General features: G+C 71.5%; 38 protein-coding genes. 18 read left to right on the forward strand and 20 right to left on the reverse strand.

From position 1 onward, the window contains the following. Window positions 1-989 (reverse strand): carboxyl transferase domain-containing protein (locus ND748_RS02540; RefSeq protein ID WP_285901497.1); only part of this gene is annotated, 989 nt, incomplete at its 3' end. A 502-nt stretch (window positions 990-1,491) separates the two neighbouring features. On the opposite strand from ND748_RS02540, the gene ND748_RS02545 reads away from it, so the two are divergent. After that, the gene (locus tag ND748_RS02545; RefSeq protein ID WP_251743776.1) at window positions 1,492-2,094 is read left to right on the forward strand and encodes a TetR/AcrR family transcriptional regulator; all 603 of its coding nucleotides are present in this window, start codon (window positions 1,492-1,494) and stop codon (window positions 2,092-2,094) included. 371 nt (window positions 2,095-2,465) lie between these two features. Here ND748_RS02545 and ND748_RS02550 read toward each other — a convergent pair whose 3' ends face one another. Then, entirely contained in the window at window positions 2,466-3,380 is a 915-nt protein-coding gene (locus tag ND748_RS02550; RefSeq protein WP_251743777.1) for a LysR family transcriptional regulator, read from the reverse strand. Window positions 3,381-3,485: 105 nt separating this feature from the next. Here ND748_RS02550 and ND748_RS02555 point away from each other — a divergent pair, with 105 nt between their 5' ends. Beyond that, the gene (locus ND748_RS02555; protein WP_251743778.1) at window positions 3,486-4,331 is read left to right on the forward strand and encodes an oxidoreductase; all 846 of its coding nucleotides are present in this window, start codon (window positions 3,486-3,488) and stop codon (window positions 4,329-4,331) included. A gap of 520 nt (window positions 4,332-4,851) precedes the next feature. Here the strand turns inward: ND748_RS02555 and ND748_RS02560 are convergent. Next, entirely contained in the window at window positions 4,852-5,802 is a 951-nt protein-coding gene (locus ND748_RS02560; RefSeq protein WP_251743779.1) for an SPFH domain-containing protein, read from the reverse strand. A gap of 243 nt (window positions 5,803-6,045) precedes the next feature. On the opposite strand from ND748_RS02560, the gene ND748_RS02565 reads away from it, so the two are divergent. After that, a complete protein-coding gene (locus ND748_RS02565) occupies window positions 6,046-6,696 on the forward strand; it encodes a pyridoxamine 5'-phosphate oxidase family protein (protein ID WP_251743780.1) in 651 nt (216 codons plus the stop codon). Between the two features lie 68 nt (window positions 6,697-6,764). Here the strand turns inward: ND748_RS02565 and ND748_RS02570 are convergent, their stop codons facing one another. Next, a complete protein-coding gene (locus ND748_RS02570) occupies window positions 6,765-7,406 on the reverse strand; it encodes a CoA transferase subunit B (protein ID WP_251743781.1) in 642 nt (213 codons plus the stop codon). Further along, window positions 7,403-8,149: a CoA transferase subunit A gene (locus ND748_RS02575; RefSeq protein WP_251743811.1), complete on the reverse strand. Its 747-nt coding sequence runs from the start codon at window positions 8,147-8,149 to the stop codon at window positions 7,403-7,405. Before ND748_RS02575 ends, ND748_RS02570 begins: the two co-directional genes overlap by 4 nt. Before the next feature lie 198 nt (window positions 8,150-8,347). Between ND748_RS02575 and ND748_RS02580 the strand changes: the two genes are divergently transcribed. After that, entirely contained in the window at window positions 8,348-8,629 is a 282-nt protein-coding gene (locus ND748_RS02580) for a hypothetical protein (protein ID WP_251743782.1), read from the forward strand. Here the strand turns inward: ND748_RS02580 and ND748_RS02585 are convergent. Next, window positions 8,626-9,633 carry an LLM class F420-dependent oxidoreductase gene (locus ND748_RS02585; RefSeq protein ID WP_251743783.1) on the reverse strand — a complete coding sequence of 336 codons (1,008 nt, stop codon included), beginning with the start codon at window positions 9,631-9,633 and terminating at the stop codon, window positions 8,626-8,628. The genes ND748_RS02580 and ND748_RS02585 overlap by 4 nt on opposite strands. Before the next feature lie 250 nt (window positions 9,634-9,883). Between ND748_RS02585 and ND748_RS02590 the strand changes: the two genes are divergently transcribed. Together ND748_RS02590 and ND748_RS02595 are read left to right on the forward strand one after the other, a co-directional pair. Continuing rightward, window positions 9,884-11,002, forward strand: a complete 1,119-nt coding sequence (locus ND748_RS02590) for an acyl-CoA dehydrogenase family protein (protein ID WP_251743784.1) — start codon at window positions 9,884-9,886, stop codon at window positions 11,000-11,002. A 110-nt stretch (window positions 11,003-11,112) separates the two neighbouring features. Continuing rightward, window positions 11,113-12,543, forward strand: a complete 1,431-nt coding sequence (locus ND748_RS02595; RefSeq protein WP_251743785.1) for an acyl-CoA dehydrogenase family protein — start codon at window positions 11,113-11,115, stop codon at window positions 12,541-12,543. Window positions 12,544-12,736: 193 nt separating this feature from the next. Here the strand turns inward: ND748_RS02595 and ND748_RS02600 are convergent, their stop codons facing one another. Next, entirely contained in the window at window positions 12,737-13,882 is a 1,146-nt protein-coding gene (locus tag ND748_RS02600) for an acyl-CoA dehydrogenase family protein (protein WP_251743786.1), read from the reverse strand. Window positions 13,883-13,992: 110 nt separating this feature from the next. On the opposite strand from ND748_RS02600, the gene ND748_RS02605 reads away from it, so the two are divergent. Both ND748_RS02605 and ND748_RS02610 read left to right on the forward strand, forming a co-directional pair. Next, window positions 13,993-15,726, forward strand: coding sequence for an AMP-binding protein (locus ND748_RS02605; protein WP_251743787.1), 1,734 nt, complete (start codon window positions 13,993-13,995; stop codon window positions 15,724-15,726). A gap of 21 nt (window positions 15,727-15,747) precedes the next feature. Further along, window positions 15,748-16,437, forward strand: a complete 690-nt coding sequence (locus ND748_RS02610; RefSeq protein WP_251743788.1) for a cysteine hydrolase — start codon at window positions 15,748-15,750, stop codon at window positions 16,435-16,437. Here ND748_RS02610 and ND748_RS02615 read toward each other — a convergent pair. The 3 genes from ND748_RS02615 to ND748_RS02625 all read right to left on the reverse strand — a co-directional run bounded on the left by ND748_RS02615 (window position 16,400) and on the right by ND748_RS02625 (window position 20,471). Next, complete coding sequence (locus ND748_RS02615) at window positions 16,400-17,857, reverse strand: HNH endonuclease signature motif containing protein (protein ID WP_251743789.1); 1,458 nt, start codon at window positions 17,855-17,857, stop codon at window positions 16,400-16,402. The two genes, ND748_RS02610 and ND748_RS02615, sit on opposite strands and share 38 nt — an antisense overlap. A gap of 905 nt (window positions 17,858-18,762) precedes the next feature. Beyond that, the gene (locus tag ND748_RS02620; protein WP_251743790.1) at window positions 18,763-19,359 is read right to left on the reverse strand and encodes a hypothetical protein; all 597 of its coding nucleotides are present in this window, start codon (window positions 19,357-19,359) and stop codon (window positions 18,763-18,765) included. Further along, window positions 19,347-20,471 carry an FAD-dependent oxidoreductase gene (locus tag ND748_RS02625; protein WP_251743791.1) on the reverse strand — a complete coding sequence of 375 codons (1,125 nt, stop codon included), beginning with the start codon at window positions 20,469-20,471 and terminating at the stop codon, window positions 19,347-19,349. The genes ND748_RS02620 and ND748_RS02625 overlap by 13 nt, the downstream gene beginning before the upstream one ends. Before the next feature lie 259 nt (window positions 20,472-20,730). On the opposite strand from ND748_RS02625, the gene ND748_RS02630 reads away from it, so the two are divergent. The 3 genes from ND748_RS02630 (at window position 20,731) to ND748_RS02640 (ending at window position 23,345) form a co-directional block, all read left to right on the forward strand. Continuing rightward, the gene (locus tag ND748_RS02630; protein WP_251743792.1) at window positions 20,731-21,366 is read left to right on the forward strand and encodes a TetR family transcriptional regulator; all 636 of its coding nucleotides are present in this window, start codon (window positions 20,731-20,733) and stop codon (window positions 21,364-21,366) included. 359 nt (window positions 21,367-21,725) lie between these two features. Next, entirely contained in the window at window positions 21,726-22,457 is a 732-nt protein-coding gene (locus ND748_RS02635; RefSeq protein WP_251743793.1) for a hypothetical protein, read from the forward strand. Between the two features lie 261 nt (window positions 22,458-22,718). Further along, the gene (locus tag ND748_RS02640; protein ID WP_251743794.1) at window positions 22,719-23,345 is read left to right on the forward strand and encodes a hypothetical protein; all 627 of its coding nucleotides are present in this window, start codon (window positions 22,719-22,721) and stop codon (window positions 23,343-23,345) included. A 248-nt stretch (window positions 23,346-23,593) separates the two neighbouring features. Here ND748_RS02640 and ND748_RS02645 read toward each other — a convergent pair whose 3' ends face one another. From ND748_RS02645 to ND748_RS02670, 6 genes are all read right to left on the reverse strand, one after another. Further along, window positions 23,594-24,514, reverse strand: coding sequence for an SDR family NAD(P)-dependent oxidoreductase (locus tag ND748_RS02645; protein ID WP_251743795.1), 921 nt, complete (start codon window positions 24,512-24,514; stop codon window positions 23,594-23,596). A 49-nt stretch (window positions 24,515-24,563) separates the two neighbouring features. Continuing rightward, entirely contained in the window at window positions 24,564-25,364 is an 801-nt protein-coding gene (locus ND748_RS02650; RefSeq protein ID WP_251743796.1) for an enoyl-CoA hydratase/isomerase family protein, read from the reverse strand. Window positions 25,365-25,443: 79 nt separating this feature from the next. Next, window positions 25,444-26,580, reverse strand: coding sequence for an ABC transporter substrate-binding protein (locus ND748_RS02655; RefSeq protein ID WP_251743797.1), 1,137 nt, complete (start codon window positions 26,578-26,580; stop codon window positions 25,444-25,446). Window positions 26,581-26,694: 114 nt separating this feature from the next. Further along, the gene (locus ND748_RS02660) at window positions 26,695-28,002 is read right to left on the reverse strand and encodes an acyl-CoA dehydrogenase family protein (protein ID WP_251743798.1); all 1,308 of its coding nucleotides are present in this window, start codon (window positions 28,000-28,002) and stop codon (window positions 26,695-26,697) included. Between the two features lie 50 nt (window positions 28,003-28,052). Further along, window positions 28,053-29,222 (reverse strand): acyl-CoA dehydrogenase family protein, encoded by a 1,170-nt coding sequence (locus ND748_RS02665; RefSeq protein WP_251743799.1) that lies wholly within the window; start codon window positions 29,220-29,222, stop codon window positions 28,053-28,055. A gap of 119 nt (window positions 29,223-29,341) precedes the next feature. After that, complete coding sequence (locus tag ND748_RS02670; RefSeq protein WP_251743800.1) at window positions 29,342-30,616, reverse strand: ABC transporter substrate-binding protein; 1,275 nt, start codon at window positions 30,614-30,616, stop codon at window positions 29,342-29,344. A gap of 383 nt (window positions 30,617-30,999) precedes the next feature. Between ND748_RS02670 and ND748_RS02675 the strand changes: the two genes are divergently transcribed. After that, window positions 31,000-32,172 carry an amidohydrolase family protein gene (locus ND748_RS02675; protein WP_044884936.1) on the forward strand — a complete coding sequence of 391 codons (1,173 nt, stop codon included), beginning with the start codon at window positions 31,000-31,002 and terminating at the stop codon, window positions 32,170-32,172. Window positions 32,173-32,264: 92 nt separating this feature from the next. Here the strand turns inward: ND748_RS02675 and ND748_RS02680 are convergent, their stop codons facing one another. After that, a complete protein-coding gene (locus tag ND748_RS02680) occupies window positions 32,265-33,038 on the reverse strand; it encodes an acetoacetate decarboxylase family protein (RefSeq protein WP_251743801.1) in 774 nt (257 codons plus the stop codon). Between the two features lie 113 nt (window positions 33,039-33,151). Beyond that, window positions 33,152-34,363 (reverse strand): CaiB/BaiF CoA-transferase family protein, encoded by a 1,212-nt coding sequence (locus ND748_RS02685; protein ID WP_251743802.1) that lies wholly within the window; start codon window positions 34,361-34,363, stop codon window positions 33,152-33,154. A gap of 682 nt (window positions 34,364-35,045) precedes the next feature. Between ND748_RS02685 and ND748_RS02690 the strand changes: the two genes are divergently transcribed. Continuing rightward, window positions 35,046-37,868, forward strand: a complete 2,823-nt coding sequence (locus tag ND748_RS02690; protein ID WP_251743803.1) for a branched-chain amino acid ABC transporter permease/ATP-binding protein — start codon at window positions 35,046-35,048, stop codon at window positions 37,866-37,868. Next, entirely contained in the window at window positions 37,865-38,686 is an 822-nt protein-coding gene (locus ND748_RS02695) for an ABC transporter ATP-binding protein (protein ID WP_251743804.1), read from the forward strand. Before ND748_RS02690 ends, ND748_RS02695 begins: the two co-directional genes overlap by 4 nt. A 124-nt stretch (window positions 38,687-38,810) precedes the next feature. Here ND748_RS02695 and ND748_RS02700 read toward each other — a convergent pair whose 3' ends face one another. Beyond that, window positions 38,811-39,566, reverse strand: coding sequence for a FadR/GntR family transcriptional regulator (locus ND748_RS02700; protein ID WP_251743805.1), 756 nt, complete (start codon window positions 39,564-39,566; stop codon window positions 38,811-38,813). Window positions 39,567-40,217: 651 nt separating this feature from the next. After that, window positions 40,218-40,364, reverse strand: coding sequence for a hypothetical protein (locus tag ND748_RS02705; RefSeq protein ID WP_251743806.1), 147 nt, complete (start codon window positions 40,362-40,364; stop codon window positions 40,218-40,220). A 320-nt stretch (window positions 40,365-40,684) separates the two neighbouring features. Here ND748_RS02705 and ND748_RS02710 point away from each other — a divergent pair, with 320 nt between their 5' ends. The 4 genes from ND748_RS02710 to ND748_RS02725 all read left to right on the forward strand — a co-directional run. Next, entirely contained in the window at window positions 40,685-41,509 is an 825-nt protein-coding gene (locus ND748_RS02710) for a hypothetical protein (RefSeq protein WP_251743807.1), read from the forward strand. Between the two features lie 8 nt (window positions 41,510-41,517). Beyond that, the gene (locus ND748_RS02715) at window positions 41,518-42,453 is read left to right on the forward strand and encodes an LLM class F420-dependent oxidoreductase (protein ID WP_251743808.1); all 936 of its coding nucleotides are present in this window, start codon (window positions 41,518-41,520) and stop codon (window positions 42,451-42,453) included. 61 nt (window positions 42,454-42,514) lie between these two features. Further along, window positions 42,515-43,753, forward strand: coding sequence for an iron-containing alcohol dehydrogenase (locus ND748_RS02720; protein WP_251743809.1), 1,239 nt, complete (start codon window positions 42,515-42,517; stop codon window positions 43,751-43,753). Next, window positions 43,750-44,699: aldehyde dehydrogenase family protein (locus ND748_RS02725; RefSeq protein ID WP_251743810.1), on the forward strand; the 950-nt coding region annotated here is incomplete at its 3' end. The genes ND748_RS02720 and ND748_RS02725, both read left to right, overlap by 4 nt.

The following is a 44,699-nucleotide window of genomic DNA, read 5'->3' on the forward strand; positions in this document are numbered from 1 at the left end:
TCCCGCACGTCATACGGCGTCCGCGAATCCGTCGGCACCGCCGCGTACAGCCCCGCCGGGTCCACCGCGGGCTCCTCCACCGCCGCGACCGGCCAGGGCCGCGCCGTTCGCGGGGCGAGGCTCGCGACGATCCGGCGCACGGTCTGCAGGGCGTCGGCGTCGTCGTCGGCCAGGTGGTCGACGACTCCGGAGGTCTTCGCGTGCAGCAGGCCACCGCCGAGATCCTCGGCCGCGACCACCTCCCCGGTGGCGGCCTTGACCAGCGGCGGCCCACCCAGGAAGATCGTTCCCTGGTTGCGGACGATGACCGTCTCATCGCTCATCGCCGGGACGTAGGCGCCGCCCGCCGTCGACGAGCCGAGCACCGCCGCAATCTGGGCGATGCCGGCCTTCGACATCGTGGCCTGGTTGTAGAAGATGCGGCCGAAGTGCTCCCGGTCCGGGAACACGTCGTCCTGCATCGGCAGGAACGCCCCACCGGAGTCGACAAGGTAGACGCAGGGCAGCCGGTTGTGCAGCGCCACCTCCTGCGCCCGCAGGTGCTTCTTCACCGTCAGCGGGTAGTACGTCCCACCCTTGACGGTGGCGTCGTTCGCGACGACGACGCATTCCCGCCCGGCGATCCGGCCTATTCCCGTGACGATGCCCGCGGCCGGCGCGTCGCCGTCGTACATCCCGTCCGCGGCCAGCGGGGACAGTTCCAGGAAGGGGCTGCCCGGGTCGAGCAGCACCTCGATGCGCTCGCGCGCCAGCAGCTTGCCGCGCTCGACGTGCCGGCGCCGGACGGGCTCGGGCCCGCCCAGGGCCGCCACGGCGAGCCGCTCGCGCAGCTCGGCGACGAGCGCGGTATGGGTCTCGGCGTATCCGCGCGCCGCGGGTGAGGCGGTGTCGACGGCGCTGCGCAGCGGCGGCCCGGTGAGATCCTCCGCCGCCGCTGCCCTGGCACGCGCGGCGGCGGGACCGTCGCCGACGTTAACAGTCGCTAACATGAGTCCAGATGTTAGCGCGCGCTAACACTTCCGTCGACCGACCGGCCGGGCCAGGACCCCCGCCCCCGCCCATGCACTTGCGGTTGCCGACCGGTGGACCACGCTTGGTAGCCTCTGCCCGGAGGAGGACCACATCGTGCCGTCGCGTGCCACCCGGGTGACGCCCCCGGCAGGTCTGGCCCCCACCTTCTCCGACGCCCCCTCCGCCACCGCCGGACCGCCCCCCACCGCACCGGCGCAGGAACCCGGTCCCGCGCCGGCCGCGGTCAAGTCCGCTCCGGCCGGCGCGGCGCCCACCTCGCCCGCGACCGACCCGCCCGCTACCGACCCGCCCGACACCGACCCGCCCGTCGCCCTGGCGCCCGTCACCGGCCGTCCCACGACATCCTCGGCCCACCCAGACCCAACCGGCCCAGAACCGAGCGGCCCAAATCCAACCGGTCCAGAACCGAGCGGTCCAGAACCGAGCGACCTGGCTCCGGGCGACGTGACCCCGAGTGCCGTGACCCCGAGCGCCGTGACCCCGAGCGCGGCTTCGCCGGTCCGGCGGGCTCGCACCGGGCGTCGGGACGACCTGCTGCAGGCGGCGGCGCGGCTGTTCGCCGAGCGGGGGTTCCGCGGGGTCGGCATCGAGCAGATCGGCGCCGCCGTCGGCATCCGCGGGCCCGGCATCTACCGGCATTTCGCCAGCAAGGACGCGATGCTCACGGAGCTGCTCGTGGGCATCAGCGAGCATCTGCTCCACGGCGCTCAGGCCGTGCTGAGCGCGGACCCGAGTGCGTCCGACGCCCTCGACCGCCTCGTCCGCCGGCATGTCGAGTTCGCCGTCGGCAACCCCGACCTGATCGTCATCCACGACCGTGACCTGCACAGCCTGCCGGCACCGGACGAACACGAGGTCCGCCGGCTACAACGCGCCTACGTCGAACTGTGGGTCGGCGTGCTGCGTCGCCTGCGCCCCGAGCTGACCGCTCCCGCCGCCCGCGTCCGCGCCCACGCGATCTTCGGTCTGATCAACTCGACCCCGCACAGCTCCGGCGCCCTCGACCCCGCGATCAGAGCAACCACACTGCACGCCATGGCGACCGCCGCCGCCACGGCGTAGTCCCGCCGCCGGCGGCTAGCACAAACGGCCATCGCGACGTCCGTGGGAAGGATTTCAGCCGCTCACGGTCGTCGTCGGGATGCCCGACTCGCACACAGGTAGCCGTAGCCGTAGCCGCTGGCGATGGGACAGTCCAGTACACGAGGAGGGGAATCACTCGATCAGATGTCCCCTCGCACCTGACCTGACGCAGAGCGTCGCCACTGGGCTGCGGTGCGCCCGATTCACTGAGACGCAGACCACCGGGTCCGTCTCGCAGCATGGTCCGCTGCTCGCTGCAAAGCCCATGAGGCCGACAGTGGCGCCTGGACATGCCTGGTGGCTGCCGTGAGAGCAAGGCCGGCGAGATCCACCACGCTCCAGGCGCCTCATCAACAGGTTGTGGCCCCAACCTCCCGCGCAGCGGCAAGGTAGGCGAGAACCAGCGTCCGCTTGTCGTCCTGGCGGGCGGCCACCGCCAGTTGGGACGGGGAAATTCCCCGGACCGGCACGGCGATCACCTCGTCCCGGGCGACCAGCGGGGCGTTACCGGTGGCCAGCAGCGCCACCCCCTGGCCGCTGGCGACCGCCTCGTGGGTCTCCTCGGCGCTGGCCACCACCCCGCCGATCCGCGGCTGGCGACCGTCCCGGGCGTCCAGGGCAAGCCAGTAGTCCCGCAGCGGGCCGGCCTCCGGAGGGAGGGCGAGGAAGGGCTCCTCCAGCAGGTCGGTGAAGTCCACCTTTCCCTCGGGGTCGGACGCGGCCCGCGCCGCCAAGGGGTGTCCGTCCGGGAGCGCGACCAGCCGAGGCTCGCGGGCCACCACCGCATACTGGTAACGGTCATCGTCCGGCAGCGGCAGCCAGACGAAGGCGACGTCGCTGGAACCATCCGCCAACCCGGCGCTGGGATCCGCCCAGTTGACCTGGCGCAGGACGAGCTGCGCTTCCGGACGGCGGGAGACGAGGCGGGTCCGCAGGGCGGGCAGCAGCCCGCGACCCGGGCTGGTGGACATGCCGATCGCCAGAGTGCACCGCTCGGCGGTCTTCGCCTCCTCCACCGCCGCCTGCGCGGCCTGCCAGGCGGCCAGCACCGCGCGGGCGTGCGGTAACAGGGCTTCCCCCATCGCGGTCAACCGCACTGTCCGCCGGTCCCGTTCGAACAGGACCACGCCCAGTTGCTTCTCCAGCATCCGAATCTGCTTGCTCAGAGCGGGTTGGGAGACGAACAGTCGCTCGGCGGCGCGGGTGAAGCTCAATTCCTCGGCGACCGAGGTGAAGTAGTACAGGTCGCGCCCATGGACGTTCATAACTCATGGCTATCACAACGGGACTTGGACGCAGCCCTGATGCCTGGCGAAGGATGGGACCTGCGACGGGACGGCCCCAAACAACAATGAACAAGGGAGATGAAGATGAGCGAGGACGCCAAGGTCTGGCTGGTCACCGGCGCGAGCAGCGGTTTCGGGCGGGCCATCGCGGAGGCCGCGGTCGCCGCTGGTGACACGGTGATCGGCACGGCCCGGCGGACAGCGGCGCTGGACGACCTGGTCGCCGCGTACCCGGACCGGGCGGAGGCGATCAGCTTGGACGTCACCGACAGCGGGCGGATCGATGTGGTGGCCGCCGACGTCCTAGCCCGTTACGGCAGGGTGGACGTGCTGGTGAACAACGCCGGCCGCACTCAGGTGGGGGCGTTCGAGGAGACCACCGACCGGGAGCTGCACGACCTGTTCGAGCTGCACGTGTTCGGCCCGGCGCGGCTGACCCGGGCGCTGCTGCCGCAGATGAGGGAGCGGGGCAGTGGATCGGTCGTGAACATCAGCAGCTTCGGCGGGCAGCTGTCCTTCGCCGGGTTCTCCGCGTACAGCGCGACCAAGGCGGCGCTGGAGCAGCTGTCGGAGGGCTTGGCCGACGAGGTGGCGCCGTTCGGCATCAAGGTGCTGATCGTGGAGCCCGGCGCGTTCCGTACCAACCTGTTCGGCAAGGGTGCGGCGTACTTCTCTGAGGAGAACTCTGCGTACGCGGAGAAGGTCGGCGCGACCCGGCAGATGGTGCAGGGCAGTGACGGCAGCCAGCCCGGCGACCCGGTGAAGGCCGCGGCGGCGATCCGGCTGGCTCTGGAGGCCGAGAAGACCCCGCTCCGCCTCGCCCTCGGCGGCGACGCGGTCGACTTCCTGACCGCACACCTGGACTCCGTACGGGCCGAGCTCACCGAGTGGGAGGAGGTCTCCCGGGGGACGGACTTCGACACGGAATGAGAGCCGGGCAGGGCGAGAACCCGGTGCTCGGTGAACTCACTGGTGAAAGGCCTTCCGCAGGGGCGGACGTCCCCTCATCACAGGAGCCTGACCAAACCCTGCGAACCTCATCAGGCAGGACGCTGGGTAGCCCAATTTCTGACCGGTCACGGACGCAGCGATGAGTTTACCCGGTCCGGAGAGTCTCACCAGCGTTATCGGGCGGTGGGCTCGAAGTGCTGGTGGAGGTAGTCGGCAGTGGCATCCCACAGCCACGTAGCCGAGAACGCCGGACGCCGCGCGCGCCACCCCGACCAGCTGCCGACACTGCGCCGGCCGCCCGCACTCGTCGATCAGCGACTCCCACCACCGCGCTGCCGGCGCAGACCCGGAACGACCTCGGCATGGTCCAGCTCCTCATACCGAACGACGACGTCCAGGATGTCCGCGCTCCGCTGTCGGACAACCTCCGGATCCACCTTCCGGCCACCACGATCTTCGTTTGGTCAACTGAGAACCGCCCGCCCAGTCCTCGGTGGGGCTATTTGCCCGTGGCGACGGCGACTTCCGCACCGGGCGCGTAGGTCGTCACGTTCGACGGAATCGCCTTGAGCTCGTCGATTTTGGCGCAGGCCGGGCACTGTGCATAGCCCGACTGGCGCTGGCGGTTCGCCTCAGCCTCCGCCTTCGCCTCGGCGACCCGTGCCTGCGCCTCGGTGATCCGCGCAAACGCCGCCTGGGCGCTGTTCACGGCCGCCTGGACGTTCTGCGGCAGCGTGACCCGGGCGAGGGTGAATCGCAGGTTCTCCAGGAAATGGCCACCGAGATTGTCGTTGAGGTCGGTGGCCAGTGACTTGTTGATCGCGTTCTGGACGGCCTGGATGTTGCCGTTGCTCGACGCCGCGTTGAGGGCCGTCTGGGCCCCGGCCTGCTGGTTGGCGCCCATCTGGACCAGGGCGCAGGAGGAGACGAGGTCGGCACAGGTGAAGTTGTTGACCTGCTCACGAAGGTCGTTGTCGATGACCGGCCGAATGATGGCGCCCAGGAACGCGGACCAGCCGTCGTCACCCGACCAGGCGTAGTAAAGCTTTCCGCCCTTGCTCGCCAGCGGGAACTTCCTGGTGCCGAACTTGTCGTCGAACTGGCGTAGGACGTCGTGGTCGAGGTTGAGGGTGAAGTAGAACGTGCCCTCGATCCCCATACTCACACCGTCCTTCGACGGTGTCGTCACGACATCGACCGTGCCACGGTCGCTCTCACCGGCAACGGATGTGATCGTGTAGTAGCGCTGCTGCGCCGGATAGTTGTGCATCGAGGAATACAGGCCGACGTAGGTCCTCGACGAGGCGGGGTTGACGATCTGGCGGATCCGGTGATTGTCGAACGGGCCACCGTTGCGGACCACCGCGATCTGCCCGCCCGACGTCGACGCGAACGAACCGAGCGCGCTCGCCCCCACGACCAGGCCGAAGATCACCGCCAGCACTCCCACGACGGCACCGGCTCCGAGCCCGATACGCCTACCTGATGACACGCGCGCTCCCCTGACCGACGTTGCGACCCGTGGTCAGTATGTCCGGTTTCCGTGGCCGCATCGACGGAGTTCTCGGGAAGCTGTCCGTGGATCCCGTTCCACCCGTTGGGAGCAGGTAGTACGCGTCGGCATCGCCCCGGGTACACCGGCTGGACCGGAAATCCGGTGGGCGGGGCATCGCGGCGGTGCCAGGCTGCCCGCATGGAGACTCCGACGGCCGGACCCGCGCATCTCGCCCCCACCCGGGCGCGGGACCGAATCCATCACGGGACCGCACGGATCCACGCCGTGCTCGACGAGGCGCGGATCTGCCACGTCGGCGTGGTCGTCGACGGCTGGCCGCACGTCCTGCCAACGCTGCACGTCCGGCGCGGCGACACCCTCTACCTCCACGGCTCGGCGGGCGGCCGGGTGCTGGCCGCCGGGCGCGCCGGTCGCCTGCCGATCTGCGTCACCGTCTCGCTGCTCGACGGGCTCGTGCTGGCCCGCTCCGCCGTCCGCCATGCGGTGAACTACCGGTCGGTGCTGGTCCGCGGGCTCGCCTCGGCCGTGCTCGACGAGGACGACAAGCGCGCCGTGCTCGCCGCGTTCGTCGACCGGACCGCGCCGGGCCGCTCGGGCGCCTGCCGGCCGGCGAACCGCCGGGAGCTGGCCGCGACCGCCGTGCTCGCCGTCGCACTCGACGACCCCGGAACGCAGGTGACGCTGAAGGCGCGCACGGGCGGGCCGGTGGACGACGCCGAGGACCTGACCCTGCCCCACTGGGCGGGGGTGATCCCGGTGCGTACGGTCGAGGGCGCGCCCGAGCCGGCCGAGGACCTGGCCTACCTGAGCGCGCCGATCGGCTTCTGACGCGGGCCCGCGCTCCCCGTTGGAGCCGCGGCTGGTGCCACGCTGGTGCGGGGGTCGGCGTGGAGGGGTCAGTCGAGCTGGATGGTGAGGTCGGGGCCGGTGGCGGCGCGGACCTCGTCGACGGTGACGCCCGGTGCGAGTTCGCGCAGCACGAGACCGCGGCCCGGCTCGACGTCGAGGACCGCGAGATCGGTGATGACCCGGTGCACGCAGCGCCGGCCCGTCAGCGGCAGGGAACACTCCCGCACCAGCTTGTGGGTCCCGTCGCGGGCGACGTGCTCCATCATCACGATGACGCGGCGGGCGCCGTGCACGAGGTCCATCGCACCGCCCATCCCCTTGACCATCTTTCCGGGGATCATCCAGTTCGCGAGATCACCCTGCGCGGAGACCTGCATCGCGCCGAGCACCGCGACGTCGACATGGCCGCCGCGGATCATCCCGAACGACGTCGCCGAGTCGAAGTACGACGCCCCCGCCAGGACCGTCACCGTCTCCTTGCCGGCGTTGACCAGGTCCGCGTCGACCCGGTCCGCGCTCGGATAGGGGCCGACCCCGAGGATGCCGTTCTCACTGTGCAGCACCACCGTCACCTCCGCCGGCAGATGGCCCGGCACCAGCGTCGGCAACCCGATCCCAAGATTGACGTACTGGCCGTCGACCAGCTCCCGCGCCACCCGCGCGGCCAGCCCGTCCCGTGTCAGCGTCATGCCGTCACCGTCCTGCGTTCGATCCGCTTCTCCGGGTCCGGCGCGTGCACCACCCGCTGGACCAGGATCCCCGGGGTGTGGATCTGATCCGGGTCGAGTTCGCCCGGCTCGACGAGCTCCTCGACCTCGGCGATGGTCACCCGGCCCGCCGCCGCGCACAGCGGGTTGAAGTTCGCCGCGCTCGCCCGGTAGACGAGGTTGCCGTGCCGGTCTCCGCGCCAGGCGTGCACCAACCCGAAGTCACAGACGATGCCCCGCTCCAGAACGTACTCGGCGCCGTCGAACACCCGGGTCTCCTTCGCCGGGGACGCGAGCGCAACGCGCCCGGAGGCGTCGTGGCGCAGCGGGACGCCGCCCTCGGCGACCTGCGTGCCCACCCCGGCCGGGGTGTAGAACGCCGGGATCCCCGCCCCGCCGGCCCGCAGCCGCTCCGCGAGCGTGCCCTGCGGCACCAGCTCGACCTCCAGCTCGCCGGCCAGGAACTGCCGCTCGAACTCCTTGTTCTCCCCCACATACGACCCGGTCGTGCGCCGAATCCGCCCCGCCCGCAGCAGCAGGCCGAGCCCCCAGTCGTCGACTCCGCAGTTGTTGCTGACGGTCTCCAGACCGCTGGTCCCCGCCGCCAGCAGCGCGTCGATCAGGACGCTCGGGATGCCACACAACCCGAACCCCCCGACCGCCAGCGACGCCCCGTCCGGGATGTCGGCCACCGCCAGGGCCGCACTCGCGACCACCTTGTCCACCCGGGCACCCGCCTCCCGCAGCAGCGGACGGCACCGCACCGGAGCCACCCGCACGTTAGCGTTCGCTAACCCAGACGAAGTTAGCCACAACTAACATCGGCGTCCAGTCCCCTCGGCCCGATCGGGCTCGGGCGATGTCCGGGCCGGGCCCGCAGCCCGCCCGGCGCACCGTGACCCGCCGCCGCGGACGAGATCGGCGTGGCAGAGCCCGCCTGGCACTGCTCACCCATCCACACTTCCTCTCCCCCATCCACACCTCCTCGCCGACACGAAAGGGATTTCGCCAGCAGCGGGGATTTCGCCAGCAGCGCAGCCTTCGCCACCGGTGGGGATTTCGCCAGCGGCGAGGACTTCGCCAGCAGCGCGGCCTTCACCAGCGGCGAGGATTTCGTCAGCAGCGTGGACCTCACCAGCGGTGGAGCCTTCGCCAGCGGTGGGGCCTTTCGCCAGCGGTGGGGCCTTCGCCTGCGGCCGCGCTAGCCCTTCAGGCCGGCGAGGATGCGGGAGATCACCTCGGGGGTGATGGGGGCGGGTGAGTAGAAGCTCACCCGGTCGGCGATGTCGCCGACGCGGGCCCGGATCTGCTTCGGGATGTCCTCCGGGGTGCCCCGCGCCGTGAAGACCTCCAGCACCTCCTCGGTGACGAGTGAGCCGAGGTCCTGCCAGCGGCCGTCGCGGGTCAGCTCGTAGAGGTCACGCTGCAGGCTGCCCCAGCCGTGCAGTTCCAGGACCGCGCTGTAGGCGGGGGTGGAGGCGTAGAAGGCGAAGTGCTGACGCAGCTTCTTCTCCGACTCGGCCAGCTCCTGCTCGGTGTCACCGGTGGCGATGAGGGTCGGAAAGGTCAGCTCGACGTCCGAGCGCTTGCGCCCGGCCCGCGCCAGGCCTCGCTCGAGCGCCGGCAGGGTCACCTCACGCACGAACCGCTCGGAGGAAAGGCCGTGTAGCAGGATCCCGTCGGAGACCTCGCCGGCGACCTCGGTCATCCGCGGACCGAGCGCGGCGAGCTGGATGCGCGGCGTCCCGTACGGGTTGGGCCCCGGGTTGAAAAACGGCGTCATGAGGGTGTGCTGGTAGAACTCGCCCTGGAAGTCCAGGCGCTCGCCGTCGTTCCAGCACCGCCAGATTGCCTGGATGGCCAGGACGATCTCCCGCATCCGCTTGGCCGGCTCGGACCACACGGCGCTGAAGCGCTTCTCGATATGCGGCTTGACCTGCGATCCGAGCCCGAGGACGAAGCGCCCCTTGCTGATGGTGTGCAGGTCGTTGGCGACCATCGCCAGGTGCATGGGGCTGCGCGGGAAGGCAACGGCCACACCGGTACGGATCATGACGTGCTCGGTCGCCTGTGCCGCCAGGACCACGGGCAGGAACGGGTCGTGCGCGGTCTCCGGGACGTACAGCGCGTCGTAGCCCAGGGACTCGAGTTCGCGTGATCGGCTGGCGATGTCGTCAAGATCGGCCCACAGACCAACGTCGACCTTCACGTCCACTCCTTAAGTTGGATCAGATAGATGATTTGAGTAAGCTACCTCAATAGTCGCTATCATGGCAGCGACGCGATCGGTCGGCTGCATCACTGGCCGGCCCGCGGCCCGGCAGCGGCCCGCGACCTGGCAGCGGCCCGCGACCGATCGGCCTGCCGGGCCGTCCCGTGCCGCGAGCGCCACCGGGCCGAACGGCGTTTGCTGGTTGAGGGCGTGCCTGCGGCGCCCCAGGATCGAGAGGAGACCGCCCGTGCTTCCGGGTGTGACAGCGGACCAGAGACTGTTCGCCGAGACGGCCGAGCGCTTCATCAGGTCGACCTGCCCCGTCTCGACGGTGCGCCGGGTGGCACAGCAGGAGGTGCAGCTCGACGTCGGCTACTTCACCGAGATCGGCGAGCTGGGCTGGCTGGCCCTGTTCGTGCCCGAGGAGCACGGCGGCGGCAGCCCGTCCGGTCACCCGGTCCTCGACGCCGGCCTCATCGCCGAGCAGCGCGGCCGCTACCTGCAGCCCGGGGGCGTCGTCGGGTCGAACGTGGCGGCGCTGGCGATCACGCTCGGCGGCACCGGCGAGCAGCGCGCCCTGCTCGACGACCTCGCCGGCGGCAAGGCCCTCGCGGCCTGGGCGCTCGGCGATCCGGTGGGTGGCTGGGAGGCCTCCGCCGGCGTCGAGGTCCGCCGCGACGGCGCCGGCTTCGTCCTGTCCGGCACCAAGGGCCTCGTCCAGGACGCCCACCTGGCCGGCTGGTTCCTCATCAGCGCCGCGGTGGACGGCCGCCCGGCGCTGTTCCTGCTGCCCGGCGACGCCCCCGGGCTGAGCGTCGAACCGCTGGCCGGGCTCGATCTGACCCACCGGTACGCCGAGGTGGTCCTGCGCGACGTCGCCGTGCCCGCCTCCGCGGTGGTCGGGCAGATCGGCGACGGCGACCTCGGCGAGCGGCTGCTGCAGGTCGCCACGGTGCTGACGGTCGCCGAGATGGTGGGCGCGATCGGCGCGCTGTTCGCGATGACACTGGAGCACGCCCGCAGCCGCGCGGCCTTCGGCCGGGTGATCGGCTCCTTCCAGGCGGTGAAACACCAGCTCGCCGACCTCAGCCTCGCGGTGGAGTGCAGCCATGCCATCGCCACGGGAGCGCTCACCGCCGTGCAGGAGCAGGCGCCGGACGCCGGGGAGCTGGCCAGTGCGGCCAAGGCGTTCGTCGGCGACGCCGCGATCGACGTCTCGCAGGGCTGCCTGCAGCTGCACGGCGGCATCGGCTACACCTGGGAGCACGACCTGCACCTCTACCTGCGCCGGCTGGCGACCGACCGGGTCGTCTTCGGCGACCCTGCCTGGCACCGCGAGCGCATCTGTCGGCTGCACGGCCTGTGAACGAGCCGCCGGCCGGCAGGAGAGACAGGAGAGAGCTGCCAGGCCGGTGACGCCGCCGGGCAGAGAGAGCGACGACCGATGAGCACACCCCGACGACCGGAGGGAAGGCGATGAGTGGACAGGCGGCCGAGGGCCAGGCAGCGGGCGGGCAGGCGGCAGACGGGCAGGCGACGGGCAGGCAGACAGCAGACGGCCGCACAGCCGGCGGCCAGGCGACGGGCGGCCAGACAGCAGGCGGCCAGACAGCAGGCAGGCAGGCAGCAGGCAGGCAGGCAGCAGGCGGCCAGACAGCGGGCGAGGCGACGGGGCCCGGTCTCGACGGCTACCGGCGTGAGGTGCGGGCGTGGCTCGCGGCGAACCTGGATCCCAGGGACGACGACGCCCCGGCCCGCCTGCGCGGCGGCGACGCCGCCAACCTTTCCCCCGAGCGGGTCGCCCAGCAACGGGACCTGCAGCGCCGCATCTACGAGGGCGGGTACGCGGGCATCACCTGGCCGGCCGAGTTCGGCGGGCAGGGCCTCACCCCCGCGCACGAGGAGGTCTTCGCACAGGAGAGCCGCGGCTACGTCGTGGCGGACCTGGGCATCGCCGGGCTGACGACCACCCGGGTCTGCGGGCCGACGATCCTCGCCCACGGCACCGACGAGTTCCGCCGCACCCACATCCCCCGGATGCTCTCCGGTGAGGAGATCTGGGTGCAGCTGTTCTCCGAGCCCGGCGCGGGTTCCGACCTCGCCGGGGTGTCGACCCGGGCCACCCGCACCGACGCGGACGACTGGGTGCTCAACGGGTCGAAGGTGTGGACCAGCGGCGCCTACTACGCCGACTACGGCCTGTGCCTGGCCCGGACCGACCCGACCGTCCCGAAGCACCGCGGGTTGACCTGGTTCGGAGTGCCGCTGACCAGTGACGGCGTGACGATCCGGCCGATCCGGGAGATCAACGGCAGCTCGGAGTTCTGCGAGGAGTTCTTCGACGACGTGGTCGTCTCCGACGCCAACCGGATCGGCGCCGTCGGCGACGGCTGGACGGTCGCCCGCACGATGATGGTCTTCGAGCGCCTCGGCGGCGACCCCGACGAGGCGCCCCGCCACGCCGGCGCCCGCGAGCTCGCCCCCGACCTCGTCGCCCTGGCCCGGCGGGTGGGCCGCCAGGGCGACCCGGTGACCCGCCAACTCATCGCCCGCGCCCACGTCATCGACGTCGTCAAGGAGCAGCTCGACGCCTACGTCGCCGCCCAGGCCGAGTCGGGGACGGCCAACCCGAACCTGGGGTCCTACTCCAAGCTCGCCGCCGGCACGCTCAACCCGGTCCGGGCGTCGATCGGCCTGGAGATCGCCGCCGCCGCCGGCGTCGCCTGGCATCCGCAGGACACCGAGGCGTCGACGACGGCGCTGAACTACCTCAACGGCCGGATCCTGGCCATCGCCGGCGGCACCAACGAGATGCAGCGCAACGGGATCAGCGAGCGGATCCTCGGGCTGCCCCGGGAACCCGCCCACGACCTCGACCGCCCCTTCAACGAGCTGCGCCACAACTGACCCACCGACTGGCTGACCCGCTGGCTGTCTAGCCAGCCGGCTGGCAGACCCATCGACCGGCCAACCCACCCGCCGGATGAACCACCGACTGTCTAGTCCACCGGCCGGATGAACCACCCGCCGGATGAACCACCCGCCGGATGAACCACCGGCTGTCTAGCCCGCCGGCCGGCTGAAACAGGTCGTCGGCCGCTCAGCCCAGGTGCATCGAGCGGCCGATGATCTCCTTCATGATCTCGTTGGAGCCGCCGAGGATCCGGCTGATCCGGCTGTCCCGATACATCCGAGCGATCGGGTACTCGTTCATCCAGCCGTAGCCGCCGTGCAGCTGCACCCCGGCGTCCACGGCGGCGTCCTCCAGTTCGGTGGCGCACAGCTTCGCCGCCGCCGCCTCGACCCCGGTCAGCTCGCCGGTGACCAACGCGGCCAGGCAGGCGTCGACGAAAGACCGTGCCATCAGCGCGCGGGCCTGCAGGTCGGCGAGGACGAAACGGGTGTTCTGGAAGCTGCCGATCGGCTTGCCGAACGCCTTGCGCTCGCGGACGTAGGTGGTCGTGAGCTCGAGTGCGCGAAAGACGTTCTGCACCGAGGAGATCGCGATCGACAGCCGTTCCTTCGCCAGGTTGCGCATCAGGTAGTGCAGGCCCTCGTTCTCCTCGCCGAGCAGGTTGGCGGCCGGGACGCGGGCGTCGGTGAAGAACAGCTCGGCGGTGTCCTGCGAGCGGGCGCCGACCTTGTCCAGGCGGCGGCCACGCTCGAAACCGGGGGTGTCGCGCTCGACGACGATGAGGCTGATCCCCTGCTCGCCGTCCGCGCGAGTCGTCTTCGCGCACAGCACCACCAGGTCGGCGAGGATGCCGTTGCTGATGAACGTCTTGGACCCGTTGATGACGTAGTGGTCGCCGTCGCGCACCGCGGTGGTACGCATGCCCCGCAGGTCGCTGCCGGCGACGGGCTCGGTCATCGCGATCGCCGTGATCAGCTCGCCGCGGACGTAGCCGGGCAGCCAGCGCGCCTTCTGCTCGTCGGTCGTCAGCTCCAGCAGGTACGGGCCGATCAGGTCGTTGTGCAGCTGGATGGCGAACCCGCCGATGCCGGCGGTGGCGAACTCCTCGGCGACGACGGCACCGTAGCGAGGGTCGTCGATGCCCGCGCCGCCGTACTGCTCGGGCACGGCCGGGCCGAGCAGGCCCACCTCACCGGCCCGCAGCCAGGCGGTCCGGTCGACGATGCCCTCGGCTTCCCACCGGTCGTTGTGCGGCAGGCACTCCTTCTCGACGAAGGTGCGGGCCAGCCGGCGGTACTCCTCGTGGTCGGGGGTGAAGACGGAACGCTGCATCTCGTGACCTCCGCGGGGATCGTCTGGCAGCATCACAGGGCAGACGGTAAGGAGAATCTAATCATCTGAAGGATATAGCTTGTACAGGTGATGGCAGTTACAGTGCAGCCATGACCGGTCCCCTGCGCCGCGCTCCCGCGAACGCCCACTGGTACGCCGCCGGGCTGCACACCTCCCAGACCCTGGTCGACGCGTTACAGGACGGCGCCGCACGGCACCCCCAGTCGTTGATGATCTTCGATTCGGAGACGCATCCGGCGTCGGCCAGGCTGATCGACATCCACCGCCGCGGCGCCCGCCTCGCCGGCGCGTTCGCCCGGCTCGGGCTGCGGCGCGGCGACGTGATCGCCTGCCAGGTCCCCAACTGGCTGGAGGGCGCGATCGTCTATCACGCGGCGATCTCGCTGGGGCTGGTCCTGGTGCCCGTCGTGCACATCTACGGGCCGGTCGAGGTCGGCTACATCCTGCGGCAGTCGGGCGCGCGGGCGCTGGTCATGCCCGACCGCTGGCGCTCCATCGACTACCTCGACCGCTTTGCCGCGGTCGGCGACTGCCCCGCCCTGGAACATGTGATCACCATCGGTGAGCGGACGGCGCCGGGCGGGGTCACCCTGGCGGCGCTGGAGGCGCTCGACGCCGACCCGCCGGCGCCGCAGGACCCGCACGCCGACGACGTCTGCATGGTCATCTACACCTCGGGCACCACCAGCGCCCCCAAGGGCGTGCAGCACACCCACAACACCCTGCTCGCCGAGATGCGCGCGCTGGCCCGCGCCGACGCCGGCACCCCGGACGCGGTGCACCTCTCGCCGTTCCCCGCCGGGCACATGGGCGGCGTCCTGCTGCTCGGCCGGGCGTTCCTGTCGGGCCGCACGAGCATCCTCGTCGACTCGTGGAACACCGCACGCGTCGCGCAGGTCATCCGCGAACGCGAGGTGAGCTGGCTCGGGGCGACCCCGTTCTTCCTGAGCAGCCTGCTCGCCGACGTCCGCGACACCGGCACGCCGATGCCGTCGCTCGACGAGATCCACCTTGGCGGCGCCGGCGTCCCGCCGGAGCTCGTCCTGGCCGCCGAGGCCGCCGGCTGGCGGGCGTTCCGCTCCTACGGCTCCACCGAGCACCCGACGGTGACGGTGTCCACGGTGGCGGACCCCGTCGAGGTGCGCGCCTACACCGACGGCGTCGCCTTCGGTGCCAACCTCATCCGGATCGTCGACGACGACGGCCGGGACCTGCCCCCCGGCACCCCCGGCGAGATCGTGACCCTCGGCCCGGAACTGTTCGTCGGCTACACCGACCCCGCGCTCAACGCCGAGGCGTTCCTCGACGGCGGCTGGTTTCGCACCGGCGACATCGGCACCCTCGACGAGGCCGGCCACCTCACCATCGTCGACCGGAAGAAGGACATCATCATCCGCGGCGGGGAGAACATCTCCTCCACCGAGGTCGAGGGCGTCCTGCTGCGCCACCCGGCGATCGTCGAGGCCGCGGTGACCGCGATGCCCGACCCGCTCTACGGCGAGCGGGTCTGCGCGTTCGTCCTGCTCGAACCCGGCCGCGAGCTCACCCTCGGCGACCTCATCGAGCACTTCGTCGCCATCGGGGTGGCCAAGCACAAGACCCCCGAACGTCTCGAGATCGTCACCGAACTGCCCCGCACCGCGGCCGGCAAGGTCCGCAAGGCCGACCTGCGCGCCCGCCTGCGCGCCCCCGCCCCTGCCCCTGCCCCTGCCCCCGGCGTGCCTGGCTCCCCCGGCGTGCCCGACGGTTCCGGCGCGCCCGGGGCGCCTGATGTGGTCGACGCGCACCGAGACGGCCAGGGCTCCCAGCGCGCGGGCATCTGAGGAGTTGGGCGGACCGACGCGATGGTCCACGGACTCGACCGCGGCGAGCGCGCCGCGCTGATCGTCAGCGAGTGCCTGCGTGGCACCCTCGACCCCGAGCTCGCGATCTTCGCCGGGCTGGCCGAGCAGGCCGCCGAACGCGGCATCCTCGCGCGCATCGCCGCGCTCGCCGCGGACTTCCGCGCGCTCGGGCTGCCGGTCGTGCACATCCACGTGGCGCACCGGCCGGACTTCGGCGCGTTCAGCGACACCAACCCGGTGTCGGCGAAGGTGCGCCGCGAACGGCGGGTGCTCGCCGCCACCCCGCAGGCCTCGCCGATGCCCCAGGTCGCGCCCCAGCCCGGCGACTACGTCAGCACCCGCCGCTCGGGCCTGGCGATGTGGTACGGCACCGACCTCGACTCCACCCTGCGTAACCTGCGGATCGAGACAGTCGTCCTGACCGGCGTGTCGACGAATGTGGCGCTGCTCGCCGGCGCCCTCGGCGCGACCGACCGCGGCTACCGCAGCGTGCTCGTCGAGGACGCCGCGGCCGGCGCGAGCGTCGAGTCGCACACCTGGATCGTCGCCAACCTGCTGCGCCTGCTGTCGACGATCGCGCGTGCCGGCGAGGTCCACGCCGACCTCGCCCGCCGCGGGGCCGCCGCGACGACCACGCCCCCGCGCCCTTGGCTCAACACCCACCCTGAGGATGACTCCCGACCGAGGTGACGAACGGGGTGGGGTTGAGAAGGATGTCGAGAGGTTGGCTGTAGGGGTTTCGGCGGGGGGTCCGGGTGTGGTCGACCCAGGGGGGTGGGATGAGTTCGGGTCGGCGGTCGGCGCCGAGTCGGACAGTCCAGCGGTGGTGGTGAACGTGGCGGTGGTGCCAGCCGCAGAGCAGGACGAGGTTGTCGAGGCAGGTAAGACCCTCGTCGATCCACGAGATGATGTGGTGGGCCTGGCACCAGCTAGGTGGCCTGCTGCAACCGGGGAAGACGCAGCCCCGGTCCCGGGCGACCAGCGCACGGCGGAGGTCGCCCGGGACGGTGCGCTGTGTGCGGCCGACGTCGAGGGGGACGCTGGCGGAGTCGAGGATGATGCGACTGACGGCGGCGTCGCAGGCGAGGCGCCGCACGGTGGCGCGTGACAGGGGCTGACCCCAACTGGTGGACGCGGCCGGCCCGCCGCGGCCGACCAGGGTGGGCCAGGGGATCGTGACGGTGAGGTGCGGGCGCACTCCGCCGGAGATGGGAACGGCGGAGGCATCGAGCGCGCGGTGCACGAAGTCGACGAGGGCGTCGGCGCGGCGGCGGGCGGGACTACGCGGGTCGGGAGTGCCGTCGACGGCGGGCATGGGGGCAGCCAGGCTGTCGAGCGCGGTGCGAAGCAGAGCGGCCGCTTCCGCGTCGAGTTCGCCGCTGATCCGGGTCATGCCGTCGGACAGATCGGTGATCCACAGACTACGGCGATCCGCTGGATCGCCGTAATCACCTCCGGCGTCGGTGGTGCCGCTCTTACCAGCACCCTTACCACCGTCCGGAGGGCTGTCGCTGTCGGCGTCTGCGTTGCCAGCGCCGTCGTTGTCGCCAGCGCCGTTGCCCCCGGGGTCGGGGTTGTCGCCGCCGGGGCTGGTATCGACATCGGTGAGGCGTTCACGGATGTGACGGCCGAGCCGGGCGAGTTCCGCGGGGTCGAACGTGGCGGCGGAGGTGAGCAGGAACTGTTCGGCGGAACGTCGGGTGGCGACGTCAACGCCGCGGGGCAGGGAACGAAGCGCGAGGTGGATCGTCTGAGCCTGTTCGACGCTGATCGTGCCGGCGATCAGGGCGGCGCCGGTCGCAGCCAGGTTGTCGTCCACGGCCAGGGCCAGGTCCACCAGCCGCTGAGCGTCGACGGGGCGGATGCGCAGCCGAGCACGGATCAGGGCGGCGGTACTGGTCGCGCCTTCCCGCAGCGCGCTGCCTCGGCCATGTATCTCCCGCATCAGACCGAGACGGACCGCGGCGAGACGGGCCAGCAACGCCGAGCAGTCCAGAACCGCGCCGTCGAGCTCGGGATCGGACAGCCCCCAACTGGGCAGGTGCACCGCCTGCCCGACCATCGCGTCGAGCTCCGACAGGGCGGCCAGCAGCTGCGGACAACCTGCCATGCCAACACCGTCGGAATCGCCGCCGGTGCGAGTGGCTGAGCGCGGACCCGAATCAGCAGTGACGCCGAGGGCGAAGCCAGCGGCAGATCGTGAGCCCTGGTCGGGGCCGGGGTCGAAGTCAGAACGAGGGTTCGGGTCGGGGCCAGCGTCAGGGCCGGGACCGGAACCAGGGCGCGGGTCAAGATCGGAGTCAGGACCAGGTGGAGGGCAGGGGTCAGGGCCGGGGCTGGGGCCGAAAGTGAAGGGAGTCACGGATCAACACTAGGTCAACCAGCCCCCAATGTCGAACATATGTTCGGATGAGTGACCGATGTGGGGAAAGGGTCCACCGACGCGTGCACAGCGTCGAGGCTGTGCCTGCCAGCAGAGGTGGCGCCCGGGCGGCGAGAGACCGAGCGCACGCCGCGAGCCAGGCTGGCGGCCGAGCCGTAGCTCGGAGGCCGCGGGACCGGCCTCATCCGGGAGCCGGCCTCATCCCGGGAGCGCACCGGCCCTCCTTCCACCCGCCAGCCGGATCCCGACGGTGGCGACGAGGCGGCCGACGCCTGGGCTGATCCGGAGACGCTGGGCATGCTGGAGACCCCCGGCATCCCAAATACGCCGGGCAGGTGACGCCGGGCAGGTGAGACTCGGGCACGCCGGGATGCGCGCACGGCGGGACACCGGGCACGCTGGGACACCGGGCACGCTGGGATACCGGGCACGGCGGGATACCGGCACGGCGGGATACCGGCACGGCGGGATACCGGCACGGCGGGATACCGGCACGGCGGGATACCGGGACACCGGGCAGGTCGGAGCGGCAGCCCGCGGCATGCGGCATGCGGCCGGGGTCTTTGGCGCTTCACGTTCGCCATGCCATGAGTAGCAGTGGCTGCGCTGTCGGCCTGGCCCCCTTGCCGTAGCTATCGTCTGAGCAGGTGGGCCAGGGCCCGGTGGAGGTCGTGTTCTGGCCGCCGGGGCAGGTGGGCGGCGCGCCAGGCGACGAAGCCGTCTGGTCGGATGAGGCTCGCGCCCGCTCTCGTGACGCCGTACGCGTCCAACAACCGGTCGTCCGGGTCGTGCAGCCCGACGCCGACGTGGTGGATGTCCAGGTCGACCTCGAGGGACGCCGCCGCCGTCCTGGCTGCCGCGATCCAGTCCTCCCCATCAGGGCCGACCAACACGGTGAAGGCACCGGTGAACAGGTCGAGGGTGGACAGCCGGGCGCCGGCCCGGTCCAGCCAGACGTGTGGCGCGCGCAGACCCGGTCGCCCGCTGGGCCGGCGTGGGTCTTCGACCGGCCCGACCGGCCCAGCCGGCGTGGAGGGCCCGACCGGCGTGGACAGCCCGACCGGCGTGGACAGCCCGACCGGCGTGGACGGCGTGGACGGCGTGGACGGCGTGGACGGCTCGGTGAGAATGGCGGCGGAGTCGTACCGATACCCGAGGATCATCGCCAGGTCGTCGATGGTCGCGGCATCGCCACCGTGGCCCTCGTGGCGGTCGCTCAGGAGCCGCATCGCGGTGTCGAGTGTTGTCCGCGCGACCGGGCGGCGCTCGTCGTCGTAGGTGTCCAGCAGCGTGTCGACTGCCGGCCCCTGATGACGGCGGCGAGCTTCCAGGCCAGATTGTGCGCGTCTGCGATGCCGGTGTTCGCGCCGTAGGACCCCGTGGGGGGCACGACGTGCGCCGCGTCGCCGACGAAGAACACCCGCCCGGCCCGGTAGCGGCGCGCGACCCACCCACCGATCCTGGTGCTGGCGGCCTTCTGGTCCCGGCCGGGCATCGGGGGTACGAGGGTGAGTTCGAGGTCGGGAATGCCGACCGCCTCGCGGGCCAGTTCGGCGCAGCGTTGGTCGGTGAAGTCGTCGGGGCTTTCGCCCCGCTCGGAATGGTAGGGCACCCCGAGCGCCCAACGGCCGAACTGCCGCAACGGAACCAGGGCCGTGCCCGTGGTCGGCCTGTCGAGGTAGGCGAGCAGGAATCGGCGTCCCCGCAGCGCGGTACTCAGGTCGGCGTCGAAGATGAAGTTCATGACCGGGAAAAGAACACCGGGCCCGTCCGCGCCGATGCCGAGCTGGTGACGTAGGCCCGCCCGGTGACCATCCGCGGCGATCAGATAATCGGCGTCGATGCGGTACTCGGCACCGCTGCCCACATCGCGCAGCAGGGTTGTCACGCCGCCTGCGCCTGCGTCGAAGGAGACCAGTTCGGTGCCGAACCGCACGTCGGCGCCACTGCGTTCGGCGTGGGCGCGCACGACGTGTTCCAACTCGTCCTGGTCGATCATCGCCCAGTCGGTGGGGCTGACGGACGCCAGCGGCCGGACCCGGGCGAGCACGTCAAAACGGAAACGTTCTTCGCCGGTCAGGGTCTCCGCGCCGATCATCTCCGGCAGGTCGGCCAGAATCGACGCGCGGGCGCGGATCTCCCTTTCCAGACCGAGGGCCTGGTAGATCTCCATCGAGCGCGGGTTGAACGCCCGTGCCTGTGGCAGCAGTGCCGTGGACGGGTGCCGCTCGACCAGCACCGGCTGGATTCCCTGCCGCGCGAGGAGGAGCGCCGCGGACAGGCCGACGATGCCGCCTCCCACGATGAGGACGGCGGTCTTGTGGTCGCGCGTCTCGCTCATGCTCGCAACGCTCCTGTCGCCATTCCACTCCTCGCGCCGAGGTGAAACTCGACGGCATCCTGCACAGGCCGCACCCAGCGGGTCGTGACCGTCGCCACGGCGCTCCCGCCACGTCGGCGAAAGTTTCTCCACGACGTGTTGCCTCGCCGGCAACTGGATGCACCATGCCATGGTCAACCACAAGGATGACCGTGTCATCCGTACGATTGAAACAGTGGAGGAGGCAGTTGGGATCGTCAGGCGCAGGTACTGTCGGGACGTGTCGTCGTCGAAGCCGCGCCGGTCACCCAAGCCCCAGGAGCGACGGCGCGATCCGGATCGCACTCGCAGACTCCTCCTGGACGCGGCGGCGGCCGAGTTCGCCGCACACAAGTACGCCGGGGCCCGAATCAGTGCGATCGCGGCCCGGGCTGGCGTCAACCAGCAGTTGATCTCCTACTATTTCGACGGCAAGGAAGGCCTCTATCGGGCCCTGGCGGACGTCTGGCGGCAGCGTCAGAGCGAGTTGGCGACGCCGGGTACTCCTCTGTCCGAGCAGATCCGCCGATACGCCCTGGAAGCCCTGAGCAACCCCGACGGTGTCCGATTGTTCGCGTGGAGCGGCCTGGAGTACACCGGCCCGCAGGCCGACCCCGATCACGCGGCCCGCTCGGAGCGACTGCGGGGCAGCGTCGAGGAGGTCAGCGCCCTGCAGTCGGCCGGTCGACTGCCGGCCGAGGTGGACCCGGCCTGCCTGACCATCATGTTGATGGCCGCCGCGATGGCGACCACCACGCTTCCCCACGTCATCGAGGGCGTGTGCGGGGTCGATCCCCGCTCACCCGAGTTCCTCCGCCACTATGCCGATCAGATCGCCACCGTCACCCGCCTCCTCGGTCTCGACACACCGGGCTGACCAGGCCACGGGCGGCTGCCGGCCGCAGGCGACAGTGTCCGGCTCATTCAGGGTCGTGGACGAGCAGGGCGATCTGCGCTTGGCTGGACACACGGCCAGAATCGCCGCCAGAACAGCGCCCGATCGCCGTGCCCGGTGAGCGGGCGGCGGGCAGGCAGGCGGCGAGCGAGCGGGCGGCGAGCGGGTATTGGTGTCAGAACCGCCCGCAACGGGTCCTCGGTCGGAGTCTGTCCCCGCCTAGAACCGGACACTCCCACCGGAGACGGGGCCGGGCGAAGCCACCATGATTGAATAATCGCCCGGGATAATCGAGTATCGGCAGAATCGAGAGCATTCCATTCGACAGAAGGCCGGATACGATGAGCGAACAGCGCGCCCAGTTGATTTACGGGAAAGGGCGGGAGGCATGCCCCGAAGGCAGCTTCTGCCTTTACCGTGCCGTCGAGTTCAACGCCGGTCAGCAACCGGGCGTCGGCGACAAGATCCTGGTCATTCCGTCGGGCGTGTATGTCGACGACTTCGCCGAGTACGGATTCGACCACAGCGGTGACGGGGTCAGCGCCGTCGTCAACAACACGGACGAGGACAACACCCTGTTCTCCGCGGCCAGCCAGCAGGGGCATGCCCTGCCGGTGGACCGGAACTCCTCGATCGCTAACCTGATCCGCGTCGCCATGGCCGAAAGCCCGAACGGTACCTGGAACGACCAGGCCCAGTCCGCGCAGGCCGCTCCCTTCGTGGGGAACCTGGTCGTCAGGCAGGAGTTCCGGGGAAAGTGGCAGGACGCGGGAAAGGTGGTCTACTCCTACCGGATCACCGTGAGCGCCTCGACGACGCGGGTCGTGAAATGGGCCCTCGGCTTCGGTGATCTCCCGGAGGGAACCGCGCTGTTCAAGGGCTTCAGCGACGTCTTCTGGGGCCAGATCCTCCGCGACGGCAGCGAGGGCAGCGTCCTGCTCGCCTCTCCCCCGGGCGGCGATCACACCGTCGAGCCCGAGGCGGATCTCCTCATCGACATCCAGGTCCTTTACCCGACCGAGGACCCCGCCCAGGAACACCTCACGAGCCTCAACGCCCAGCAACTGGCCTGATCTGCCCGATCCGCCGGAATGGCGGATCGGCGGAATGCCGGGCCGTTGACCGGGACCGCTGCCACCGGGCAGGGGTCCCGGACCGGTGGTGACCTCGCACTCGGTCGCCGTCCGGGCGCAGCTCTGCGGGTGTCGTCCGCACCGGCGGTCACGCGCCCCGGCTGCGCAGCGCCTGCCAGCCGCCGAGGACCGCCGCCGCCGTCCACAGCGACGAGCCCATTTCTGGGCGTATCCAGGTGCACACCCGGAGAGGCACACGAGATGGAAAGGCAATTCCGCGAAATCACCGTTTGCAACGATTCGCTGCTCGATGGGATCAGGGCGATAGTCTTCCAGAAAGACGCTGACCTGCCACCTGACATGCTGTCGCTGGCCTGGTTTTCGAGGACCTGCGGCCCACAGAGTCAGGTTCGGTTCCCCTGGACTACGGAGTACAACTTCGTGTGGGGACAGGCTGGAAATCTGGCGCCCGGAGTCAATTACCTGGCCGCACAGGTGGTGGGCGCCGACCTGTACGACAACGCCGCGACCCTTACCTACCGGAACGGGAGTTTCGAGTTCATCGCGACGTCGCGGAATTCCGCGGGTGGCGACTCCCTGACCATCGACGAAGACGCATCGGTGCCCGGCGCCGAAAGCCCCGATCGCGGCGCCGTCGGAGTAGGTATGGGCGGGTTCGCCACCTTCGTCCGACCCACCCGGCGGAACGTCGGCCTGCAGTACACGCCCAGCCCGTCGTACTATGTCGCGCTGGGACCATTCCGCCCCGGAGACGTGGTTTCGGAGTCTGAGCTGTACTCGCCGACGGAAGTCACGTTCGACGGATCTAGCACTGCGACGTGCGTGTACAGGGATTCCGGAGTCTTCGACATCACTCACGGTAGCTGAGCACCGGGGGTATCAGAGCAGAGACGAGAACGGCGCTGGGGTGGTGTGATCGCGGCGGCCGGAGGGGGATGTGCAACATCGGTCCGACGCCAGCCCGCTGATCCCGCCGGCGAGCAGCCGACCTGCACGCCCTCGCCGCACTCGATGGACCGCACACAGGTGTCCGTGCAGTGCTGGAAGGCCAGGCCCGCCCCGGCCGGCCGATCCGGGGCAGAGAATCGGATCCTGGCCGGCAGGTCCGAATCGGGCTAGAAGTCGGAGCCGCCGTCGACGTTGAGCAGGGCACCGGTGATGTAGCCGGCCCGCGCGCTGCACAGAAAGACGATGGCGGCGGCGATCTCCTCGGGGCGGCCGGGGCGGCCGAGGTCGGGGACCAGGCCGCGGCCGGCGCCGCCCATGTCCCGGGAAATGGCGAGGAAGACCTCCTCGGTACTCGGCGCCACCGTTGTGCTCGATGCGCCCGTCGTCCTCGACGCCGCCGTTGTGCTCGACGCCGCCGTTGTGCTCGACGTGCTCGCCGAGGCGGCCAGAGCGTCGGGCGCGACCCACCGGCCCGGCCCGAACTGCTCGATCTTCTCGCGGACGCCCTCGGTCAGGATCGCCCCGGGGCAGATCGTGTTCACCCGGATGCCGTCCGGGCCGTGGGCGCGGGCGAGGTTCTTCGACACGCTGGCCAGCGCCGCCTTCGCCGCCGTGTAGGCGACCATCGTCGGGTACTGCTTGCGGATCGACATGGCGGCCAGGTTGACGATCGCGCCGCCCCCGCGGGCCCGCATCAGCCCGATCGCCGCCCGGCAGGTCCGCACCCCGGCCATCAGGCCGATGTCCAGATGGGCCTGGAACAGCTCGTCGGAGGTCTCCGTCAGTGGCAGGTAGTCGTACTCGTCGCTGCCCAGGGTGTTGACCAGGATGTCGCAGCCGCCGAAGTCGCCGCGCACCCGGTCGAACAGCTCCTCGGTGCCGGCCGCGGTCGCGAGGTCGGCGGGCACCGCCAGCGCGCGCACACCGAGCGCCTCGATCTGCCCGGCGACGCTGGCGAGCGCCTCGGCGCCGCGGGCGACGACGACCACGTCCGCGCCCTCACGGGCGAACTCCAGCGCCGTCCACCGGCCCATCCCCTTCGACGCGCCGGTGACGACGGCCACCTTCCCGCGTAAACCGAGATCCATCTCGACGTTCCCCTCGAACAGGCGCGCGAGGACCGCTCGCGCGTGGCGGTCACTCGCGCGGGGCGGCGGCCCGCTGCTGGAAGGCGCGCACCTTGGCCAGGTGCTCCTGAGAGGTCAGCAGCAGGGTGTTGGCGACCCGGTCGAAGTCGCGGGCGGTGGTGCGGTCGACGCTGGCGGCCGCGTCGATGGCGAGCTTGGCCAGGCCGAGAGCCTGCGGGGACAGCGCGACCAGCGAGCGGGCGAACTCCCGCACGCTGGCCGCGAACACCTCGTCGGCGAACACGTCGTGGACGAGGCCGATCGTCAGCGCGCGCTCGGCGTCGACCGGGCGGGCCGCCATCGCCAGCCACCGTGCCCAGTGCGGACCGACGAGCCGGGTCAGCCGGCTGATGCCGCCGGAGCCGGGCAGCACCCCCAGGTTGGGCACCTCCGGCAGGGCGAAGGTGGTCCGCGGCGCGGCGAAGCGGAAGTCGCACGACACGGCGAGTTCGACCCCGAAGCCGCGGCAGGGTCCCTGCGCGGCGAGGATCACCGGCTTCTCGATCGCCTCGATCTCGTCCATGAGCAGGTGCAGCGCCCGGTAGATGCGCCGCACCGAACGGCCGTTGACGCTGCCGTCGGGCTCGAAGCCCATCCCGGTGTCGATCGTGGTGATGTCCATGCCGGCGGTGAAGTGCCGGCCCTCGGCGGTGATCACCAGGACCCGGACGGCGTCGTCGTCGCCGAGGTCGGCGACGGCGCCGCGCAGCGCCGCCAGCATCGGGGCGCTGACGGCGTTGAGCTTGTCGTCGCGGGTGAAGGTGATCGTCAGGACACCGTCGTCGAGCTCGCGGCGGAAGTGTTCGCTCATCGGGCCGAGGCCCCGCATCGCCGCCGGGTCACTGGATGCGCTCCTTCACTGGATGCGCCTCTTCACTGGGTGCGCTTCTTCACTGGGTGCGCCCGGCTGTGCCAAGCCGCTCGCTGCGGGAGCGGGCGGTGTAGCGGTGACGCAGGATGCTGCCCGGTCCGGACGTGAGGTCGGCGACCTCGGCGGCCGGGTCCGGTTCGCGCAGGACGATGAAGTGCGGCGTCAGCCAGGCGCGCCGGGCGTGTGGGCCGAAGCTGAACACGCCGCCGGGGCCGCCGGTGGCCGCCGGGACCATCTTCACCTTCTCCAGGCCCTCCTTCACGCCATCCGGCGACAGCGGCGTGGCCTTCGACAGGCCACGGGCGATGACGACGCCGAAGTCGTAGCACAGAACGGAGAAGAAGTTCGCCGGCCGGTAGCCGAACCGCGCCTCGAACCGGTCGAGGAAGTCCTGACCGACGACGTTGTCCTCGTCGTACTGGTCGACGCCGACCCAGCCGGCGATGCTCTTCAGGCCGCCGGGCAGGAACGGCGCCGCCATGAACCCCGAGCTCATCACCTTCACCGGGTCCCAGCCGGTGCCGTCCAGGGCGGTGTTGAGGTGGGTCGCGGTCAGCCCCCAGCCGAGGTAGGCGATCGCGTCGGCACCCGATGCCTGCAGCCGGGCCAGCGCCGGGCTCAGGTCGGTGTCGAGCATGTTGATCGGTTCCTCGATGGCGATCTTCACCCCGTCGAAGGCGCAGGCGTCGCGGAAGAACCGGGTGTATTCCTCCCCCGGCACGCACTTGTCGTAGACGACGGCGACGGACTCGACGCCGCGCACCCCGAGGTAGTTCGACAGCAGGTACGGCTCCTCCGGTAACGAGCCGTTGTTGATGCAGAAGCACCATTCGCCGTACCAGCGATCGGTGCCGCTCATCGACAGGGTGGGAATGTGGCCGACGTCCTCGACGTAGTTGCGGATCGCCAGCACGTTGTCCGACGCCCACGGGCCGAAGATCACCAGGACGCCCTCGGCCTCGAGTTCCTTCCAGGCGTTGAGCACGTCGAAGCTCGTCCCGCGGGGCAGCCCGTCGACGGCCCGCAGCACCAGTTCGACGGGACGGTCGATCTCGCCGTCGGCGTAGGACTCGTCGAACGCCAGCCGCAGCGCGTCGAGCATGACCTGCTGCGACGCGGGCGGCATCAGGAAGTCCTGCAGGACTCCCACCTTCATCGACGACACTTCTGACCCCTCTCGATGGTTCTCCCGATCAGACCCCCGGCCGGTGGCGGCCGAGGGCGATCACAGATGCGGCGATCACAGGCGCAGTGATCACAGGCGCAATGATCAAAGGCGCAGGGCGCGGGCGACGCGTTCCCGGTGCCACGTCGATCCGCCGTAACTCAGCTCGAAGGTCTTGCCTCGCCGGGAGTGCAGTTGCAGATCGTGTTCCATGGAGAAGCCGATGGCGCCGTGCACCTGGTGGGCGTGGGTGAACACCCGGCGGATCGCGTCGTTGGCGAACGACTTCGCCGCCGCGACCTCGAAGTCCGCCGCGCCCGGCGCGTCGAGCCGCCCGGCGGTATCCACCTTCCCGGCGGCGTCGAGTTTTCCGGCGGCGTCGAGTTTCCAGGCGGCGTCGAGTTTCCAGGCGGCCTGGTAGCACAGGTAGCGGCAGGCCTCCACGTCGGTGAGCATGTCGACGCAGCGGTGCGCCACCGACTGGAAGGCGCCGATCGGCTGGCCGAACTGGCGGCGGCTGCGGGCGTGTTCGACGCTGAGATCCAGGGCCCGCTGCGCCCCGCCGATCGCGTAGGCCGTGCTCGCCACGGTCATCCGGTCCAGCGCCACGGCCAGGGCGGGGCCGGCCACCGCCGGCGTGCCGAGCAGATCCTCGGCGTTCACCTCGACATCGCGCAGGACGACCTCGAACACCGGCTCGCCGCCGCCGTCGTGCTGGCGGCGCAGGGTCACCCCGGGCGCACCAGGATCGACGAGCACGAGGCCGCGCCCGCCGCCCGAACCGGCGCCGGCAGCGACACCCGCACCCGGAGTGGACGCGTCGGCGCCCGGAGTGGACGCGTCGGCGGCCGGGACCGAGCCGGCGCCCGGGGCGGAGCCGGCGACCGCCACGCCGGCGACCTTCACTGTGACGACGAGGACGTCCGCGACGTGCGCGTAGGGAACGAGGATCTTCGTGCCGGTGAGCCGGTGGCCGGCGCCGTGCGGGGTCAGGGCGGCGTCCGGTGCGCCCCACTCGTCGCGGGCGCCCGGCTCCAGCACGGCCATGGTGGCGATGGCCGTGCCGGCGCCGATCGCCGGCCGCCACCGGGCTCGCTGGGCCGCGCTGCCGGCGAGGTCGATGACGGTGGCGGCGAACACCGCCGAGGCCAACAGCGGGGTGGGCATCGCGCCCCGCCCGAGTTCCTCGGCGGCCACCACCAGGTCCAGCACGCCCTGTCCGGCGCCGCCGAACTCCTCGCCCAGCAGCAGGCCGGTCAGGCCGAGGCCGGCCAGCGTCTTCCAGTGGCCGTCGCCGTAGCCCCGCTCGGACTTCTCGATCTCGCGGACGAGATCCGGCGGGCACTCGCGCTCGACCAGGTCGCGCACCGTGTCCGCGAGCAGGCGCTGCTCGCCGCTCAGCGTCAGATCCATACCCGCACCTCCTTCTGCCGTTGTCGTGGGCCTAGCGCGTTGTCGTGGGCCTAGCGCGACCGCGGCAGACCGAGGGCGGTCTGGGCGACGATGTTCTTCTGGATCTCCAGGGTCCCGGCGCCGATCGTCGCCGGGATGTTGTGCACCCACTGTTGCTTGACCAGCCCGTGCAGCGGGGCGTGGTCCTCGGCGGGGGAACCGAGCCGCCCGCTCGCGCCGAGGATCTCCAGGCCCACCTGCCCGACGGCCTGCTCGAGCAGGGTGGCGTGGATGCGGGCGGTCGAGGCCTCGGCGGCCGGGTTGGCCCCGGTGGCGACCAGCGAGATCGCCCGGTAGGCGAGCAGCTTCGCCGCCTCGCAGCGCACCCGCAGGTCCGCGAGCTTCTGGCGGACGTCGGGTTCGCCGGCGCGGCCGGTCTCGCGGACGTGGTCGCACAGCCGCTCGACGACGCGCTGGGCGCGGGCGTAGCGGGGGATGCCGATGCGTTCGAGCGTCAGCCCCGAACCGATCACCCCCCAGCCCTCGTCGAGCGGGCCGAGCAGGCAGTCGCGCGGCACCCGGACCTCGTCGTAGAAGACCTCGTTGATCTCGTGCCAGCCGCCCATGCTCTCGATCGGGCGCACGGTGATGCCCGGCGAGGTCATGTCGACGAGCAGCACCGACATGCCCCGGCGCCGGCCGGCGTCGGGATTCGTGCGGACGAGCAGCAGGTTCCAGTCCGCCGGCGAGTCGGCGTAGCTCGACCAGATCTTCTGCCCGGTGACGACGAAGTGGTCGCCGTGGTCGACGGCGCGGGTGCGCAGCGCGGCGAGGTCGGAGCCGGCATCCGGCTCGGAGAACCCCTGGGTCCAGATGACCTCCCCGCGGGCCATCGGCGGCAGGAAACGGGCCTTCTGCGCCGCGGTGCCGAACTTCATGATCAGCGGACCGATGTAGTTGAGATTCATGTACTGCGGTCCGCGCGGCTCGCCGCTGGCCGTCATCAGCTCGCGCAACAGCGTCTGCTTCCAGAGCCCGGCCTCCTGGCCGCCGTACTCCCGCGGCCAGCTCACCGTCAGCAGGCCGTCGCGGCCAAGGTCGCGGCAGAACTCGCGGGTGAAGGCCAGGGCCTCGCGGTCCTCGGCGAAGAAGCCCTGCCAGTCCGCGGGCAGCTTCTCGTCGAGCAGGTCGGCGAACCGGCGGCCGAACGCGCGATCGTCCTCGGTGAACTCGAAATCCATGTCCCTCGATCCCTCCCAGTCCCTCGCTCGCCCGGCGGCCGGCCGGGGCTCATCGTCACACCCCGACCGGCCTTGGCGTCCTCGCTCGGCGTCCTCGCTCGGCGCAGGTCGCCGGTCGGCTACGGCAGGACGCTGGAGACGTCGAGCGGCTGCTCCGACGTCGGCTTGCCCTTGCTGTCGAGGGTCTGCACGAGCCCGCCGGTGGAGCAGACCGACGGGGTGATGGAGACCTGCTTGCCGTCGCACTGGAAGGTCGCGGTGCCGCCGAGGGGCAGTTTGGTCTTCGGCATCGTCGCGAGCGCCTTCTCGACCCCGGCGGAGGTGATCGGCGCGGTCAGTCCGGCCATCGCCCGGCTGAAGCCGAGCGTGACCACCCAGCCGCCCGCGGTGAGGCTCTTGGCGGTCGGGTCGGTGTCGGACTGGTACTTCTTCATCGCCGCCAGGTACAGCTTGTACTCCGGGTCGGCGACGTTCGTCGTCTGACCGCTGACGACCTTCATCCCGTCGTAACCGCCGGGGATGCCGGCGGCCGCCCCCGGGCTGACGCACTGCGACTGCAGGACGATGCTGCCCGTGTAGCCCAGCGTCTTGAGCGACTTGAGCACGCCGGTGCAGAACGTCGGGTCGCCGACGAGGTTCACCTGCTCCGGCTTGCCACCGAGGACGGTCTGCACCTGCGGCGTCGTGTCCGCGGTGCCCGGCGGGATCGGCTGGATCGTCAGGCCGACGTTCGCCTTGGCGTAGAAGATCTTGTCCAGCGAGTTCACCGGGCCGGTCGCGCCCGGCACGTCGAGGACGAAGATCGCGGCCTTCTTCGCCCCGGCGTCCTTGGCGACCTGGGCCGGCCCGGCCAGCGCCGCGGTCAGCGGGCTGACCAGGATGTAGGCGCCGGACTTGGCACCGAGGGTGGACTCGTCACCGTTGATGTCGAGCACCAGCGGAACCTTGGCCGCGCTGAGCACCTTGAACACCGGGGTGACGTTGCCGGAGTTGTTCATCAGCACGACCGGGACCTTGGCGGCGGTGAGCTGGTTGGCGCAGTCGGTGGCGCCCGCGGGCGTCTGCTTGGTGTCGCAGACCGTCAGTGCCAGCCGGTGGCCGGCGACCCCGCCCTGGTAGTCGTTGAGATAGGAGGTCGCGGCCTGCGCCGCGGCCACCTCGGTCGAGTTGTCCAGCGTCGTGCCCGAACCGTCGGTGATGAAGCCGATCTTTAATTCATCGCCGGTGGCGGGCTTCGCCGGCCCCAGGGACTGCGCGGCGGCCGAGTCGGTCGAGCCCGTCGAGCCCGAGCTGGACCCGCCGCTCGAACCGCAGGCCGCTGCGCTGACCATCAGTGCCGCCGACATCCCGAGCGCAAGAACGCCCCGCTGTCGCCATCGAGTGCGCGATCGCATCCGAACGTCCTCCCCACATGTGCGTGCTGCGCGGATGGCCACGCGCACCGGGCAGCACACAGGTCCGGCGCGCCAGCGGAATATAGCTTAAGGATACGACTGAGGTAAATCAGCAAAATGGAGACGGGCGCGCCGACCCCGCCCGTCGCCGGACTCGCCCCCCGCCGGCGCACGCCGCGACGATCCGGCTACAGGCCGGTACTTGATCGCAGGGCGACGACCCGGCCACGGGGCGACGACCCGGTCACGGGGCACGGCGCAGGAGCACGGCGGCCGCGGGGCGTCCGCGCCAAACCCGCAGGTCAGCGGCCCGGAGCCGGAAATCTGACACCGAGTCCACGGACTGATGTAACGTCGGTTACAGCCGTATAGGAGGAGAAGCCATGCCGCTGCGGGACAGTCACCAGATCGTGTCCGTCGACGACCACCTCGTGGAACACCCCAGGGTCTGGCTGGACAGACTCCCCTCGAAGTTCGACGGTCGCACACCGCGGATCGAGGAGCAGGGTGGCAAGCACGTCTGGGTCTACGACGGCGTCGTGTTCCCCACGATCGGCCTCAACGCCGTCGCCGGGCGCGAGCCGCGGGACTGGGGCGTGGACCCGATGCGCTTCGAGGAGATGATCCCCGGCTGCTACGACCCGGTGGCGCGGCTGAAGGACATGGACGTCGACGGCGTCCACGCCGCCCTGTGCTTCCCGTCGTTCCCCGGCTTCGCCGGCGGGGTGTTCCACCGGGCGCAGGACAAGGAGCTGGCGCTCGCCTGCATCCAGGCCTGGAACGACTTCATGGTCGACGAGTGGTGCGCCGCCGCCCCCGACCGCTACATCCCGCTGGCCCTGCTGCCGGTGTGGGACGTCGCGGCCTGCGTCGCCGAGGTCGAGCGGACGGCGGCCAAGGGCGCGCGCACGGTGTCCTTCCCGGACAGCCCCGTCCCGCTGGGCCTGCCCTCGTTCCACAGCAACCACTGGGAACCGCTGTGGGACGTCTGCGAGGCGACCGACGTGTCGGTCTCGCTGCACTTCGGCTCCGGGTCCTTCGTGCCCGGGTTCTCCTTCGCGGCGGCCAAGCCCGTCCCCGGCGGGTTGACCGCGCCAGACGCGCCGTTCGCGGTGGCGATCGCCTCGTTCGCCACCAACCTGATGTGGACCACCATCGACCTGCTGTTCTCCGGCGTCCTGCAGCGCCACCCCAAGCTGCAGTTCGCGCTGTCCGAGGGCGGCATCGGCTGGCTGCCCTACATCCTGGAGCGCACCGACCAGACCTGGGAGAAGCACCGCTGGTACCAGAAGGACATCGACTTCGACACCCGGCCGTCCGACCTGTTCCGCAAGCACTTCTGGGGCTGCTTCATCGAGGACAAGAGCGGCCTGCGCAACCGGCACGAGATCGGCATCGACCGGATCATGCTCGAGATCGACTACCCGCACTCCGACTCGACCTGGCCCAACAGCCGTAAGATCGCTGCCGACCTCATGAAGGACATCCCCGACGACGAGGTCGCCAAGATCGTCGAGGACAACGCGCGCACCCTGTACCGCTTCCCGCGTTCCTGACGGTACGCACGCCGACGCGCCCCCGTCTCCACCCCTGGAATTCCAGGGGTGGAGACGGGGGCCGCGGTGCGTCAGGGGTGGCCGTCGGCCGGTCAGGCCAGCCGCTCGGTCCGGTTGCGAAACAGCTTCGCGGTGCCGACGCCGACGAACGCCGGGCGCGGTTCCACCTGCGGGACCGCGGCCAGCGCCCGCAGCACCACCGCGGAGTAGGGGGCCTGGTCGTCGGTCGGCGTGGCGAACTCGACCCGCCCCACCCCGCTCCAGCCCTGCTCGAACGAGGTCGAGCCGTGGATGAGGGTCGGGTAGTCGGCGTCCGGGGCGTCACGGCCGGGGATCGACTTCCAGCCGAAGATCTCCGAGTCCACCGACGCCCGGTTCACCCGGGCGAGCCGGTCGGCCGGCAGCGGGCGCAGCTCACCGACCTCGCCGCGCAGCAGCAGCGTGCCGTACTCACGGCAGTCCCACGCGGCCGTGTCCGCGTCGCGGGTGAGGCCGGAGACGTCGCCGTAGATCTTCGGATTGCCGTGCAGCTCCCGCCCCGCGATGATCGGCATCGTGTTGTTCTCCCAGATGACCACCGGGCAGGACCGGGTCAGCGGCTCGCCGGCGGTGGTCAGCACCGCCGTCACCGCCACGTTGACAAGGTTGTAACCCCGCCCCCGCATGTAGTCGACGTTCTCCAACTGCTGGTACGTGACGCTGAGAACCGGGCGTGGCGCGGGCTCGAAGCAGGGTGGCAGGAGGTGGGCCGCCGCCGCCGGCGTGGTGACGAAGGAGACCACCACCGTCGACTGCCGCTCGACCTCGGTCACGGGGGGCAGGGTCGTCGGCCCGAACCGGAGCCGGTCACCGATCTGCGTGGGCACGCTGTTTCTCCTAACTGCAGGTCTGCGGGCTGCCGGAGTCTGCGGGCTCCCGGGGGGCGCCGGGCTGCCGGAGGTCGCCGGACTTGCCCGGAGTCGCCGGGCTGCCGGCGCGGTCAGAGGATGGCCGACTTCTCCTTCAGGGCGATGATCTGCTCCCAGTCGAGGCCGAGCTCGAGCAGGATCTCCTCGGTGTGCTCGCCGTGTTCCGGCGCGGGGCTCAGCGCCGGCACCCGGTCGTCGTACTGCACCGGAGTCGAGGCCAGGGCGTAGCTGATCCCGGCGGCGTTGGTCACCTCGGTGACGTAGCCGTTGGCCTGCACCTGCGGGTCGTCGTGCAGCTCCAGCGGGGACTTCACCACCGACCAGACGCCCTCGATCTTGCTGAACCGCTCCTCCCAGTGGGCCAACGGGTGGGCCGCGAACGCCTCCCGGATCGCCGCGATGCACTCCCGGCGGTTGTCGAAACGGGCCTTCGCGTCGACGTAGCGGGGGTCGGCGAGCAGGTCCGGGCGCTCGAGCGCCGCGCAGAACTCCGGCCAGTGCCGGTCGGCCTGCAACAGGGAGAACCACAGGAAGCGGTCGTCACCGGTCCGGTAGACGTTCGTCAGCGGGTTCGGCATCTCGGTGATGTCGAAACGCTGCATCGTCGGCTGACCGAGGATCTTGGAGCCGACGACGTCGAGGGACATCCCCCACATGGCCGAGGCGAGCAGGGAGACGTCGACGGTGCTGGCCGTGCCGGTGCGCTCACGGTGGAACAGCGCCCCGACCACCCCGGCGGCCAGGTTGAAGCCGGAGGTGTAGTCGCCGAACGCGGGGCGCATGAACGGCGGGTAGGAATCCGGCGACGCCAGGGCGTAGGCGATCCCGCCGCGGGCCCAGTAGGAGGCGACGTCGTAGCCGCCCAGGTTGGCATCCGGGCCGTGCGCGCCCTGCCCGTGGCCGCGGGCGTAGATGATGTCCGGGTTGGCTTCCCTGATCTTCTCGACTCCGACGCCGAGACGCTCGCAGGAGTCCGGCAGCAGGTTGGTGAGGAAGACGTCGGCGCCCTCCACCAGCTTGTAGAGCAGAGCGAGCCCGTCCGGGGTCGCGACGTTGAGCCCGATGCTGCGCTTGCCGCGGTTGCACTGCTCGATGAGATGGTTGACCCCGTCGAGGCCGGCGAGCATCCCGGAGGCGATCAGGCCGCGCTGCGGGTCGCCCGTCTCGGGATGCTCGATCTTGATCACATCGGCACCCCAGTCCGCGAGCACGGCGCCGGCGGCGGGTACGAAGGTCCACGCCGCCAGCTCGACGACCTGGATGCCTTCCATGATGCCTGTCATGATCTCCTCTTCCCCGGCTCGCGACGCGCCTCGGCGTCCGTCGCCGTGGCCAGGCCGCTTCACCGCGGCTCGTCGCCCGCGCCGGGCCGGGAGCCGGTGGCCGCGCCGCTGCGCGGGCCGCGCCACGGCCCCACAACCCCGGTTTCCGTTGGATAATTAGACTAATTAGTTCGCCAGCCGAAGACAAGCGCGCGCCCACCCGACCCCGCGAGCCGGACGCTCACTCGGCGCACCGACCCCCGTCCGTCGGGAGCCCCGTGAGCACGGACAGTCGCCACCCCCGAGGGCGGGCCCACCTCCGCGCCGGGAAACATCATCTCAGCGCGACCGAAGTTCCGATCACGAGATGTCCTGATCATGAGATGTTCTGATCATGAGATGCTCCGATCCTACGCTTCAGTCAGATGAATTGATTCATCTTGCCGAGCACGGACGGTCGCGGCAGCGTACTCGCTGGTCAGACGCGCCGACCTCCGTCGACCCCGCAGAGGATCTCCGTGACTCATCCCACAAGATGCGGTAAATTCCTCTAACTCAGTCATAGCTATCCGCGGGCGGCGTCGACCAGTCCCGGCTCCTGCGGTCTCCCCATCACCCCCGCCTGCCCGCGCCGACTCCCGCAGCCCGCTGCCCGGCGCCGGCGTGCCCCGGCCGACCCGGGGTGCGCGTCGAAAGGACGGACATGGTTCAGCATCTGGTCTTCCTGTGCCTGGGCATCGGGAACGGCTCGGTGTTCGCCGCCCTCGCCCTCGCGCTGGTGGTGACCTACCGCAGCTCGGGGGTCGTCAACTTCGCGACCAGCGGGCTCGCCCTCTACGCGGCCTACACCTACGCCCTGCTACGACAGGGCAAGTTCATGATCCTCATCCCCGGGCTGCCGAAGACCGTCGACCTGGGTGCACAGCTCGGGCTGGCGCCCGCGATGGCCCTCGCCCTCGCGATCACCGGCGTGCTCGGGCTGCTGCTGTACCTGGTCGTGTTCCGGCCGCTGCGGACCGCACCGCCGGTGGCGCGGGCCGTCGCGTCGATCGGCGTGTCGGTGGTCTTCACCGGGCTCACCGCCGCCCGCCTCGGCACGACCCCGCTGTCCGTCGAGCCGATCTACCCGTCCAAGCTCTGGACCCACGGGTCGTTCCGGATCGCCTCCGACCGCGTCTACTTCGGGCTGACCATCCTCGCCGTCGCGCTGGCGCTGGGCGCGCTGTACCGGTTCACCCGGTTCGGCCTGGCCACCCGCGCCGCGGCGGAGACCGAGAAGGGCGCCTACCTCAGCGGCATCTCCCCCGACCGCATCGCCGCCCTGAACTGGATCATCGGCGCGCTGGTCGCCGGGCTCGCCGGCATCCTCATCGCCCCGATCGTGCCGCTGGTGCCCGTCGCCTACACGCTGTTCATCGTGCCGGCGCTCGCCGCCGCCATCCTCGGCCGGTTCCAGTACCTGGTCCCCGCGGTCGTGGGCGGCCTGGCCATCGGCATGCTCCAGTCCGAGACGCAGCACCTGGAGACCCTGCACCACTGGCTGCCCTCCTCCGGGCTGCCCGAGCTGATCCCCCTGATCCTGATCCTGATCGTGCTGGTCGCCCGCGCCCGCGCGCTGCCCGAACGCGGGGCGGTCATCCTCAGCTCGCTCGGCCGCGCCCCCCGACCGAACCACATCCGACTGAACCTGCTGGTCTTCGGTGCCCTCGCGGTCATCGGGCTGGTCGTGCTCCAGGGGCAGTGGCTGACCGCGCTCATCACCAGCCTGGTGTTCGGGGTGATCGCGCTGTCGATGGTGGTCGTCACCGGCTACGCCGGCCAGGTCTCGCTCACCCAGCTCCCGCTCGCCGGCGCCGCCGGGTTCCTCGTCGGCCCGCTGACCCACGACTGGCACCTGCCGTTCCCGGTGGCGCCGCTGGTCGCGGCCCTGTTCGCGATGGTGCTCGGGGTGGTCATCGGCCTGCCGGCGCTGCGGGTGCGGGGGCTGACGGTCGCCGTGGTGACGTTCGCGCTCGCCTACGCGCTGGAGGCGATCTGGTTCCGCAACAGCGACATCGTGCCCAGCAGTGGTGTCGACGTCCCCAGCCCGTCACTGTTCGGCTGGGACCTGGGCATCGGCTCGGGCCCGTCGTATCCCCGGGTGCGCTTCGGCCTGCTGTGCCTGATCGTGCTCGCGCTGACCGCCGTCGCCGTGGCCCGGCTGCGCACCAGCCGGCTGGGCTCGCAGATGCTCGCCGTGCGGGCCAACGAGCGCTCGGCGGCCGCGGCCGGCATCAACGTCACCCGCATCAAGATCGTCGCATTCGCGATCGCCTCGTTCATCGCGGGCATCGGCGGCTGCCTGGTGGGCTACCAGCAGGGCAACATCACCTTCGACCCGGTCAGCGCGTTCTCCGGGCTGGCCCTGTTCACCACCGTGTACATCGCGGGCATCACGTCGGTGTCCGGCGGCGTGCTGGCGGGCTTCCTCGCCGTCGAGGGGCTGTCCTACCTGATCATCGACAAGATCTTCTCCACCGGCCTGTGGTACGACGTGCTCAGCGGCGTCGGCGTCGTCCTCACCGTCGTCCTCAACCCGGAGGGCATCGTCGGCCCGGTGCACTCCTACGCCGACCGTCGCCGCCGCCGCGGTCTCGGCGCGCCGGCGCTGGGCTCGCAGGCCACCCCGGTGCCCACCCAGACGCACCCGGCCCCGGTGCGCCCCGCCCCGGTGCTCGGGCCCGACGTGCTCACCGTGCGCGGGCTGACCGTCCGTTACGGCGGCGTGGTCGCCGTCGACGACGTCTCCTTCGCCGTACCCGAGGGGGCGATCGTCGGACTGATCGGCCCCAACGGCGCCGGCAAGACCACGCTGATGGACGCGATCAGCGGCTTCGTCTCCTGCGCCGGCTCGGTGGAACTCGCCGGCACGCCCGTCGAGCGCCTGGCCCCCCACCAGCGCGTCCGCGCCGGCCTGGGGCGCACCTTCCAGGCCATCGAGCTGTACGAGGACCTCTCCGTCGCGGAGAACGTCAGCGTCGGCACCACCGCGCTGCGCGGCCGCGGCGACGGCGCACACGGCGGTGCCGCACACGACCACGGCGCACACGACCACGCCGCACACAGCCACGCCACACACGGCGGCGGCGCACACGGCGACATCGAGGCCACCCTGGCGCTGCTGGGGCTTTCGGAGGTGCGCGACCGGCCCGCCGGCGAGCTGTCCCAGGGGCAGCGCCAGCTCATCTCCATCGCCCGGGCCCTGGCCGGCAGGCCGCGGGTCCTCCTGCTCGACGAGCCGGCCGGTGGCCTGGACACGACCGAGAGCCAGTGGCTGGGCGAACGGCTGCGCGACATCCGCGACAGCGGCGTCACCATCCTGCTCATCGACCACGACATGAGCCTGGTCCTCGGTCTCTGCGACCGCATCGAGGTGATCAACTTCGGGTCGGTCATCGCCTCCGGACCACCCGCCGAGATCCGCTCCGACCGCCGCGTCGCGGCGGCCTACCTGGGCAGCACCCACGCAGAGGACGTGCCAGTGTGACGACGACCCTCGACTCCCTCGACTCCGGTGGCCCCGATCCGGCCGGGAGCGACCCGGGCGCGGCCGCCGGGACCGCGGTGCTGCGCACCCGCGGCCTGATCTGCGGCCACGGGCGGGTGCCGGTGGTCCGCGGCCTCGACCTCGATCTTCACCGGGGCTCGGTGCTTGCGGTCCTCGGTCCGAACGGGGCCGGCAAGACGACGCTGATGACGACCCTCGCCGGCCTGCTGCCGCGACTGGGCGGGGAGGTGTTCGTCGACGGGCAGCCACTGGCGAACGCCCGACCGGCCGCGACCAGCCGGGCCGGGATGGTGCTGGTCTCGGACGACCGGGCGTTGTTCGCCGGGCTGTCGGTCCGGGAGAACCTCACGATCGCCCGCCGCCGCGGAGGGCCGAGCGTCGGTGACGCGCTGGACCTGTTCCCGGCCCTGAAGCGACGCCTGTCGGTCAACGCCGGCGCCCTGTCCGGCGGGGAGCAGCAGATGCTCGCCGTGGCCCGCGCCCTGGTGCAGAACCCGCGGATCCTGCTCGTCGACGAGATGAGCATGGGCCTGGCCCCGGTGATCGTCGAGGAGCTGCTGCCGGTCGTGCGGCGCATCGCCGACGACACCGGCGCCGTCGTCGTCCTCGTCGAGCAGCACGTGCACCTGGCGCTGGAGGTCGCCGACCGGGCGATCGTGCTGGTCCACGGCGACGTCACGCTTCGCGGCGACGCGGCCGCGCTCGCCCGGGACCCGCAGCAGCTCGAGGCCGCCTACCTCGGCTCCGTCGAACCCGCTCCCGGCTCCCCGGACTCCCCCGCCACCGGTTCCGCCTGACCCTCGATCGTGGGCCCGGTCCGCCGGCCGCGGACGGGGCCCACCGCCGAGACAGGCGCGGCCGGGCCCAGCAGCCCCGCGGGCCCAGCAGCTCAGCAGCTCAGCAGCTCAGCAGCTCAGCAGCTCAGCTCATCATCTCCACGACGGTGGTGGCCAGCGGGCCTTCCAGGTAGTGGCGGGTGGCCTCGTCGAGGTGCCGCAGCCACAACCGGTGGACGAGGTCGGGGCGGCCCCGCTTGATCAGGTCGACCAGGCGCACGTGGCTGCGGTGCACCTCCACGGTCTCCTTGCGGGTCTGCCCCTGGTCGACGTTCATCGCATAGCGCCGGCGGGCGGTGCCAACGATGTGGTACATCATGTCGAGCATGACGGCGAGGGTCTGGTTGTCGGCGAGCTCCGCCATCAGCCGGTGGAACTCCTCGTCGTGCACGATGAAGGCCGAGGGCTCGTCCAGGTGCGTCTCGGCCTTGGCCAGGCACTCCTCGAGCCGGGCGATGTTCTCCGGCGTCGCCGAGGCCGCGACCAGCCGTGCCAGTGGGGCCTCCACCTCCGCCCGGGCCCGGTAGACGTCCGCCATCGTGGTCCCGCGGTATTCCAGCACGTAGCCGACGTAGCGGGCGGCGACGTCACCGTTGGGGATCTGCACCCGGGCCCCGCCGTGCACGCCACGCCGCACGGTGATCAGCGACTCCGACTCCAGGATGCGGAACGCCTCGCGCAGCGTCGGGCGGCTGACGTGGAACTGCTCCATGAGCGCCGACTCGGACGGCAGGAGGTGGTTCTCGAGGAGCTCGCCGGTGATGATCTGCCGGCGGATCGTCGCAGCCACGAGCTCAGCCGCCTTGGGTACCCGAATACCGGCGGTCGTCACAGCCGTCATCCCTCGTCTCTGCGGCTCCACCGGCGCCTGCCCGCGAACGGGGCTCAGCCGCGGCGTCCGGAGCCGACCTGGGCGAAAATTATTTAGCGGAATTATGGATTCTACATGATTAGCGTCGGTAACGACCGCAGTGGAGCCACCCGGGCCGCGCCGTGCCGCCTGCCGAACCGCGCCGGTGACGCGCGATCCCCCGGACCATCTTAGAGCCTGCCGCCTCGCCACCCGGCGAGACCGGCGCGATCAAACGGTTAGAAGAATCACAGAATTGCACGCTCGAGTCGACTCTCCGTCATCGACGCCCGGGCGTCCGCGACGCCGATCCGGGGAAGCGGCCCAAGCCGGGCTGGGCCGGGCCGGGCCGAATCGGGTCTAACCGAGCCGAGCCGAGCCGGGCCAGGCCGGGTGGGCCGGGCTGGCTGGGCACACACCTACTTTGATCAAGGGGTGGCGTGCGGGGCACCGCGTTGGCCGGTGCCTGTCTTGGTTGCGCCGGCAACTGCAGGAGGCTGACGACGCTGGGGACCGGGCGCACGGTCATCAACCTCCTGCATCTGCGGGCCACCGCCCGGCCGGGACTCCCGCCGGGCGATCTGCACACCGTGCGTCATCGGTGAAGCGGAGATGCCTCAGTCCGAGTCATCACCTTGATGATCATGAGGTTCCGCGGAACCGCGCCGCGCCGTCGGACGCGAGCCCGACGCCCCCGACCACGACGCCCCCGACCACGACGTCCCCGACCACGACGTCCCCGATCACGATCACGACCACGACCACGACCACCATGGTTACGACGGCCATGGTCACGACGACCACGACCAGACGGCCATGGTCACAACATCCACGACGGCGACATCCATGATCACGATACGCCCCCCGGGTCGACGCCTTGCCGGGGTCCGGATCGCGTATCGCCGACAGGTCGTCCGATCAGAACCGCGTCCGCGGCCCAGGCGTGGCCCCTGCGCGGGCACCCGCCGACAGGCGCCGGGCCTCCCCGGTCCGGCGGCGTCCCCGGGCATCGGTGGACAGCATCCGGGCAATAAAGTTAGATGAATGAGCTCCGTAAGCTGATGTAGGGATATTGAACGAGCCGGCAGAGGCCGGGACAGAGGGGCGATGTGAAGATCACGGGTCTCGCACTCGCGCTGCTGGACATCCCGGCGCGATACACCCAGGAGTACAACCGCTGGTACGACCTGGATCACCTGCCCGAGCACGTGGCCAAGGCCGACGTGGTCGCCGGCCGACGTTACGTGGCGACCCCGGTCACCCGGGCCACGCCCGGAACGTTGGCGGGCGAGCTCACCCACGGCCAGCCGCCCTACGCGACCATGTACCTGTTCGGTGGCCCGCTCGACTTCATGTCCGAGCAGGCGTTCGCCGGCTGGCGCGACACCGATCGCGCGATCACCCGGGCCGGGCGCTTCTGGATCCAGGGGCGGCCGGTCTTCACGAGCTGGTGGCGACTGACGGCGGCGCACACCCGCCCGTCGATCGACGTCTCGGCCGACGCGGTCCCGCACCTGGCCCACCAGGGGGTCGTCGTCAGCATCGGGCGGGCCGGTCCGGGCGGGCGCCCGGCGGCGCTGGACTGGTGGGAGCGCACCCAGCGCGACGACCTGTACGAGCTGCCCGGGCTGCTCGGGACCCTGCAGCTCGAACCGGTGGAGACCGGCGAGCAGGACCTGGTGCTGCACGTCCTGCTGTGCGCGCAGCCGGCGGCCGAGGTCCTCGCCGGGCTCACCGCGGTCCGCGACCGCCAGCGCCTCACCGGCCGCTTCCCCGCCCACGGCGGCGCCCACGAGACGCTCGCGCTGCTGGCCTACGAGCGGATCATCCCATTGCAGTACGACTTCGACATGGGCGAGGCCACCGACCCCACCGACCCCACCGAGCCGGTCGAGCCGGTCGACCCGGCGCCCAGGCCCGAGGGCCGGCCGTGATGCGCTTCATGGCCGAGTACAACGTCCGCAGCGACCCGGCCGAGGGCTGGCTGGACCCGGACAACGTGGCGACCTTCGCGCGGACGCTGGAGGAGCTCGGCTTCGGCGCGCTGGCGTTCACCGACCATCCGGCGCCCAGTGCGAAGTGGCTGGCGGCGGGCGGGCACGAGACGTTCGACCCGTTCGCGGCGCTGAGCTTCTGCGCGGCCGCCACCCGGCGAATCCGACTGATGACGCACCTGGCGGTTGTCCCGTACCGCAATCCCCTGCTGCAGGCCCGGTCGATGACCACCGTCGACGTGCTCTCCGGCGGGCGGGCGATCTTCGCGCTGGGCACGGGGTACCTGCGCTCCGAGTTCGCCGCCCTCGGCGTGGCCGCCGAGGAACGCAACGAGCTGTTCGACGAGGCGGTGGAGGTCATCCGCAAGGCCTGGACGCAGGACGTCGTCGAGCACACCGGCCGGCACTTCCACGCCGCCGGGCAGGCGATGCTCCCCCGGCCGGTGCAGCGCCCGCACCCGCCGTTGTGGCTCGGCGGCAACAGCGGCCTCGCCCTCGACCGGGTGGCCCGCTTCGGCCAGGGCTGGGCCGCGCTCGTCGGCTCCCCGCAGCTCGCCCGCAGCGCGCGCACGGCGTCGATCACCTCCACCGAGGAGCTCGCCGCCCGCATCCGCGAGCTCGAGCGCCGCCTGCACGCCCGCGGACGCACCCTGGCCGAGATCGACGTCCTCGCCCCCACCTCGGCCGGCGTGCTCGCGAACGACCAGTCGCCGGCGCAACGCCTCGACGAGCTGGCCCGGCTACGCGACGTCGGGGTGACCTGGGCCGGCGTCGTGCTGCCCGGCGGCGGATTCGCCGCGGCCATGGACAGCGTTCGGCGTTTCGGCGCCGAGGTCGTGGCCGCCCTGACGCCACCACCCGACCCGGGGGGCCGGCTCTCGTGAGCCCCGGCCCCCGTGCCGTCCCGGCCCGGTGCCGGCCACCTGGAGACCATCGGAGGACAACGTGCTGCTAGATCTCACCGGTACCGGCGCGCCGGCCTTCCTCGCCCCCCGGCAGGTGCTGACCGGAGCGGGATCCGCCGCCACGGCGGGGGCGGCCCTGCGCTCCTGGGGGGTGGCCCCGGGGCAGGTGCTGGTCGTCGCCGACCGGGTTGTGTCCGAGGCGGGGCTGCTCGCCACCGTGGTCGGCGGCCTGGCGGATGCCGGATTCGAGGTGACGGTGTTCGACGACGTCGCCGGCGAACCCACCGACACCGTCGTCGCCCGGGCCGCCGACGCCGCCCGCGCCCACGCGGTGACGGCCGTCGTCGGCGTCGGCGGCGGCAGTGCCCTCGACCTCGCGAAGGCCGTCGCCCTGCTCGCGACGAACCCGGGCTCGATCGCCGACTGGGTCGGGGTCGTCGAGCCGCCGGTTGCGGTGGCGCCGCTGCTGCTCGTGCCGACGACCACCGGCACCGGCTCGGAGGCGACCCGGATCTCGATGATCACGATCGGCGGGGTGAAGCGCATCGTGAGCTGCGCCCAGTTCGTCCCGCTCGTCGCCGTCCTCGACGCCGACCTGGTGGCCGACCTGCCCGCGGCGGTGGTGGCCTCGACCGGCATGGACGCGATCGCCCACGGCGTGGAGTCGATGCTGTCGACCACCCGCACGGCGCTGACCCTGGCGGTGGCCACCGAGGCGGTGCGGATCCTCACCGTCAGCCTCGAGCCCGCAGCACTCGACGGCGACCGGGCCGCCCGGGGGCGGGTGTTGTACGCCTCGCACCTGGCCGGGCTGGCGCTCAACGCGGGCGTCGTGCTCGGGCACAGCCTGGCCTACGTCATCGCCCGGCATGCCCCGATGCCGCACGGGACGAGCTGCGCGCTGGCGCTGCCCTACTGCCTGGCCTACGACCGCGACGTGCCCGAGGCCCTGGCCGCGCACATCGCCCGGGCCGTCACCGCCGACGAGCACACGGGGCTGCGGGCGGCGGCCGAGCGGGTCGACGACCTCGCCCGGCGCCTCGGGCTGCCCCGCTCGCTCGACGCGGTCGGCATCCGGGCCGACCTGCTGGCGCAGATGGCCGCCGAGACCATCCGCGACTTCCCGCGCCCCACGAACCCGGTCCCGATGGCGACGGCCCCGGTGCACCGCCTGCTCACCACGATGCACCGCGGCAGCGTCGCCGACGCATGGGAGCTGGACCTCACCCCCGACCCGAACCCGGATCACGACCTGAACTCGGATGGAGTGGCCGCGTGACCACGACAAACGATCGTCCCGTCCTCGTCGCCGGCGCCTGGGACGCCGGCGCGAACGACACCTGGATCCCCGTGCTCGACCCGGCGGACCTGCGCCACGTCGTCGCCCGGGTGCCCGCCCTGGACGGCGCCGACATCGCGCGGACGTACGACGCGGCCGAGGCCGGTGCCCGCGCCTGGCGCGCCGCCGGGCCCCTCGACCGCGGCACGGTGCTGCTGCGCACCGCCGGGCTGCTGCGCGAACGGGCCGCCGACATCGCCCGCGACCTCGTCCTGGAGATGGGCAAGACCCTCGCCGAGGCCGCCGGCGAGGTGGCCAAGGCCGCCGACTTCTTCGAGTACTACGGCAGCATGGCCCGTTCGCCCCACGGCTACGAGCTGCCCGACGGCCGGCCGAACACCAGCACCGCCGTACGCTACGAACCCGTCGGGATCGTGCTGGCCATCACGCCGTGGAACGACCCACTGCTGACCCCGGCCCGCAAGCTGGCCCCGGCGCTCGGCGCCGGCAACGCGGTGGTGCTCAAGCCCGCCACCGACACGCCGCTGGTGAGCCTGCACCTCGCCCACGCGCTGCTCGACGCGGGCCTGCCCGCGAACGCGCTGTCCGTGGTGACCGGCCGCGGCCGCGACATCTCCGCACCCCTGCTCGCCGACCGCCGCCTCGCCGCCGTCACCTTCACCGGCAGCAACGAGGTCGGCCTGAACATCATGCGCACCGTCGCCGGGCGCAACCTGCGGGTCCAGACCGAGATGGGCGGGAAGAACGCCACCGCGGTGCTGGCCGACGCCGACCTCGACCTCGCCGCCGACACGCTGGTCGCGGCCGCCTTCGCCCAGGCCGGGCAGCGCTGCACCGCGACGAGCCGGCTCGTCGTCGACGCCGCGATCCGCGACGACCTGCTCGCCGCGCTGGGCCGCCGCGTCGCCGCGCTGCGGCTGGGCCC

The sequence above is a fragment of the Frankia sp. AiPs1 genome, from assembly GCF_023716945.1.
Taxonomy (GTDB): domain Bacteria; phylum Actinomycetota; class Actinomycetes; order Frankiales; family Frankiaceae; genus Frankia.

Bases quoted from the DNA above. Each gene is read 5' to 3' on its own strand.
- ND748_RS02550 (WP_251743777.1), bottom strand. From the start codon at position 3,380: ATGAACGTCCATGGGCGCGACCTGTACTACTTCACCTCGGTCGCCGAG.
- ND748_RS02555 (WP_251743778.1), top strand. From the start codon at position 3,486: ATGAGCGAGGACGCCAAGGTCTGGCTGGTCACCGGCGCGAGCAGCGGT.
- ND748_RS02565 (WP_251743780.1), top strand. From the start codon at position 6,046: ATGGAGACTCCGACGGCCGGACCCGCGCATCTCGCCCCCACCCGGGCG.
- ND748_RS02570 (WP_251743781.1), bottom strand. From the start codon at position 7,406: ATGACGCTGACACGGGACGGGCTGGCCGCGCGGGTGGCGCGGGAGCTG.
- ND748_RS02595 (WP_251743785.1), top strand. From the start codon at position 11,113: ATGAGTGGACAGGCGGCCGAGGGCCAGGCAGCGGGCGGGCAGGCGGCA.
- ND748_RS02600 (WP_251743786.1), bottom strand. From the start codon at position 13,882: ATGCAGCGTTCCGTCTTCACCCCCGACCACGAGGAGTACCGCCGGCTG.
- ND748_RS02605 (WP_251743787.1), top strand. From the start codon at position 13,993: ATGACCGGTCCCCTGCGCCGCGCTCCCGCGAACGCCCACTGGTACGCC.
- ND748_RS02610 (WP_251743788.1), top strand. From the start codon at position 15,748: ATGGTCCACGGACTCGACCGCGGCGAGCGCGCCGCGCTGATCGTCAGC.
- ND748_RS02615 (WP_251743789.1), bottom strand. From the start codon at position 17,857: ATGGCAGGTTGTCCGCAGCTGCTGGCCGCCCTGTCGGAGCTCGACGCG.
- ND748_RS02620 (WP_251743790.1), bottom strand. From the start codon at position 19,359: ATGCGGCTCCTGAGCGACCGCCACGAGGGCCACGGTGGCGATGCCGCG.
- ND748_RS02625 (WP_251743791.1), bottom strand. From the start codon at position 20,471: ATGAGCGAGACGCGCGACCACAAGACCGCCGTCCTCATCGTGGGAGGC.
- ND748_RS02635 (WP_251743793.1), top strand. From the start codon at position 21,726: ATGAGCGAACAGCGCGCCCAGTTGATTTACGGGAAAGGGCGGGAGGCA.
- ND748_RS02640 (WP_251743794.1), top strand. From the start codon at position 22,719: ATGGAAAGGCAATTCCGCGAAATCACCGTTTGCAACGATTCGCTGCTC.
- ND748_RS02645 (WP_251743795.1), bottom strand. From the start codon at position 24,514: ATGGATCTCGGTTTACGCGGGAAGGTGGCCGTCGTCACCGGCGCGTCG.
- ND748_RS02650 (WP_251743796.1), bottom strand. From the start codon at position 25,364: ATGAGCGAACACTTCCGCCGCGAGCTCGACGACGGTGTCCTGACGATC.
- ND748_RS02655 (WP_251743797.1), bottom strand. From the start codon at position 26,580: ATGAAGGTGGGAGTCCTGCAGGACTTCCTGATGCCGCCCGCGTCGCAG.
- ND748_RS02660 (WP_251743798.1), bottom strand. From the start codon at position 28,002: ATGGATCTGACGCTGAGCGGCGAGCAGCGCCTGCTCGCGGACACGGTG.
- ND748_RS02665 (WP_251743799.1), bottom strand. From the start codon at position 29,222: ATGGATTTCGAGTTCACCGAGGACGATCGCGCGTTCGGCCGCCGGTTC.
- ND748_RS02670 (WP_251743800.1), bottom strand. From the start codon at position 30,616: ATGCGATCGCGCACTCGATGGCGACAGCGGGGCGTTCTTGCGCTCGGG.
- ND748_RS02675 (WP_044884936.1), top strand. From the start codon at position 31,000: ATGCCGCTGCGGGACAGTCACCAGATCGTGTCCGTCGACGACCACCTC.
- ND748_RS02685 (WP_251743802.1), bottom strand. From the start codon at position 34,363: ATGACAGGCATCATGGAAGGCATCCAGGTCGTCGAGCTGGCGGCGTGG.
- ND748_RS02690 (WP_251743803.1), top strand. From the start codon at position 35,046: ATGGTTCAGCATCTGGTCTTCCTGTGCCTGGGCATCGGGAACGGCTCG.
- ND748_RS02700 (WP_251743805.1), bottom strand. From the start codon at position 39,566: ATGACGGCTGTGACGACCGCCGGTATTCGGGTACCCAAGGCGGCTGAG.
- ND748_RS02705 (WP_251743806.1), bottom strand. From the start codon at position 40,364: ATGGCCGTCGTAACCATGGTGGTCGTGGTCGTGGTCGTGATCGTGATC.
- ND748_RS02715 (WP_251743808.1), top strand. From the start codon at position 41,518: ATGGCCGAGTACAACGTCCGCAGCGACCCGGCCGAGGGCTGGCTGGAC.